We start from the raw sequence: 57,671 nt of genomic DNA on the forward strand, positions 1-57,671 counted from the left end.
GCCCTGCTGGCACTCGGTAGCGCTCAGGCACTTGGTCAATGCCGAGCGCGACGTGAATGCCTGCCTCGTCTGCGAAGCGCACAGGTCGGTCGTTCATCACCGGCATGTAAATGCCCTGGTCGTTCGAGAGGACGGCTGCGTAGGCAACAGTTGTGCCCTGCCGCATCGTGTTGGGCTTGCTCGTTACTTGCCCGAAATCGTTCGAGATGAAGTTGGAAAGATGCGTCGGCGCATCGGTGCTGTGCTCCAGGGTGTTCACGATGCCAAAGGTGCGGCTCGTCCCTTCAGGGGCTACCTGTTCAGCCTCGACGATGTCGAAGGGGTTAACGATCACCCCCGGCGCCAGCCAGAACGAGAAGGCGTCGGACGAATTGGGTTGATTTGCTGTCGCCGAAGAGAGACCGATGATGGGGCGTTTGTCAGACATGGCTTACCTCCATTTCAAGAATTGCTGCACCGCCTCGCGCGACAGGAGGCTCTCCTTCACGGCACGCTCCGCCAAGAAGATGGGGTACAGGTGCGCGTGCCAGCGGCGGTCCTGCCCGTGGGGCGTGACGCTGCGCTCGGCCACCAGCGCCCTCGAAATCTCATCAATTAACTTAGAAGGCACTGGTCCCCGAGACGGGTTCGCCAGTTCGACCTTAATGACACCCATCAGCGGGTAGTCCAGATGGGTCTGCTCCCGCAGGCGGACGTACCAGAATACTACCGTGCCCTCGCGTGTGCTGAAGGCAGCAGTGCGGTGTTCCGCCTGCAAGTTGGCAAGCAGCTTGTAGATCGAATGGCGTTCGGCACGTGGACCCTTCCCGTACACAAACTGGGGATCTTTGCGGAAATTCTTCGCCACGCCGATCACAGGCTTGATTTGATTGCCGCTACTTAACTGCTTGAGGGTTGGCTCAAACAACAAGGAGCCATCCACGATCAACCAGCAGTTCATCGAAAGGTGCGGCAGCATTGCGTTGAGAATTTCTGCCTCTAAGTTGTGCATACTAAAGCGAACCTTGCCTGCTGCTTTGTTTCGCAAGTCAAAGTCCGAGAGCACGCCGCTGACGATATCCTGCTCGGTCAGGTCCACGATCCTGATGTCTGAGTTGGCGGCAAGCGCTTCGAGTTTTGCCCAGAACGCTTCCGAGAGGCACTGCTTGCCTACCAGCAAAAGGTTGTCCACCTGTAGCGCCTCGCGCCGCACCGAGCCATCGTCCTCGCGGCGGAGCACGCAAACACCGATCTGTGCATAGTGCACGGGCGATTCGCGCTCGTTTTCCAGGATGGTGCCGAGAAAGTAAGAGCGGAACGAGCCGTCGAGGAAGTAGCGGAAAAGATGTCGCTCAGTGCGGCATAGCGGCGGTACCGGGCGGTAGAGGCGCGGGTACGCTACCGAAGGGTCACACTCGAAGATGCTCTCAAAGACCTTCTCCTCCTCATTGAGCGCCTGGTTTCGCGTTCCTCGAAGTCAGGGCGTTCTAAGTCCTCAATTGCGCCACCCACCGCAGGGAGCACCTCCACTTCTTGAGCGATGCCTTGGAGGATGTGACGCAAGTCCTGCAGGGCTTTCATTCCTCTGCCTCCACTGGTGCTTCCGGCTCGCCCGCTAGCTCGCGCAGGCTCGCTTGGATTTCGCGCAATTCGGCGTCGCTGAGCCCCCACAGTTGCGCCGCCTGCTGGTCGATTTCGGCTTCGAGCTGTTGCAGACGGGCGGTATCCCCCTGCCGCGCTGCCTCGTGCGCTGCCTGCGATAACCCCGCCAGTCGCTGGTGTACCCGATTGGACGGATCGTAGCGCGGAATGCGGATGTGTTCGAGAATGTGGGGGTCTCCGCAACTCTTTCCACCTTCTTGGGAATAGGCACGCGCGGCAAAATTAACGCACGACGAGTTGATCAACGCACAGATGTAATGTGCCTCTTCTCGCGATTCGCAGGCTACCAGTGTGACAATATGTTGCGGGACGATGACTTTCCCGCCTGATTCGCTAATAACAGCGGCGATCAATTCGGAAGCAATATTTGGCCACACCACCTTCCACAGGGCAAAGGTGTAGTCGCCAACGTCAAACATAGAATAAAACGGACCTGTTTCCACAATGTGACCGTTTTTGTCTTTACGGGTAAAGTAGCGCTTGAAAGCTGCTCGTTCGCGCAAGGTGTTCTCGAAACGCTTGAGGTAGCCGTAGGTGCGCGGATAGCGAGTTTGCAACTCCTCTTCATCTATGCCCCCCGCTTGACGGGGTCTTGCACCATCCGAATCCACGCTGAAGGTTCCGCCCGCCAGCGTTGCACATCGCGCCCGCGCAGGAGTGGATAGAGCAAGTCCGGCTCAATCGGCTCGGTCACGTCGTTCACCTTAATCTTGGCGCCTTCGGTCAGGTTGCGCACCACCACCAGACCATCGGGACGCCTCAGCACCAGCTCCACCCAGTAGACCGCGTTCGCCCCGCCAGTATAGGCGCCGGCATGCGCTTCGTAATCGGATTTGCCCAAGATTTTGCGCACGGCGCGCAGCGCCTTGGGGCGTGCGGTGAGCCACGGGGAGGTTGGGTCGTGTGGGTCAACGGGTTCGGCGACGGAGTGGAGTCTCTGCGTGGCGTCGGTGACTTCTTCCAGAGTGCTGTCGTAGGCGAAGCGAGCGCCTTTGACTCTGCGCCAAACTGTGTATGGGACGGGGTAGGTTGTGGCCTTGCCTTTCTCCAGCACGACGATCGCCGTGCGGTTCGATGCGCCTTCAAACGGCTGCAACGAAACCATGTCGTCAACGTGGATGACACCCGGCATGAGGGCGCCAGAGTTCTCTGGGATTTGGAAGCGCCGAAACCCTTGGCCCGCTCCCGAGGTCTTGAAGACCGACTGCGTAATGATGAAGCCCAACTTCCCGCCGTCTTTCAGCAGCATGTCGCAAACGATGTAGGTCATGAGCATCGAGATGTCTTTCTTGCCCTTGCCCAAAATGGTGTCCATACCCTCATGCGCGAAAAGCCCGTAGCGTTGCCAGAGGTGCTTGACGCTGTCCCGATACTTGTCGGGCAAATGCTCCCAGTTGATCCACGGGGGATTGCCGACGATGTAGTCGAACTGCCCGACGGTGAGCGGGGCGAAGTTGTTCTTGAGCAGCCTCGCCCAAAGCCCGTCCATGCCGTTGCGGTGGAGATCGAGGATTCTCTCGTAGAGGTCGCGCACACCGTTTGGCTCTCTCTGTCTGACAGCGTGAGTCCGAGACGCACCTCCACCTGCTTGAGGAAAGCGTCGGAGCTGAGTCCGCTTCGGACGCTCTCTTCCAGCAGGTCACAGAACCGGTCGAAGCGCCCTTTGGTGCAGAGAGCAGCGGGCACGAGGAAATCGCCAACGGCCGTCAGGAACTCGTAGTTGCCCGCCGTCAGCAGAGTTTCGCCCAGCGCCGGCGTTCGGACTGAATCGGCGAGGTAGACGGGGATGGTGATGTCGCCTCTGCGGTACTCGAGCAGATCGGAGATTGCCAGCAGGTAGTTGACCCTTGCAGTGATGACCGCCAACGGATTGATGTCGAAGCCGACGACGTTGTTCAGGATGGCGTTGAGTAGCTCCGCTTCGTTGACTATCAAATCGCGCCCCAGTCTCTTCATTTGGGCGATGATGAGCACGAGGAAGGTGCCAGAACCGCAAGCGGGGTCGAGCCAACGCAAGCTCAGCAGCTTCTGCTGCAGTCGGTGTTCGTGTTGGCTTGGATTGGCAGTGAAGAACTCGCTGTCCATCTGGTTGAGCAGCCTTTGGGCGAGCCAATCGGGCGTGTAGTATTCGCCCAGGTTGTGGCGAATCTCGCGGGGCAGGAGGTAGTGGTAGAGCAGCTTGAAGAGGTCGGCTCTCCTCAGGGACGATGGCGAGGGTTAACGGGTCGTATTCGTCCAACCGCTGGAGGAGCTGGCGGATGGCCTCTTCGATTCGGTCGTTCCAAGCGTAGAGGTACCAGGCGAAGAAGTCGCCTTCGAGCAGATTGGTGATTCCGTAGTGGCGGAAGATGCCTCCCGACTCCATCTCCGCAAGCCGACAGCGCAGGGTTTCGCTGTCGGCGGTGACCAATGCTCCAAAGGACGGGGCGCCCAGCTTGACGGCGAGGTGGCGCGATAGCGCGAGCCAAGCAATGAACTTGACCAGCAAGGCGAAAAAGGTGTGGAGGCAGAAGAAGAACTGTTCGGCGTCAACGGAGGCCAATCCTGCTCTGCGGGCAAACTGCTGGAGTGCATCCAGCTTGCGACCCCCGAAGGCCTCCGAGTAGTCAATGGACTGGCTGAAGAACAGTTGCCACTGCTTGAACAGGTTCTCGACCATCCTGTTGCCTTGCTCGAGGGAATTCCCAAGCCCCTCCACGAGCGCTCGCAGGATGGTTTGGGTTCGCGGATGCTGGATGTTGAAGTCCCGGTTGAGGTTTTCGGCCGTCAAAGCGATTCCCGATGCAAGGCTGGCGAGCCATCTTAGGAAGCGCTCCAGCGAGCTTTGGGTGGCGGGTGTCGGCGCCTCAACGATGAAGTCGCCTTCACGGTAGCGGACGAACACCAGGTAGTGCCCGTCGAAAGCAACGCCGGCAATGCGGTTGATGTGTTGCTTCTGTCTCTTCGCCAAGCCCGTGATGTAGTCTTTGACCTGCTTGACGGAGCGTTCCGTTGCACTGTGGGACAGGCTGCTGGACAGCGTGCCCGGGCGCTCGTACTCGATGACGAAGCGATTGAAGACGGCATCCGCCCTGCCGGTAGCGAGTGTGAGCTCTGCGCGCGCAAGGGGAGTAAGCCCAGCTTCCTGGCAGAAGTCGTCGAGCAGCCGGTCTATGGGCTGACGAAACTCTGCCTCGTTAGGCTTGCGCGGGAGCAGCCTCCTCAGCTCTTCCTGCAGGAGGCGTGCATACTTTGCGATGATGACCTGGTGGTTCTGGTGCATCTTCCCCTCCCGGCGTTGGGCTGCACAGCTAAGGACGGCGAACCGCGTCGAGGATTACCCGCATCGAGGTGCGCTCGTGGATGTGCAGTAGGACGTGAGTGTGCAGCAGGGCCGCGTCCGCCTCGAACTTCGTGTGCTCTGCCTTGCAACGTCGTGTAGCTACGGTGCATCGCACAGGACGATGGGTGAGCTTGGCAGGCCCTAGTGTGCTCTCCCTTGTATTTCCCTGAGCGTTCGCCCACCTGCGTCCTTCCATTCAGTGCGGCCATTCGCACTGCGGCCAAGCACAACACCAGCGGCTGTGGGAACTCGTAGAAGTCGCCTCTATCGACGAGAGCACCTTGCTTGACCAGGGCAGCCCTTATCCGGCGCAAGTAAGCGTGGATTGAAGGTACTTCCTGCTTGACTGCTTCTGATCTGGCGCGCACCGTAAACCCCCTCGATCCCGTCGGCGCCACGGGCTTCAGTGCCCTTGCTTTTGATGAACAGGTCCCCTTTGCCCTTCGGGTCCAGCCTGGGTTTCTCGAAGAAGTTGGCTCTCACTAACGGCAAGCAGAGGAGCACGTCCTGTAGGAAGGCCTCTGCGTCGGTCCGATCTGCTTCCGATAGGGAGGGCTCTTGGGGGACGTTACTGTTGTCCAGTTCTGCCCGCTTGGCTTCGGAGGCTAGGGCTACGAGCCTCGCCTCAATGTACTGAACGTGTGCCCTGTTGAGGTTGAAGTCCTTGCTTGTGAAGGCTGCCGCGTGCGTCCAAAAGTCCTTCTGGCACGTGTGCCGTTCTATTCGCTGAAGCACATTGTCCGCTTGACCTATGTAGACTCACGGCATTTCGCTCTCCTCGCTTGGCCCCCACAGGGTGTACACATCAGTTCGCCTGATTTCTTCTCGCTTCCTGGCTTCCGGCGGAGAGGCATGTGGGAAGATGACCCCCAACCCGCTCCAGTTGGATTTTTCGATGCTGCGGAGCCCCTCAGGTTCTCCAGAGGGGATGAAGATGTGGGAGAAGCCTTTGCCGCTGCTCATAGCCCTTGCTCTTGTACTCCTACTTCGCGTGAATTCAGCTTAGAGTTGGCCTACGGAGCCACATCCGTTATGATGTAGGGCAGCGAGGGAGTTGTGGGGAATCTATGTACGCTCTATGGCTTGCCCTTGCCCTTCAGGTCCTACTTCTCCGGCTCTCCGTCGAGTGGGGCTTCATAGGCTCGCTGATTTCGATAGCCTGCGGGCCTTTGGCTAGGTGCTTGCTGGGTGGGGGAGCGGATGGGTAGCAGCGGCTTTTTTATTTTGCGTTAGGATGGGATTGCAACGGAGGTTGGTCAATGTGGCGCTGGTGCGGAGTCTGGGCAGGGGCAATCCTTCCAGTTGTGGCGCAAACATGGTTCCCGGTTGCAGGCGTAGAGCCTTTCGTGCATCGCATCCTGTGCCCGCCGGAGGACCCGCGCACGGTGATCGTATGTGCGGACTCCTTCCCTCCGGTTGCGGAGGTGTGGCGGAGCAACATTCAGTTCTTCGGCGGCCATGGTTTTCGGGTCAGCACCGACAGCGGGCGGACGTTCGGAGAGGCGCGGCTGGTGGGGTTCTCCGTGCGTGATATCCTGCCATTGCCGGAGGCATCTCGGACATGGCTTGCTGCGGTAGCAGAGGTGGCCACGGGTGGTGTCGTCATCTCGTCGGATGCCGGGCGGACGTGGCAGTGGACGGAGAATCCACGGTGTGGGGCCTTCGTGGAGCGGCTCGCCGTGCGGTGGGGGAGGAATCCCGTCTTCTTTGCGGCTGTTCTCAACACGAACCAAGGCTGCCGTGTCTCCCGCGATACCTTTGCAACGTGTACAGGGGACCTCTCGTTTCCAGTGCAGGCACGGGATATCGCGGTTCGGGGGGATACAGTGTACTTGGCTGCCGATGGGTATTTGGCCGGGGGCGTCTGGCGCTCTACCGATGATGGACGGACATGGCAGAAAGACTCCGTGGGTTTAGGGGAACTGCGGATTTGGTGCGTTGTCCCTTCCCGGCATCAGCCGGGAGTGCTGCTATGTGGGGCTGATTCATTGATCAGCGCAACACAGAGCGTCGGACGCGGGATTTATCGGTCAGAGGATGGGGGAAAGACATGGCGTCTGGTGGGTGCACCAGGGGTGCGGGTTATGGCCATTGCCGAACATCCGTTGGACCCGCGCTACTGGGTGGCGGCAGGTGACACAACGGGTGTTTGGGTCAGCGGCTCCTACGGCACGGCGTGGGAGCTGCATTCCGATGGGCTACCGCCAGGCATCCCTGTCCGGACGGTCGCCTTACCAGCGTGGCCGACCACCGAAGGGGTGGTGGCGTTTGCAGGGCTGAGTGGGGGTGGGCTCTACCGTTCTCGTCCAATCGTAACATCGGTCACCTCACCGGCTTCGGTCCAATCCGAAATCACCGTGCTTCGAGTAACTCCGAACTCGCTGACGATCTCTTACTCCTTCCCTGAAGGTGACACCGTGTGGTGGGAAATCGTGGACGTGCTCGGTAGGAGGGTTGCGCGATCCTCGGCTCGGTGGATGACTGTAGGTCAGGAAACGTGGGAGCTTCCCGTGTCGCTACCGCCTGGGTGGTATGCCCTCCACGGAGTCGGCAGGCGCTATATGCAGGCAGTACCGTTTGTGGTAGTGCCGTAGGCAGGGCAATTTGTGGGCCTTGGGCCCGAGAATATGTATCACCTGCCGGAGTAGAGTGAGCCATGACTGAGCTGACGACCCCTTCGCAGCCAGCAGTGCCATCCGAGCCAACGGCTCCAACCCTTCCGGAAGTGCTGACCTTCGGTGACCTTTTGTCGCACTCCTTCCGATGGGGCTTCGGGCAGTACTTCCGCATCTTGCTCGCATTGCTCCTATGGGTGCTGACGTTGTGGATCCCATACGTCAATGTAGGGACGACGATTGCCCTCACCGTAGGCATCCCACTGTTGTTGAGCCGTCAAGAACGGATCGATCCAACCATCATCTTCGACCGGCGCTACCGAGACGCAATGGCGGACTGGCTCCTCTTGGTGGTGCTGTTGATCTTTGGAATCATTGCGGGGCTGCTGTTCTTTGTCATCCCAGGGCTTGTGCTGACGGTAGGCTGGGTGTTGGCACCATTGCTCCTTGTGGACAGAGGCAGTACTCCTACGGAGGCCTTGCGTCTGAGCTGGAGAGTGACGCTAGGAGAGAAGTGGACACTCTTCTTCGGGCGCTTGGCGGTCCAACTGCTCTGCTTCATTCCAGCAGCTATCATTGGGGCCATACTGGTTGCAGTGCTACCGGAGGGTGAGGTGATCACCGACGTTGTGCTCGGAATCTACGGGGTGCTAGCTTATGCAGGGCTAGTCGCTGTCGATCTCGGCTACTTGGGCTACGCTTACGCTGTTTTAGGCAAGCGCTCAGAGTAGCTGCTCTGCTGGACACGTGTACCTCGTTGGGTCCTGCTGGGGCGGGGGAGCGTTTTTTCTTAATTTTGCAAAAACTTTGCGAGCACTGCCGAACCGCTTACGTAGGCGAGCTGGATGGCACGACCAATTAGCGTTCTTTTCGTCTCATCTGAAGTGTACCCGTTTGCCAAGACAGGGGGGCTCGCTGACGTCTCCTACGGCCTGGTGATGGCCCTGCGCGAGCAGGGGGTTGATGTCCGGGTGATGTTCCCAAAGTACGGCTGCGTCAGCGAGCGAAAGAACCATATCCATGAGATTCGCCGCCTGCGCTTGATGGAGATCCCGATGGGAGACCGTCGGGAGCCTGTTTCCATCAAGTCCTCTACGCTCCAGAATCCGAGGGTACGCGTGCAGGTGTACGTCACGACCAACTACCACTACTTCGACAGCCGCAAAGGGTTCTACGCTGACCCGCAGACGGGCAAACCCTATCCAGACAACGACGAGCGCTTCCTCTTCTTCTGCCGCTCGGTAGTGGAGATGTGCCGTTTCCTGCGGTGGTTTCCTGACATTATCCATGCGAACGACTGGCAGACGGCGCCACTGGGAGCCTACCTGCGGGCTCTCTACCCCAACGAGTTCCGACGCACACGCTTTGTCTTTACCCTCCACTCCCTTGCTGACCAGGGCATCTTCCCACCAGAGACGCTGCAGAAGACCGGGTTACCGAGCGAGTACTACGAGCGCCTGCTCCATCGGGGTATGGTCAACTTCGTGAAAGCGGGGATCGAGTTTGCCGATGTCGTCACGACGGTGAGCCCGACGTATGCCCAGGAGATCCTCTCTGGTGCGGTGGATGCCAATGGCTTGGATGAAGTACTGCGGAGTCGGCATGCGGAGACCTTCGTGGGCATCCTCAACGGAGTGGACTCGACGATTTGGAATCCGCAGACGGACCCCTACTTGGATAACCACTACGATGCTAACTCTGTGTGGCAGGTGAAGCCGCTGAATAAGCGGCTGTTGCTGGAGCGGATGGAGCTGCGGTATGACCCCAAAGTACCCGTCATCGGCATCATCTCGCGACTCCATCCGGTCAAGGGAATCGAGCTGCTGCTGGAAGTAGCTCCGACGTTGCTCTCCCGCCGCGATGTCCAAATGGTCTTCTTGGGGGACGGACTGCCAGAGTACCGAGCAGCACTGCAGAAGCTGCAGCGGCAGTTCCCGCGCCGCTTCGCCCTACGCTTGGGGTTTGATGAACCTCTGGCGCATTTGATCGAGGCTGGTGCTGACATGCTCCTCATGCCGTCTCTACAGGAGCCATGTGGCCAGAACCAGATGTACTCTATGCTGTACGGCACAGTCCCGATCGTGCGGGCTACCGGAGGATTGCGCGACACTGTACAGGACTTCAATCCTGCAACAGGGGAGGGGACGGGGATTGTCTTTGAGGAACCGACTGCGGAGGCCCTCCTGGCAGCTATTGAGCGGGCACTGCAGCTCTATCGACAGCCGGAGCTGTGGCAGCGACTTGTTGCAAATGGTATGGCGCAGGACTTCTCCTGGCGGCGGTCTGCACAGGCGTACGTCGCTCTCTACCGTTCACTGCTCAAGAGCAAAGAGCCGGCGCGGATAGCTGCGTGAGTGGGCGATTGTGCTACCTCCGTCTCCTATCAGCACCACCGCGGAAAGCATGCACCGTACAGCACAGCAAGCTCTGTGGGAACGCATCCGGCGGCTCTTGCAGCGGGAAGGGATCAACGCATGGCTACTCCACGACTTTCGGGGAGCTAACCGTTTCGCGATACAGCTCTTGGGTCTCCCTACGACGTTCTACGCGACCCGCCGATGGGCGGTCCTCGTTCCGGCTCGTGGGACTCCGCAGAAAGCCGTCCACGCTATCGAGTCCCACGTTCTGCGCGACGTGGAGGCCGAGGAGCGGCTCTACAAGACGCATCAGGACTGGCAGGGAATCTTGGCCGAGTGGTGTCGGCGGTATCCGCGGCTGGCCGTTGAGTACTCGCCATACGGCGAGCTACCGGTGGTGTCTATCCTTGATGCCGGAACGGCTGAACTCCTACGACGGTTTGGTGCAGAGCTCGTCAGCTCAGCCGACCTCCTCCAGGAGCTCGTTGCTGTCTACTCTCCTGAGGAGCTGGAGCAACAGGCCAGGACAGCCCAGGTGCTCTACGAGATTGTCCAGGATGCATTCGCGTGGGTGCGCGACCACTTACGGCAGGGCGTGCACCCCCAGGAGTACGCTGTTCAGCAGTGGCTTCTGGAACAATTAACGGCTCGTGGACTCCAGACGGACCATCCCCCAATTGTTGCCCGTACGGAGCGGGCAGCGAACCCACATTACAGTCCTACAGCCTCCGATACGGCTCCAATCCGAGTCGGGGACCTGCTGCTCATCGATCTCTGGGCTCGTCCTTCACATCCTTCGGCACTGTACGCTGACATCACGTGGATGGCGTATGCCGGTGAGGAAGTCCCCGAAAGGTTCGTCGAAGCGTTTGCTGTGTTGGCTCGGGCACGAGATGGCGCCATTGAGCTCATCCGTAATGCTGTGGAGCATGAGCGGCCCCTTGCTGGTTACGAAGTGGACCGCCATGTTCGCTCTATCCTCTCGGCTGCTGGCTATGGTGAGAACTTCCTACATCGCACCGGACATAGCTTGGGCACAGAAGTCCACGGTCCCGGGGCGAACTTAGACGACTACGAGACCCATGATACCCGACACCTCCTGCACGGGAGTGTCGTCACCGTAGAGCCTGGCATCTACTGTCCTGGAGAATTTGGGATGCGGACGGAGGTCAACGTTCAGCTTCGGCACGGAGGACAAGTCGTCGTCTGCCCACAGCCTGTTCAGCAGGCCATAGTTCCGCTATTGAGTCCTCACTAAGCGAGGCTGCAATGAGATGGGCTCTCTTCTTTGCTATAGCGGCGCTTGCCTGGGCTCAGGTCCGGGTAGATGTGGCCGAACAGCAGCGGTTGGCTCAGACGTTGGAGGCTATCGGAGACTATGCCGGTGCAGCACAGGTGTATGAGCGGCTCCTCCGCTCGTTTCCCGACTCGGCGGTATATCTCATCGGGTGGGGGCGGGCATACGCTAAGCTGCAACGTGCAAAGGAGGTGCTCCCGCAGGTAAGGGCTTTCCTCCAGCGCCAGCCTCTGCCGGTCGTCTGGGCGTTCTTAGGGGAGGTGTACTGGTACCTGCAACAGCCGGATTCGGCACGGTGGGCCTGGGAAGAGGCCTTGCGCCGTGCCCCGATAGAACCGAGCAGCTATCGAGCTGTAGCGTCAGCCCAGTACAACGTCCGACTCACGGACGAAGCTATCGCAACTCTCCTGCGCGGGCGGCGGCAACTACGCCAAGACACCCTCTTTGCCGATGAGCTGAGTGCATGGTACGTCCGCATCGGGGATGTCGAGCGCGGCGTCCAGGAAATCCTATCGCTCGTTCGGCAGCGGAGCCCGCTTGCGCTCCTCCAGTCCCGCCTCCTTCAGTATCTAAGCCTCCCCGAGGCAGCGCAGCGAATTCGGCCACTTATGGAGCGGTATAGCCGGGAGTATCCCCGAGACACTCTGCTACGGCGGTTGTTTGTCTGGTTCCTCCAGGAGATTGGTGACGGGACTGCAGCCTTGGAACAGCTTCAGCAACTGGATGAGCTCTCTGGCGGCACAGGCATAGAGCTGCTACAGTTTGCAGAAGGGGCTCGGCAGAGTGAGCAGTTTGAGCTTGCCCTACAGGCTTATCAGCGGACGCTCCAGAGACGCCCGAGTCGGGAGGTCCGCCTCCGAGCCCTCTACGGCTATGTGCGGACGGCGGAGCAATTGGTTCGTCAGGGTGTGCGCGATATCCCCTGGCAACAGATTCGTCGCGATTACGAGGCGCTCGTCCGGGAGGCTGATACGCTACCGATTAGTGCTGAGGCACTCTACGCTTTGGGGCTGTTCCTGCGGGATGTTGTCCGGGACAGGGTCGCTGCTCGATCTGTCTTGCAAGCGCTCCTTCAGCGTTTTCCACAGACACAGTGGGCAGCCCTTGCCCTCGTCGCAATGGTGCCGATAGCGCTGCAGGCTGATGACCTAACGCAGGCGTCGACTCTTCTCCAGAAGGCACTTGCGTACGAGACTCTCGTTCCGGAGGCTGCAGAATGGGCGCGCTTCTGGCAGGCGGAGCTCCAGTTCTTCCAGGGTCGTTTGGATAGCGCCCGCGCTCTCTATGCTACGGTGGGACTCCAGACCAGCAGTCCAGCGGCGAACAATGCCCTTGAACGGTTGACGCTGCTGGAAACGGCTCCCGACTCTGCACTCCTTCGGCTCTTTGCAGTCGCTGAATTGGCTTTCCTCCAGGAGCGGTTTGACCGAGCACAGGCACTCTACCTCCGCGTGGTAGAGCAGTCGGGGGAGGATACACCCTTAGCCGAGACATCCTTACTGAAGGCGGCGATGGCAGCTTTTGCTCGTTCGGACCTCAATGAGGCTCAACGGTTAATCACTCGGCTGCTTGCCGAGAAAGACGATGTACTCTATGGAGACCGGGCTCTCCTGCTACTTGGCGACATCCTAGAGCAGCAACAGCGACACAGGGAGGCAATAGCGGTCTACCAGCAGCTCTTGATGCGGTATCCTACCTCGATTTACTCCCCAGAAGCCCGGCGGCGTCTCCAGCGCCTCCGGCAAGGCACTTAAAGGTAGCTCTGGATGAGCTCTTGTAGGCGGAGAGCGTCGCGGGGGGCGGTGCCGGCAGTGTTGTTGAAGTAAGCGTAGACTCGGAGGCCGGCAGAGAGGGCCTCAGCAAGGCGAGCCGCCCACGGTTGGAGTTCGGCGTCGGAATACCGATGCGCGTATCCGCCCTCCAATCCATGGAACCGGACGTAGACAAACGGCGCAGTGACGGTCAAGAACGAAGGGAAGCGGAGGGAATCGCTCCACACAGTCGCGACTCTATGCCGCTGGAGGAGTTGCCAGACCTGGGGGATATTCCAGGAGGGGTGACGGAATTCCACTGCATGCTCTACCTCCGAAGGGAGGGCTTGAAGGAAAGAGCGGAGCCATACCAGATCGCAGGTGTGGCGTGGTGGGAATTGCCACAGAATTGGACCTCGTCGTGTCCCGAGGGCAGCGGTTCCCTCTATCAGCCGGGAGAGGTCGGCCGAACTATCTTGAGCTGTTGTGGGTTGATGAGTTAGTGTCCGTGGGGCTTTTACAGCGAAGCAGAACTGTTCTGAGACGGAACGTGCCCACTCTTGGAAGCGCTGGGGTGGTGGGAGAGCGTAGAAAGTGCTGTTGAGCTCGACAGTCGTAAAGTACTGCGCATAGAACTCCAGCCACCTCCGTTGCGGAAGGGACTTTGGGTACCACCACGACCGCCACTCTCGGTAGGTCCACCCGCTCGTCCCGACGTGGAGGCTGGAGACCCTGAAGGTATCGCTCGCAGGATCCATCCCCTAAGGAGCGACGGCTCCTGCCTCGATCGGCGTGCTGATGAGGATTTGGACTGTGCGGTTGTAGAAGCGCCCTTCCGGGAGGTCGTTCGTATAGAGCGGATCGTCTTCCCCGACGCCACGGGCGGTCAGGCTCTGGTAGCGTCCTTTGGCATACTGCTCTATAGCCCGATAGACCGTTCGGGCACGATTTTCGGAGAGCCTCTTGTTGTGGTCGTAGAGTCCAACTACGTCGGTGTGGCCGATGATCTCAATTGTGGAGTTGGGAAAGACTCGTGGGAAGACGTACTCTCGTAGAATTCGCTCGTTGAGCGGTCCTGCGTCGTAGCGGTCGAAGGGGAAGAGGATGAGGTTGTAGCGCTCGAGAGTCCGGTCGGCCATGCGCTCTATCTTCTTCTGTTCTGTGGTCACCTGCATGACCGGGATTGCGATCGGATCGGAAGCGCACTCCTGGCCCGTCTTGCTCCGCACGATGAGTCGGGCTTGGTAGGGGATTTCGTCGTCGGGGTATTCACCCTTGGCGTTGACCCAGTCCCAAGTATACGAAGGAGTGGACCTCCCAATGTCTGTCAGGGTCTTCCACGCCTGTCCGCCACGGGTGATTTCAATACGGCGGCTCTCCACAAGATTATCCGCAATGCCGTTACGCATCACGAATTCCATTGTCTCCGGCGAAGGAAGCCGCTTGGGGTCACGGCTCAAGATAGGCTTGATTACTTCCCAATCGGAGCAGATCAGCTCAACGCGGCGGTTTTCCACAATCCCCTGTGGGTCGTTGAGGTTGGAAGGGACTTGGGGTAGGTTTCGAACGGTGATCTTCATCCGCTCTGGGCTGATTCCCCAGATGTCCCTCAGGTAGTTGAAGACGGCCTGAGCTCGTTCCAGAGAGAGTCCAGGGCGCTTCTCTGCAGGCGTTTTATTGTCATTACAGCCGACGATCTCGAGCCGTGCATTGGGGTTCTTCCGGAGGCGGTAGCCGTAGATGTTGAGAATGTGGTAGTACTTTTCCAGCGTGCCTCCCGGGATGCGCTCGTCACTGAATGTGGCGGTCTCCTGCGGGCTTTGGAAGAGGACGTACCGGTCTGGGATTCGAGACGAGCCTTCGTCGAAGAAGACGTAGTGCAACAGGGGGAAGAGCTCAATAGAAGCCACTTCCTCCATAACTAAGCCTCGAAAGCTCGCAATCTTGGGATCCTCTTGAGCCCGACGTCGGACGTAGTCGGCTGGTTCGATGTTGGCTTCTAGGACTGGACGTTGTCCGAGGGTAAGCACTACTCGAATCTCGAGGCTCTTCTGGGCCTCCTCCTCTGTTCGTGCCTCTGGCGGCTTCTCTACGTGGACTTTCTGCGTGACGCTACCGTAGTTGGGATTGTAGGCGGTGATCTCTAGGTCGAATTCTTTGATGCCCAGCTTCGGGTCACCAAAGTCTGTGGCGCTGACGACGTACTGAAACTCTGTCCGGGTGGTGCCAGAACCGGAGACAGTGTCTGTTGTAATCCTCCCAGTGATGGGATTGCGGATGGTGATCTTCGCAGGGATGTCAGCACCAGTACATTCGTCGATTACCCGCCCGACGATGTTGACTGCGCGGAAGAACGTTGGGACGAACGCCATGAAGAGATCGTAGTCACCTTGGTATCCCGGCAGGTCGCGCCGCTTTGAGCCGAAGTAGAGGACATTTCCTGCCGCTGGTAGTGTTAGGAAGAGCTCGTCTTCATCAGTGTTCAGTGGACGTCCCAGGTTTTGGGGCCGCGACCAGCTCCCATCTGGTTGGCGTCGAACGATGTAGAAGTCCAAGCCGCCAAAGTTCGGTTTGTGTCCGTCGGAGGCGAAGAAGAAGGTTTGGTTGTCAGCAGCGATGAAAGGAGAGGCTTCGCGTCCTGGGGTGTTGATCTCGCTCAGGTTGACAGCAGGTTTCCACTCGCCTCGCTCGAAATCGAAGTCGCTGTACCAGATGTCCAGGTTCCCCTGGCCATGGGGTCCTGGACGGTTGGAGACGAAGTATAGGCGGCTCTTGTCGGGAGCAATCGAGGGTTGCGCTTCCCAGAAGGCAGAGTTGATGTTGGGCCCTAAGTTCCGAGGCCGAGCCCACCGATCGCCTTCAATCTCGGTGACGTAGATGTCGCAGCTTCCTAGACCATCAGGGCGATTGCAGCCGGTGAAGAACAGTGTTCGACCGTCAGCAGCAATGGTAGCAACGCCTTCGTTATAACGAGTGTTGACGCCAAGGTCGCCCAGTTCCGTCGTTGTGTCGATGTTGAAAGGCGGAAAGAAGATTGTGTCTAAGGGGTTCTCTTTCCGTGCAGCCCAGAAGTCGTGTGAGAAGTTGCCGTCAGGGAGGCGCTTGCTGCCGGGTCTATTGGACACAAAATAGAGGGTTCGGCCATCAGCAGTAACCGTAGGCGCATAGTCAGCGTACGGCGAGTTGACGACTGGGCCTAGGTTGATGATGCGGATGTAGCGACTTCCAAGGATTGTTTCCTGTTCCTGTTGAAGCGGCCGTGGCTCGATAACAGCTGCGTAGAGGTACAGAGAGCTCTCCTCAGGAATCGGAAGGCTTGTAGCCCTTAGAGAGAGGGGCTCACTCCAATGCGGCTCCTTCCCCCAAAGGATAGCAGTCAGTAGAGCGATGCCGTAGGTAGCTACTCTACGGTACATCCGTACAACCCCTTGTTACTACGACACTTTTGCCACAAATTTACACATCACAGCCTGCACCTACCACGTCTTGCCGAGCGAGACTGTGGGGCACCACTGAGAAAAGCGAAGAGTAGCTGGAGGGCCTAACACGGAGCTCCCGTAGAGCAGCGCATAGACCCCAAAGCTCAACCACCATTCTCGTCCGAGCAGGAAGTCAGCTCCGCAGTGCAGGAGCCCTCCGATTGCGGGACGAGACGTGGGACGGCCAGAGTCCACAGTGGTGTTCGTCACTGGCTGTAGCAGTAACGTTTCACCGCTCGGTAACCGTACAGCCCACTGGAGAAGCTCCTTGTCGTGCCGAAGGTGAACGGAGAGGGGGAGAAAGAAAGCTGGTCCGGCGGAGGCGACGAGCCATTGGGTGGGTCTCCACCGTAGGTAGCCCCATAGCGTTAACGTCACGAACTGGAGGATTGTCTGGTTGCGCATTTCTACAGGGAGCAACAGGGTGTCGGTAGGGTGAACGAATGGAATGGGTTCACGCTCGCGGTATGATGCTCGAAGGTTGCAGGAGTTGATGAGGACAGAGGCTCCCCAGAGCCATTCCAGAAGCAGTGGAGCGCTGTAGGCAAGACCAAACAGCCATCCGCTCCCAATCCCGTTGGAGAAATCGCGAGAGCAGCGACTGCGGAATGTACCCTGCTGAAAGCTCCAGCCGAACCCTACCGTAGCGATGATCTCCGGGGGATACTGCTTCATAGTCGGGGCCAGGGGTGAGGGCGGAGTGACAACCTGCCGCCCTTGTGCCCACAGAGGGACGGTTCCGATAACGAGGCAACAGAATCGTCGTATGAGAGAAGCTCGAGTGTGGAGCATGGCGCAGAGCAACTTAGAAAAAAACCACGATACGGAGACACAGCAGAAGCAACGGCCACTCTCTGAGGTCTCTCCAGCTCGCTGGGAAGCTTGGCAGATTCTCCAGCGCGTAGAAGGAACTGGTGCGTATCTAGACCGGCTCGTAGAGAGCATGCTGAATCGTCGGCCGTTGGGAGTAGCAGATCGGGCCCTTCTGGCAGAACTCGTCCATGGTGTCGTTCGGTGGCAGCGGTGGTTGGACTTTGTCCTCCAGCACTTTGCAGCGCATCCTCTCCATCGGTATCCGATGCCGGTGCGAGCTGCCCTTCGGTTAGGGGCTTACCAATTGCTATTCCTCTCCCGGGTTCCAGCCTACGCTGCCCTTCACCAGGCCGTAGAGCTTGTCAAGCCGTTATGCCCAAAGGCGGCAGGTTTGGTGAATGCTATACTACGTGCCCTTCTGCGTCATCGGGAGAGGCTTCCAGAGCCGGATCGAGAGGACAAGGTTCGCTACTACGCTACTGTAGCCTCGTATCCGACGTGGATCGTACGCCGTTGGCTGGAGCGTCTAGGGGAAGAGGAAGCAGTGCAGCTCCTACAGGCCCAGAACCGACGGCCGCAGGTAGCACTGCGTGTGAATCAGCAGCGAATACGGCCTGAAGAGCTTGTGGAATGGCTCCGCTGCCGTGGAGTAGAGACGTCGGTGTCGGAATACACACAACGTTGCATCCTTGCCGAGCATCTGCCCCACGAGTTGCTGCGGGAGGTGTTGCAGCATGGATGGGCCAGTGTTCAGGATGTGAGCGCGGCCCTCGTTGTGGAGTTGGCAGCAGTGCGTCCAGGAATGCAGATTGTGGATCTCTGTGCCGCTCCCGGTGGAAAGGCCTGCGCTATGGCGGAGCAGCTCGAAGGGAGGGGGCATATCGCTGCAGTGGACGTCCATCCGAATCGGCTACGTCTGGTAGAGCGTGAGGCAAATCGGCTAGGGGTCGCGTCGGTGATGTCATTCCATGCCGCTGATGCTCGTTCCTTCCGGTGGAAGGCGGCCGATCTTGTGTTAGCAGACGTCCCTTGCTCAGGCCTGGGAACGATTGCTAAGAAGCCGGATATCAAGTGGCACCGCAGAGAAGCAGACATTCCAGCCCTCGTTCGGCTACAGCGGAGCATCCTGGAGAATGCGGCACGGCTAGTGCGTCCTGGAGGAGTGTTGCTCTACAGTACCTGTACGACTGAGCCTGAGGAGAACGAGGGGGTTGTCCAGGACTTTCTACGGCGCCATCCAGAGTTTGTCCTCGAACATGCAGAGCAGTGGATACCTGCTGCCGTCTGCCAAGACGGCTTCCTGAAGGTTCTGCCGCACCGGCACCCTGGATGCGATGGGGCCTTCGCAGCGCGGATGCGGCGGGTGGATGGCTAATTTTGGAACGCTCCAAGGGCGTTTTCGTGATGCGGCGCATTGGCGTCTTCGATTCAGGGATTGGTGGATTGACCGTCGTGCGGCATATCATTCCGTACGCTGCTGGGTGCGAGCTTCTCTACGTCGGAGACACAGCGCGTGTGCCATACGGTAACCGCGGTCCGGAGGCAATTCGCCAATATGCAAGGGAGCTAACCCTGTACCTGTGCGAGCAAGAGGTGGAGTTGATAGTGGTGGCTTGCAACACCGTCTCCGCTGTGGCTTTAGAGGTGGTCCAAGCGCATTCACCAGTACCGGTCATTGACGTTGTCGAGCCAACCGTTGAACTGACTCTGCGGCAGACGACGGAGGGACGGATTGGGATTATCGGGACTCGTGCAACAATTGCCAGTGGCATCTACGAACGACTCCTGCGGCAGCGTTCGGAGTGGCCTCTCGAGATCTACGGGAAGGCTTGTCCGCTGTTTGTCCCGCTCGTTGAGGAGGGCTGGATCGAGAGTCCAGTTACGGAGCAGATTGCTGAATTCTACCTTGCACCCCTGCGGGAAGCAGGGATTGATACGCTCGTCTTGGGGTGCACGCACTATCCGCTACTCGTACCGGTCCTCCAGCGAGTGCTACCAGACTGCCGCTTGGTGGAGTCGGGTGCGGCTGTTGCTGAGCGGCTCCAAGCGCTAGGGTACGCATCGGACCAAGACGGGGGAGCCGCTCAATTGGTTCTGCACTTGACCGATGAGCCAGGGGAAGCACTAAAACACCTCCTCCGCCGCCTGCAGCTTGTGCCTGCAGACGTTCGCTCCATCCGGCTGTGGGAATACGTCTGAAGCGGTCGTCGAGCAGCTACGGGAATTGGAAGAGCTTGGCCAGCGGTTTGCCGAGAGTTCCAGCAGATATTTGGAGCTGCTGGGGGACGCCACCAACACTAGCGAGGCGTCTCTGTAACTGGGGACCCTAGTCACTTCGTTAGCCAGAGAGGCAACGAAAGTGACTTGGCGTATGGAATGCAGCAAGCGGGAGTCTTCGAGGCGTAGGCGGCGGGGCTGCTGCACGATGCTCCTGTTACGATATCGGACAGTAGCGGCAACATTGGTCTTCCCGAAGCGGTGTTTGTAGAAGTTCCCTGTGGAGATGCCTCTGAGCAGCAGCTCCGCGAGCGCTATCCGGGACCGAGGGTATATCTTTCAGCGGTGCTTAGCGCTCTGCGGCATTGCCGGAATCGTCTTCCAACATCACGAACGTCTGGGCGGCTTGGGATTCCCTCGATACCTGCGCGGATGCCAGATTCGTGCGGAGGCTGCAGTGGTCGCACCCGTGGACATCTTCTGCAAACGCCTACTGACAGCGACGTAACTGCCATTTCGCTCCGGCAGGTTACACTGAGCCGGCAGAAGTCGCTTGGCAGCGCTACCTTGGGGTCCTGCGCCATCTGGAAGGGGAAGCAGGTGTCCCCTACCACCTTGTAGTACCACCTCGCGGTTGTGCGTGCCTCCGTTGAGCTTGAGGAGGAGCATCCCCGACTGGGGGCTGGAATTGCGCAGAGTGCTTTGGTCAACCAGCTCTGCTCGGGAACGGTGTTAGCAGAGAGCTACTACACTTCCCGCGGACTACTCATCGTTGCTGAGGGAGTTCGTGATGCCAGAGATGGTGCTGACATTCGTCCGATAGGAGCCGGCGAGCCATCCAGAAAGTGCTTTGGGTCCGATGCAACTCCTGTCGTACATTGGCCGGAAGTTCTTGGTGGCACTCGGCATCCTCTGGGGAGTGGTGACGGTCACTTTCTTCCTCAACTTCGTGCTTCCGGGGGATCCAGCTCGGCTCCTGGCGGGGCAGCGGGCGGATGCGGCGACCATTGCTGCTATTCGGCAACAGCTCGGGCTGGATCAACCGCTACCGATGCAGTACGTCCGCTTCCTGAGCCGAGTCATTCAAGGAGACTTGGGACGCTCGTACGTGACGAATCGCCCTGTGCTGGAGACCATTGTGGAGCGCTTTCCAGCGACGGCGCTGCTGACGGTGAGTTCGATGGCGATTGCGACGTTGGTGGGAATTGCTCTTGGGCTTGTGGCTGCACTGCGTCCCAATACTTGGCTAGATGCCGCACTAATGGCGACAGCGCTCGTTGGAATCTCAGTGCCTTCGTTCGTAGCAGGGCTGGTGTTGCTGGTACTCTTTGGGGTCATGTTGGAGTGGCTTCCGCTGGCTGGCTACGTGGACCAGGGCTGGGAACACCTGGTGCTACCGATGATTACGTTAGCACTGCGCCCCCTCTCGATCATTGCTCGGATGACGCGCTCTAGCATGCTAGAGGTGCTTGCCCAAGACTACATCCGGACAGCGTACGCAAAGGGGGTACCGCGGATATGGGTCGTCCTACGGCATGCGCTGCGGAACGCTCTCAATCCTGTGGTGACCACTGTCAGCGCGTGGGTGGCCGGATTGCTAGCAGGGGCTTTCTTCGTAGAGTACATCTTCAACTGGCCCGGCATTGGCACTGTTGCCATCAGTGCAATTGAGAAGCTCGACTACCCACTCATTCAGGGGACGGTGCTCTTCACGGCAGCGGTGTTCGTTGTCGTCAACTTCGTCGTGGACGTACTCTATGCCGTTCTGGACCCAAGAGTCCAGCTCCGCTGATCGAGGGCACGCGCCGGCATGGCTGGTATGGAAGCGCTTCTGGCGTCATCGCAGCGGCGTCATCGGTGCGCTAATTGTCGCGGTACTGGTCGTAACAGCCATTGGGGCGGACTGGATAGCGCCGATGGATCCTACCGTCCAGGTGCTGGAGTACTCGCTGCAGCCTCCGATGTTTCGGGGCAGCCTCATAGCGCTGCGGAATCCTGCGGACCCGGATCGCCCGCGCCTGGTTCCGGTGCGGTGGTGGCAGTCAGTGGGTGACAGCGTCATTTACGAGGATTTCGCAAGCCAGCGCCGGGCAGTGGCCCGGTTGGAATTGGCTGGCCAGAGTCCCGACGAGTGGTATCGCCAGCCGCTCTACGTGTTGGGGACAGACCGCTATGGGCGTGATGTCTTGAGCCGGATCGTGTACGGGGCCCGCGTCAGCCTGCTGGTGGGTATCCTTTCGCAGGTCATAGCTGTCGTCATTGGGGCGGCGCTTGGGGCCTTGGCAGGTTACTTCCGGGGATGGGTGGATACGGCAATTATGTGGTTGCTCAACGTTGTGTGGGCCTATCCGACGCTGCTGTTGGCGATTGCATTCTCGGTCGTTCTAGGGCATGGTATGGAGCAGGCAGCGATCGCGATTGGGGTTTCCAGTTGGGTGGATATTGCCCGCATCGTCCGCGGCCAGTTCCTGGCACTCCGTGAGCAGGAGTATGTAGTAGCGGCACAGGCGTTGGGATTCTCGGCCGGGCGCATTATCTTGCGTCATCTCCTCCCGAACGTCGTCGGCCCATTAACGGTCGTGGTGACGGCGGGATTGGCCACAGCCATCGTTGCCGAAGCCGGCTTGAGCTTCCTCGGGCTGGGAGTCCAGCCGCCAACACCGTCATGGGGACAGATGGTGCGTGACGGCTACGGTTACATCGCTGCTGGGATCGCCTGGGGACTGGCGCTCTATCCCAGTCTTGCTATCGCTCTGGCAGTGCTAGGCTTCAACTTAGTGGGGGACGCGCTCCGTGACGTCATAGACCCGCAAATGCGTCGCTGAAATATGGAAGCTTCCCTTCGTCGGCTCGTCGTTGACGGTGGCCGGCTCCCACGCCACCTCTGGCAACGTATCGCCGAGGAAATCGGACTGGGAGTGCTGGGGACTGGCACTCTAGGGCGTGCTTGGAAACCTCTAGGGCACTTTGCTCCGGCTGTGATTGTTCTGAATGTCGTCTTCCCCGACGAAGGTGGGTTAGCCCCTTCTGCGAGCTGTGCCGAAGCGAGTGCTGACGCCAAGTGCCAGTCACCATCCGCTCTAGAGTGGGTGGACAAGGCATTATCCTCGAACTCACTCAGCAGAGTGGCTATACCCGCCTTCTGGAGCCTTTCGCGGCGGGGGCATGTGAGCAACTGCGGACAGTCCTCTACCAAGTGCGGGCTGGTGGTTGGGGCTGTCAGAGGGCGAGCCTAAGCCAGGAGGTAGTTCTCACTCAGAAGCAGCAAGGGGGATGAACTCGTCGACTTCAGAGCCATGATGCTGGAACACTGGGAAGAGCGGCTTCGCCGTGGTCCTCTGCCGCCAGTCCTCCTCCTCTTCGGCGAGGAGGAGCTGTTACTCAAGGAGGCCTTTCAGGAGTTGCGCGCTCGCTTGGAGCGGCAAGACCCGGTGGGGCTCAACGTGGAGACGGTGGAGGCAGAGTCCATCACAGCTCGGGAGCTGGTAGAGCGGGCACAAGTCTACCCGGTGTTAGCCGAAGTCCGGGCAATCTTCGTTCGGCAGGCCGAGCACCTCTTGGGGCGCTCGGAAAGCACCGTGGCAGCCCTGGTAGACTACCTTCGGCACCCGCAGCCGACGACTATCCTGGTGTTTGTTGCAGAGACAGTGCCGGAATCGCTTCGAGGCATTAGCCGCCAGCTACGCAATCCGAAGCAGCAGAAGCGGGCCCATCAGCTCCTACAGCGGGCCCCAGTACTCTGGCGGCTACTGCTCAAGGAACATGCGTGGGTAGAGTTCCCGAAGCTCTATGACCGCGAGGTCCCCTCGTGGGTTGCCCAGCGGGCGCGTCGCTACGGCTATGAGCTATCCCCGCCGGCACTGGAGGCGCTCGTCAGTCTCGTGGGGACGGATCTACGCGAGCTGTCGAACGAGCTACAGAAGTTGGCCATCGTCGCGCAGAGCACAGGGGCCTCTGTGCTAGAGGAGGAGCATGTCCTCCAGCTGGTAGGGCTATCGCGTGCTTTCTCTGTCTTCGAGCTCCAGAAGGCGCTGGGAGAGGGGCGACTACAGCAAGCGCTCCAGATTGCGCAATACCTTGTTCGCTCCCAGCGTCAAGAGCTGCTAGTCATTGCGATGTTGACGCGATACTTCCTGATGCTCTGGAAGCTTGCCGACCTGGAGGGGACGAACGCTACCTCTGAAGCCATTGCAGAAGCTCTGGGTATCCATCCCTTCTTCGTCGCTGAGTACCAGGCAGCCTACCGCCGGTTTGGACCCGTAGGGGTTGAGCGTGCTCTCGTCGCTCTCCATCGGGCAGATGTGGCACTCAAGACGGGGGAGGCTCCTCCAGAGGCGGTCATCAGCGAGCTGATTATGCGGTGCGTTGGCACGTTGGAGCAACATTCGTAAGGGCGATGCGACAGAGCAGCGCGTTTATCCCGACGCTTCGTGAGACTCCCACAGAGGCGCAAGCGGTCTCGCATCAACTGATGCTGCGTGCTGGGCTTGTCCGACAATTGGCTGCCGGTGTCTACAGCTTCCTGCCGCTGGGCTGGCGTGTCATGCAGAAAGTCATGCGCATCATCCGAGAGGAGATGGATGCCATTGGCGGACAGGAGTTCCACTTCCCGGCACTCAATCCGCTCGAGGTTTGGGAGCAGACCGGACGGGCTGAGACGATGGGGGAAATTCTCTTCCACATCAAGAACCGCGAAGGACTCGTGCTGGCTCCGACGCATGAAGAAGTAGTGGCCTTCCATGCTCGGCAGCATATCCAGTCGTACCGCGATCTACCGCAGATCTGGTACCAGATTCAGCCCAAGTTCCGCAACGAACCTCGACCACGGTTCGGCGTCCTCCGAGGACGGCAGTTCACGATGAAGGATTCGTACTCCTTGGATGCCACATGGGAGGGACTAGACATCAGTTATGAGAAGCATGCCCAAGCCTACCGGCGTATCTTCCAGCGATGTGGCCTACGCTTCTTCGTCGTGGGGGCATCCAGTGGTGCAATGGGAGGAAGCGTCTCACAGGAGTTCATGGTGGAGTCGCCGGCCGGAGAAGACATCTGTGCTGTCTGTCCCTCGTGTGGCTATGCTGCGAATGTAGAGGTTGCTCGCTCAGCAGTCGAGCCAACTCCACGGCTGCCAGAGAGTGCACCCATAGAGCGGTTCCCAACCCCTGGTGTGCGGACGATCGACGACCTCATCTACCAGCACGGCATTCCAGAGGAGCGCTGTGCCAAGGCGCTCGTCTACATTGCGGATGGAAAGCCGGTGATGGTCCTCCTCCGCGGCAACGATGAACTCAACGAGACGAAGCTCCAGGCTGCCATAGGGGCCGTCTACTTACGACCAGCTACGCCTGAGGAGCTACTCCAGTATACTGGTGCATCCGCTGGCTCGATAGGCCCGATAGGGCTCCCAACGCCGATGCCGATCATCGTTGATGAACGCCTGCGGAACGCAAATGGACTTGTCAGCGGCGCAAACCAAGATGGATACCACTACCGCCATATCGACCTCCAGCGGGATTGCCGCGTTGACCGCTATGCTGACCTCCGGACCGTGCAGGATGGGGAGCCGTGTCCTCAGTGTGGCACTCCGCTGCGTATCGTGCGTGCCATCGAAGTTGGGCATATCTTCAAGCTCGGTACGAAGTACTCCGAAGCCCTGGGAGCTACCTTCCTGGATGAGCATGGCCAGCAGCGCCCTATCATCATGGGCAGCTACGGGATCGGCGTGGAGAGGATTATCGCTGCCTTCATCGAGCAGCACCACGACGAGCGTGGTATCTGCTGGATTCCCGCGATTGCCCCCTTCCAGGTTCACCTCATCAGCATAGGAGCCGACCGCCACGAGGGGGTTGCTCGGACAGCAGAGCAGCTCTACGAGCAGCTATGGCGCGAAGGAATTGAGACCTTGTACGACGACCGGGACGAGACACCGGGGGTAAAGTTCAACGATGCGGACCTCATCGGGCTTCCGTTGCAGCTCATCGTTAGCCCGCGGAACGTAGAAGCAGGGACCGTAGAAGTGAAGCAACGCCACTCTGGGGAGCGCCATTATGTCCCGGTGACGGAGACTATAGTCTCTGTGCGGCTCCTGCTAGAGCAGCTGTCCGAACAGCTAACGCATGCCCCATCTCCATGATCGTTGCCGACCTGCACGTGCACTCTGTCTACTCCGACGGGGTCTTACGGCCTGAAGAGCTAGTCCGGCAAGCGGCTGCTCGCGGACTGCAGTGGCTCGCTATCACCGACCATGATACAGTAGCCGGCTACGAGGAGGCCTTCCGCGCAGGACAGCGCTTTGGGGTTACGGTGTTGGCAGCGTTGGAGGTTAGCTGCTACGAACTTGGACAGGAGCTCCACGTGCTTGGCTACGGCGTCCAGCCTGACGACATACGGCTTCACCAGCATGCTCAGCAAGCACAGGAACGGCGGCTGCGCCGCATGGAGCGGATGCTAAGGCGTTGCCGGCATCTTGGGCTACATGTAACCCTGGAGGATGTTGCAGACTGCGCCCCTGGGCAGATGCTGGGGCGCCCTCATTTGGCAGCAGCGCTGGTCCGGCGGGGCTACTGCGAAACGGTGCGCGAAGCGTTTGCCCGCTACTTAGAGGCTGGAAGGCCGGCTTATGAGCCTCCAGAAGAGTTCCCCGTTGTGCGAGCTCTGGGACTCATCCACGCGGCCGGCGGGATTGCGGTCATAGCTCATCCCCATCGGACGTTCCGGTCACCACGCCTTTTGCTGAGCTTACTCCGGAAGGGCTTCGACGGAATGGAGGTCTACCATCCTGCCCACGGAGCGGTACTACAGGGCTACTACGCTACCCTTGCTCGCTGCCACCATCTTCTGGCCACGGGGGGTTCAGATTACCACGGGACTCGCCCCTATGACGAGGCGAACTTTGGAACGGTAGGGCTCTCAGCGGAGGGGATGAGCGCCATAGTAGGACGACTGGCTCTGCGAGATGTGGCGTAAGCTGTGGCTGCTTGGCTGCTGGGCACTCGTCCAGGCTCAGGAGCTCCCGTCCGCTGCCGATGTACTGCGGGGTGCAGAGGCTGCCTTGCGGGAGCCGCCTGTGATGTGGGGCATCGTAGTGGTGCCAGCTCTGCTAGCGGTAGATCGTGCTGTTGCCGAGGTCTACTCCCCTCTATGCGGCAGAGGACTCCTCTGGCAGGTGGCACACCTCTATGGCGAACGCTGGATGCCGCTGGCGGTTGCTGCTGGAGCTTACGGAATCGGCTGGCTACTAGACAATCAGCAACTCCAGCGAGTAGGCATAACCGTAGCTGGGTCAGCGGTAGTGGCTGGAATCGTCACAGCTACCTTCAAGGTTGCTGTAGGGCGAGCTCGTCCCGAGGTCAACGCTGGGGCATTCGCGTTCTCCCCAGGGTCATTCGATGACCGTTACCAGAGCTTTCCGTCGGGCCACGCCGCCATAGGTTTTGCAACGACAACGGCACTCGTGGCAACGTTGAAGCCATCGCTTGTCGTGCGGGTTGCTGCCTACGGTCTCGCTGGACTGATGGCGATCTCGCGGCTGTACGGGGGTCGTCACTGGCTCTCCGACGTCGTTGCTGGAGCTTCCGTCGGGTATGCAGCAGCCCGGGCTGTGGCCTTAGCTGTAGATGGGAGACAGGCAGCGGGCTTGGAGGTTCTGCCCTTGGCTGGAAGGGGGGTGGGTATTGCCTGCTACTTCCCACTCCTTAGGCCCGAGCAGCACCGGTGAAGAGAGAGCCGTCATCTGGTAGGCGGAAGAGAGCTGTCCGGGGCAGCTCGATAAGTGCTGCTCCCTTGCAAATGTGTGGAGGTCGGAAGGCTAGCGTAGGTAGCTCCTTTGAGCGACATCTACCCGAGGCAAGCCTTAGTCCATGAAGAGGTAGGGACGCCACTCTTCTTCCAGCTTCCCGACGAACTGCTTGAGGAAGAGGATCGGGTGCGGGCGCCGCGGAGGGCGTAGGAGCCGCATACCCGCCTCCTCCGGTGTGCGATCCCCTTTGAGGTTGTTGCAGCGGATGCAAGCACACACGAGGTTCTCCCACGTGTCGGTGCCACCGCGCGAGCGCGGGATGACGTGGTCTATGGTCAGTTCAGCCTCCGTGGTTCCGCAGTATTGGCACCGGAATCCGTCCCTCCGCATGATGTTGCGGCGGGACAGTTCAACATGCTTGTGGGGTACACGGACGTAGGTCATCAGCCGGATAACACTCGGCAAGGGATAGGAAGCCGTTACGCTCCGGAGTACGAGGCCGGGGCGTACTTCTACGATTTCTGCCTTCGCCAGGACCAGCAAGAGGACTGCCTTTTTGACCGAGCAGATACTGACAGGCTCGTAGCCTCGGTTGAGGACAAGGACTTTCTTCGTCAGCGGGTTGTACGCTGACGGCACCTCATAGGCACGACCGTTCTCTATGGGCTGGAAGCGCGCGGCGAAGGCGGATGGACGATGTACAACCGATGGTAGACTTCAAGCCTGGAGCACCAAATTACACGGTTTCGCTAACTTGCGTTCCCGACGTCCAACAAGCGTCGGGACCTGCATGCAAGTGCGGGCATTCCTAGTGTTAGAGAACGGTGCCGTCTTTGAGGGCTCTGCATTTGGAGCTGTTGACCGGGAGGCTGCGGGTGAGGTCGTCTTCAACACGGCTATGAGCGGGTATGAGGAGATCCTCACCGATCCCAGCTATTGCGGTCAGATTGTCACCTTCACGTACCCGCACATCGGCAACTACGGCATCACGTTAGAGGATTGGGAGTCGGGCCGAGTCCAGGTGGAAGGTATCGTCGTGCATGAATGTTCCCGCACCTACTCTAACTGGCGCGCTCGGCTTGGGCTAGCGGAGTACTTGGAGCAACAGGGCGTGATTGGCCTACAGGGAATTGATACCCGAATGCTAGTGCGGATGATTCGCGACAAGGGTGCACTCCGTGGGATTATCTCCGCTCAGGGGACGCCAGAGGAGCTGTTGGAGCGTGTACGAGCCATCCCATTGATGGAAGGGCTAGACCTGACCGACCACGTGACGACGCTATCTCCGTACTGGTTGGAGCCGTCGGGGTCGGGGACAGCACCAGTTGTGGTTTTGGTTGACTACGGTGTCAAGCACACCATCATTCGTAGCCTCTTGCAGCGGGGATGCCGAGTCTGCGTCGTCCCTGCCCGGACCCCTGCAGAAGCGATCTTGGAAATGGAGCCTGCTGGGGTTGTGCTCTCAAATGGTCCGGGGGATCCAGCAGCGATCAGCTATGCCCTGCCACAGCTACGAAAGTTGGTCAGCTCGAGGGTTCCGATCTTGGGAATCTGCTTGGGGCATCAGCTACTGGGATTGGCCTTCGGTGCACGAACGTACAAGTTGAAGTTTGGGCACCACGGAGCCAACCATCCTGTGCGGAACTTACGGACAGGGGCAGTGGAGATTACTTCGCAGAACCACGGCTTTGCTGTGGATCCGACAACGCTCCCGCCAGCCATAGAGGTGACCCACATCAATCTCAACGACGGCACTTTGGAGGGTATGCGTCATCGAGAACTGCCAATCATGGCGGTGCAGTACCACCCTGAAGCTGCCCCTGGACCACACGATGCACGCTACGTCTTCGATGAATTCGTTGCGTGGGTACGGGCTGGCCAGGCTGTGGAACCTCAAGAAGTGCCCTGCGGAGGCTGAGAAAGCGGTATATTTGCACTTCGTGGGGCAGGTACCGAAGCGGTCAAACGGGGCAGACTGTAAATCTGCTGGCGGAACGCCTTCGGAGGTTCGAATCCTCCCCTGCCCACGCCGGATGCGGGAGTAGCTCAGTTGGTAGAGCATCGGCTTCCCAAGCCGAGGGTCGCGGGTTCGAGTCCCGTCTCCCGCTCGCGGGAGTAGCTCAGTTGGTAGAGCGCGAGCCTTCCAAGCTCGGGGTCGCGGGTTCGAGTCCCGTCTCCCGCTCGCGGGAATAGCTCAGTTGGTAGAGCATCGGCTTCCCAAGCCGAGGGTCGCGGGTTCGAGTCCCGTTTCCCGCTCTATGCTGATGTAGCTCAGTGGTAGAGCACGTCCTTGGTAAGGACGGGGTCGCCGGTTCAAATCCGGCCATCAGCTCACGGGTGTAGCTCAAGTGGTAGAGCAGCGGTCTCCAAAACCGCAGGTTGGGGGTTCGAGTCCCTCCACCCGTGCTGATTCTGTATAGCGTTTCTCAACGCGGCCTCATGATAGCAAAGGTCAAAGCCTTCGGGCAGGAAGTTGTCCGGGAGATGCAGAGGGTCAGCTGGCCCACGCGGGAGCAGCTGCGAGAGTCGACAGTTGTGGTCGTCGTAACCTGCCTACTGTTGGCCGCTTTCACGTGGATTGTTGATACGGTCGTCACGGCTGTGCTCAGGTTTATTTTCTGACACTATGGCCATGCCTTTGGCTGCCCGTCAGGTTCCGGAGGAGAAAGAGCCCACCTTTCGGTGGTACGCTCTCTATACAGCCAGTGGCCAGGAGAATCGCGTCAAGCAGCGTCTCGAGTACGAACTGCAGTTCCATGGTCTGCAGCACCGGGTGAGGAGTATTGTGGTCCCCGAAGAGACCGTCTTCGAAATCCGCTCTGGTAAGCGGCGAACTCGGAAGCGGAGCTTCCTCCCGGGCTACATCCTCGTAGAGGCGGCGATGGATCGCAAGCTCCAGCAGCTCATCGAGGGTGTCACGGGTGTTGTAGGGTTTGCTGGTACTCGGACGCAGCCTGTGCCATTGCGTGCGGAAGAGGTGGAGCGGGTATTGTCACGTCTGGAGGAACGGAAGCAGACGGCGACGATAGAGACGCAGTTCAGCGTTGGCGATCCTGTTCGAATCATTGATGGACCGTTCGCAAACTTCGTTGGGGTAGTGACTGAAGTCAACCTGGAGCGACAGAAGCTCAAGGTAGAAGTTGGCATTTTAGGCCGTAAGACTCCGGTGGAGCTGGACATCGGCCAGGTGGAGTTGGCAGTCCAGGCACCAGGGGTGTAGATACACTTGGGGAAATTCCCTCTTCGTCATAGACGGCTCCCAACGTTCGGAAGTAGCGACGAATGGCACGAAAGGTCATCGGTACCTTCAAGCTCCTGTTGAAGGCCGGTGAGGCCACGATGGCGCCCCCGGTGGGTCCTGCCTTCGGCCAGCGCGGACTCAATGGTATGGAGTTCGTCAAGCAGTTCAACGCGCGGACGGCCAAGATGGCGGGGACCCTGGTGCCGGTAGTGGTAACGTACTACTCTGACAAGAGCTTTACCTTCGTGGTGAAGTCACCGCCTGCTTCGGTGCTGCTGATGAAGGCGGCAGGGATAGAGAAGGGCTCTTCAGAGCCTAACAAGGTCAAGGTGGGGAAGGTCACCCGTGCGCAGCTGGAGGAGATTGCCCGTCAGAAGATGGAGGACCTCAACTGCGATAGCCTGGAGAGTGCTGTCCGGATGCTAGAAGGGACAGCGCGGAGCATGGGGATTGTCGTGGAAGGGTAAGACCTGCGAGATGAAGAAGCGAAGCAAACGTTATCGTGCAGCGGTGGAGAAGTTGCAGGGCTTGCTTGGACAAGAGAGTGCAGTCCCTGTGGAGAAGGCTGTTGCAGCCATCAAGCAGGTAGCAACAGCGAAGTTTGATGAAACAATAGAGCTAGCCGTCCGCCTGGGGGTTGACCCACGGAAGGCGGATCAGATGGTGCGCGGTGCAGTTGTGCTCCCCCATGGAACGGGGAAGACGGTACGGGTGCTCGTCCTTGCCAAGCCACCCAAGGACCAGGAAGCCCTCCAAGCAGGTGCGGACTATGCAGGGTTGCAGGAGTACATCCAGAAAATCCAGAGTGGCTGGCTAGAGTTCGATGTGGCGATCGCAACCCCCGACGTTATGGGAGAGGTTGGTAAGCTCGGTCGTATCTTGGGCCCACGTGGGCTAATGCCGAATCCGAAGAGTGGGACAGTGACATTTGATGTGGCGGCTGCCGTCCGTGAGGCTAAGGCAGGGCGGGTGGAGTATAGAGTCGACAAGGGGGGTAACATTCATATAGCCGTTGGCAAGGCTTCATTCCCAGAAAACAAGCTGGTGGATAATATCCGAGCGGTTGTCGAGAGTCTCCTGCGAGCCAAACCTCCAGCTGCAAAGGGGAAGTACATTCGAAGTATCTACCTGACATCTACGATGGGCCCTAGTATCCCGGTGAGCGAGCAGTCTGTCGTCAAGGCACGGGAGTCCTGAGGGCATGCCGAGCTGTAAGATGAGTCGGGAAGCCTGTGTAATGCAGGTGACATACTACCGATGCTGACACGACAGCGCAAAGCGGAGATTGTAGACGAGCTACGCCAGAAGCTGGGACGGGCGCGGGGTATCTATATGGTTGACTTTGCCGGAATGACGGTGGCTGATTCTCAGTCCTTGCGGATGGAGCTTCGCCAAAAGGGGATTGAGTACAAGGTAGCCAAAAACACGTTGATCCGTCGCGCTCTGCAAGCCCTTGGAGATCACCGGGAGCTAGAGCAACACCTCGTAGGTCAGACAGCCCTCATTCTTAGCTATACGGATGGGATTGCTCCGGCGCGTCTCCTGTATGAGTTCATCAAGCGTGTGGAAAAACCGAGGCTGAAAGCAGCGTCCGTAGAGGGACAGTACTTCTCAGGAGAGCAGCTGGAGCAGCTAGCGGCTATGCCGAGCCGAGAAGAGCTGATTGCTGGCATCTTGGGTAGTCTTCAAGCTCCAGTGGCTGGCATTGCTGGTGCGATCGGCGCCGTGCTACGGGATATTGCGTATTTGGTTGAAGAAGTTGCGCGTCAGCGGAACAGACAGGTGGAGTAAGTTCCACAGAGGTTGAGAGCAGAGACCCATGTCGAGCATCGTGGAAGAGCTGGTAGAAAAGATTAGCAGTCTGACGCTCTTGGAGGCAGCGGAGCTGAAGAAGGCCCTCGAAGAGCGCTTTGGTGTGACGGCTGCGGCTCCAGTGGCTGTTGCTGCTGTTACTGCAGCATCTCCAGCAGCGGCTCCTGCCGTGGAAGAGAAGACGGAATTCAGCGTGGAGCTGACGGAGATTGGGCCAAACAAGCTCAACGTTATCAAGGTAGTACGGGAGCTGACGGGTCTGGGGCTTAAGGAAGCCAAGGACTTAGTGGAAGCTGCCCCGAAGTTGCTCAAGGAGAGTGTTTCCAAAGAGGAGGCCGAGAATATCAAGAAGAAGCTGGAAGAGGTTGGAGCAAAGGTGACGATCAAGTAAGCAGGTAGCCCCTGCGAGGGCTCCTCTGCGTATGTGTTTCCGTAAAAAAGCCGCAAGTGTGAACTCCTCTCCCCTGCAGTTAGCAGGGAAGAGGGGCGTGTTGCTTTCGCTCCTAAAAAGTCTCACTGGATCGTGTAGGTACGGACTATGACAGGCCGCCGAAAGGCTTCAGCCTCTGTAGGCTCTAACGGTGACGCTACCATCCAGCAGCGAGAACTGCCAGAGAAAGTTCCCCATTCCTCACGAGAGGTGCTCCCCGAGGCATCCATTGCCGGGAGGGCGTTGGCTGCCGAGATTCCACCGGAAGATGGGGCATCGTTCCTGCAGCAGCGGATCAGTTTTGCGCGTTTTCGCTGGGAACCGCAGTATCCAGATCTGCTCTATCTGCAGCTGGACTCTTTCCGGGAGTTCCTCCAGGAGGATGTGCCTCCTCAGGAGCGGCGTCCCGTCGGGCTTCAACAGGCGTTCCTAAGTACGTTTCCTGTGGAAGATGCCACTGGCACTTACCAATTGGAGTTTCTCTACTATTGGCTTGAACCGCCGCGGTACTCAGAGGAGGAGTGCCGCGAGCGGGAATTGACGTATGCCAAGACCCTGAAGGCTCGTTTCCGACTTTCGAGCAGGGTCTCCCCAGAGTCGGAAGACTACATCGAGCCAATAGAACAGGATGTATACCTGGGGAATATTCCCATCATGACCGATCGGGGGACCTTCATCATCAATGGCTCAGAGCGAGTGATCGTATCCCAAATCCATCGCTCGCCAGGAGTCTTCTTCGATCAGGTACTCCATCCTAGCGGCTTACCGATCTACTCTGCCCGAATTATCCCTCTGCGAGGGGCATGGCTGGAGTTCGTCATCGACATCAACGAAGTCATGTACGTCTACATCGACCGTAGGAAGAAGTTCCCCGTCACTACCTTCCTGCGGGCACTAGGCTATTCCCACGACCACGACATAGACGATCTCTTCGGGCTCTCTCTATCGGTAGACCCTCGGGAAGTCGAGCAGTACGTAGGGCGGCGGATTGCCAGCGAGATTGTGGATCTTTCTACAGGGGAGATCTTGGCCCATCGCGGCGAGGTTCTCTCTGAGGAACTGACAGAGCGACTACGGAGGGCCCATATAGCGAGCTTCCGCGTCTTTACCCACAAGGACCCAGAGCAAGAGCCTGTGTTGGTTAAGACCTTTTGGAAAGACGTTACACGTAATCGTGAGGAGGCTCTGGAGCTCATCTACCGCCAGATGCGCTCGAGCGAGGCCCCTGACTTAGAGACGGCTGTCCAGCTGTTGGAACGTCTCTTCTTTACGCCGAAGCGATATGAGCTTGATACTGTTGGACGTTACCGGATCAATACCAAGCTTGGGCTGCAAGTGCCGCTAGAGGTGACCCATCTGACGGTAGAAGACATTGTTGCAACAATCCGCTATCTCCTAGAGGTTGCTGAAGGAAGGCGTGGAATCGATGATCAAGACCATTTGGCGAATCGGCGTGTCCGGACGGTCTGCGAGCAGCTAACGGCACAGATGGTACTGGGGTTGTCGCGTATGGCACGCACGATTCGAGATCGTCTAAGCACTTTTGGAGGTGAGGAGCGTATCACCCCTGCTGAGCTGGTCAATGCGCGCACGATCAACAGTGTGCTGAACCAGTTCTTCGGCACTAACCAGCTCTCTCAGTTCATGGACCAGACCAATCCTTTGGCCGAGTTAACTCACAAACGCCGTGTTTCGGCCCTCGGCCCCGGTGGTCTGAACCGTGAACGTGCTGGGTTTGAGGTACGTGATGTGCACTACACCCACTACGGCCGACTCTGTCCAATCGAGACCCCAGAGGGACCCAACATTGGGCTCATATCGTCGCTTGCCCTGTACGCGCGAGTCAACAAGTATGGCTTCATAGAAACACCGTACCGTCGGGTTGTTGAAGGGCGGGTGACAAATGAAATCGTCTACTTGGCTGCCGATGATGAGGAGGACAAAGTCATAGCTCCTGCTTCGACCCCAGTAGATGAGGAGGGCCGGATTGCAGTGCCTCGGGTCCGGGCGCGGCGCTCCGGGGACTTTGTACTCGTAGCGCCAGAGGAGGTCGACTACATGGATGTTGCCACGGATCAAATCACCAGCGCTTCGGCTTCGCTCATCCCCTTCTTGGAGCACGACGATGCCAACCGGGCACTGATGGGCTCCAACATGCAGCGGCAGGCGGTTCCGTTGGTGCGGCCAGAAGCGCCATTCGTTGGTACGGGACTGGAAGGCAAGATAGCTCGTGACTCCCGTGCTCTCCTCCTGGCTGAAGGTGATGGTGTGGTTGAATACGTCAGCGCTGACACTATCCGGATCCGGTATGACGACACCGCTTCCCCCGAAGAAAAGCTCATCAGTTTTGACGATGAGCCGGTTGTGACATACCGGCTGAAGAAGTTTGTCCGGAGCAATCAAGACACGTGTATCAACCAGCGTCCGCTCGTGCGAGTAGGACAGCGAGTGCGTAAGGGACAGCCGATAGCCGATGGTGCTGCGACGGACCGCGGTGAGCTAGCTCTGGGCCGGAATGTCCTAGTGGCCTTCATGCCGTGGCGGGGTTACAACTTCGAGGATGCCATCGTCATTTCGGAGCGCTTAGTAGCCGAAGATGTCTTCACTTCCATCCACATCGAAGAGTTCACAGCACAGGTGCGGGACACGAAGCGCGGAGAGGAAGAGTTCACACGCGACATCCCGAACGTCAGCGAAGAGGAGATTCGCAACTTGGATGATAACGGCTTGGTGCGGGTTGGCACGCGCGTCAAAGAGGGGGATATCCTGATCGGCAAGATTACTCCGAAAGTGGAGTCTGATCCACTACCGGAGGAAAAACTGCTTCGGGCCATTTTCGGAGACCGCGCAGGGGATGTGCGGGACGTATCGCTGCGGGTTCCAGCAGGCTTCTATGGTACGGTCATCAACACGAAGCTCTTCAGCCGTCGCTTCTACGAGGACGGTCAGCTCCGCCAGCGTGATGAGCGGCGCCGCCGTGAACAGCTCCAGAAGAAGGAGCAAGAACTACTCCGTCAGTTAGACGAGGAGTGCGTCCGCCGCTTGGGACGGCTGCTAGATGGCCAGCGAAGCCTTGGGATCGTCGACCGAGAGGGACGCACGGTCGTGAGGGCTGGTACGAAGCTGGTAGCTGAAGAGCTGATGAAGCGTTTTGAGCAAGGTAAGCTGCGTCCGGAAGAGCTTGACGCTGGCCGTCAGCCGTGGGTAGAGGATGAACATACGATGGGCCTGGTCCGCCAGCTTCTGCAGAGGTACCTCCAGAAACGAGAGAGTATCAAGAAGGAATTGCGGGCCGAACAACTCCGGCTCGAAGCCGGCGAAGAACTGCCACCAGGTGTCCTGAAGATGGCGAAGGTCTATGTGGCCCAGCGGCGGAAGATTCAGGTTGGTGATAAGATGGCTGGCCGTCACGGAAACAAGGGAGTAGTGGCTAAGATTGTGCCTGTAGAGGACATGCCCTTCTTACCTGACGGAACGCCGGTAGACATCGTGCTCAATCCTCTGGGTGTACCATCGCGCATGAATCTTGGGCAGCTACTGGAGACGGCCCTTGGGTGGGTGGCGGCTAAGTTGGGTGTCTACTTCGCTAGCCCAGTCTTTGACGGTGCGACGTGGGAGGACGTGCAGGAGTGGCTTCGTAAAGCCGGACTCCCGCCCGACGGGAAGACCATCCTCTACGACGGTCGGACTGGCGAACCCTTCCACGAGCGCGTTACCGTTGGCTACATCTACATGATGAAGCTGATCCACATGGTGGAGGACAAGATTCACGCACGCTCCACAGGGCCGTATGCACTTATCACGCAGCAGCCCCTGGGGGGACGCTCTCGGATGGGTGGACAGCGTCTCGGCGAAATGGAGGTTTGGGCTCTAGAGGCCTACGGTGCTGCTTATACGCTGCAGGAGATGCTGACGCTGAAGAGCGACGATGTCGTTGGGCGTGCAGAGCTCTATGCAGCGTTGGTGAACGGTAAGCCAACGCCGAATCCTCATATTCCGGAAGCCTTCCGTGTCCTTCAGCGTGAGCTCCAGGGCCTGGCTCTGGAGGTAGAGATCGTTCCGTAGAGCTTGTTGGCCAAGAGGTAGGTCAGCTGTCCATGCAGAGCTGGCAGATTCCGCGAAAAGGGTTCTCTGGGATCAGGATTGCCTTGGCTTCCCCCGAATCTATCTTAGAGCGCTCCCACGGTGAGGTGCTCAAGCCAGAGACGATTAACTACCGCTCCTTCCGGCCTGAGCGGGATGGACTCTTCTGCGAGAAGATCTTCGGGCCGATCCGCGACTGGGAGTGCAGCTGCGGCAAGTACAAGGGGATCCGCTATCGAGGCATCGTGTGCGACCGGTGCGGCGTAGAGGTGACCCAGCGTTCTGTCCGGCGAGAGCGCTTCGGACACATTCACTTGGCCGTACCGGTAGTGCATACGTGGTTCATGCGATCACAGCCAAACATGCTGGCTGTGGTCCTAGGAATGCCTTCGCGGGATGTTGAGCGGATTGCCTACTATGAATCCTACGTCGTCCTAGAGCCTGGTGACTCGGGGCTTGAAATTGGTGACCTCTTGACGGAGGAGGAGTACCTCCAGGCAATGGAGCATTCTCGCAACTTCCTAGCCCTCACCGGGGCGGAGGCGTTGCGGGAGATGTTACGGCGCTTGGATGTAGAGAAGACCTACTGGGGACTGCGCCAGCGTCTGACACTGGAAGAGCGGATGACAAAGCAAGAGCGCGAGGAGATTCTGCGCCGTTTGAGAATCCTCAGCTGGTTCCTCCCACGGGAGGGGCATAAGCCGAACAAGCCGGAGTGGATGGTCCTAGAGATCATCCCTGTCGTTCCTCCGGAGATGCGTCCGTTGATTGCCCTTGAGGGCGGGCGCTTTGCTAGCTCTGACCTCAACGAGCTCTATCGGCGCATCATTATGCGCAACAACCGCCTCAAGAAGCTGATTGCGATTCGGGCTCCTGAGGTGATTATGCGCAACGAGAAGCGGATGCTGCAGGAGGCAGTGGATGCGCTGTTTGACAATAGCCGCCGTGTTGCTCGTAGTACAGGCCAGCGTCCGTTGAAGTCGTTGGCGGATGCGCTCCGCGGGAAGCAGGGGCGCTTCCGACAGAATCTCCTCGGGAAGCGTGTGGACTACTCTGGGCGTTCTGTGATCGTGGTCGGCCCGGAGCTACGGCTCCACGAGTGTGGTTTGCCAAAGGATATGGCGCTGGAACTCTTCAAGCCTTTCGTGATTCGCCGGCTCATCGAACGTGGTTATGCCCGAACGGCGAAGCGCGCTAAGTTACTCGTGGAGCGGAAGGAAGAGGTAGTGTGGGATGTCTTGGATAGCGTCATCGACGGGCACCCAGTACTCCTGAACCGTGCTCCTACTCTCCATAGGCTGGGCATTCAGGCCTTCCAGCCGCGTTTGGTAGAAGGGAAAGCCATCCAGCTCCATCCGCTTGTTTGCACTGCATTCAATGCTGATTTCGACGGCGATCAGATGGCGGTCCACGTGCCGCTAAGTCATGAGGCACAGATGGAGGCGCTGTTGCTGATGTTAGCGCCCCATAGCATCATGCATACCCAGAATGGAGAGCCGATAGCAGTCCCCAGCCAGGATATGGTGTTGGGACTCTACTACCTGACGAAGGTCCGCCATGGTGCTCTCGGAGAGGGTAAGTTCTTCGCTTCTCCCGAAGAGGCTATCTTGGCGTATGACTCCGGGCACGTGGAGCTCCACGCAAAGGTCAAGGTGCGTGTCAACGGACAGCTAATAGAGACCACCGTTGGGCGCATCATCTTCAACCGGATCGTTCCTCCAGAGTTAGGGTTTGTCAATGAGCTGCTGACCAAGAAACGGCTCCGCCAGCTGATTGGACAAGCTTTCCGAGTTGTTGGGTTGGCTCGAACGGTAGAGTTCCTGGATGCCCTCAAGGACATGGGCTTCCGCTTCGCTACAGAGGGCGGGTTGACCGTGAGCATCGACGACGTCATTATACCGCCTGAGAAAGAGGCGATCATTCGCGCTACTCAGGAGGAGGTGGACAAGATCAACGAGGCCTATATGATGGGGATCCTTTCCCCGAACGAGCGATACAACAAGGTCATTGATGCATGGACCTCGGCAACGAATCAGGTAGCAGATCACCTCTACCGTGAGTTAGCTCGCCACCAGGATGGGTTCAACACGTTCTGGATGATGCTGGACTCTCAGGCTCGTGGCTCCAAGGAGCAGATCCGACAGCTTGGAGGGCTCCGGGGTCTGATGGCGAAGCCGCAGAAGACAGCCCCTGGTGCTGCCGCCGAGCTGACTGAGAACCCGATTACCTCCAACCTACGTGAAGGTCTATCGGTGCTAGAGTACTTCATCTCCACTCACGGTGCTCGGAAAGGGCTGGCTGACACAGCCCTGAAGACAGCCGATGCGGGGTACCTCACCCGGCGCCTCCACGACGTCGCGCAGGATGTCATCGTAACGATGCACGACTGCGGCACTATCCGCGGGATAGAAGTGAGCGGTATCAAGGAGGGTGAGGAGCTAGAAATCTCTCTCTACGAGCGAATCTTAGGGCGGGTGGCTCTGCGAGACATCGTCCATCCGCTAACAGGTAAGGTAATTGTGCGCGGAGGCGACATTATCGATGAGGAAGCGGCACAGGCGATTGCCGACAGCCCGATAGAAAGTGTTCCAATACGATCAGTGCTGACTTGCGAGGCCCCTCGTGGGGTCTGTGCGAAGTGCTATGGCCGCAATCCTGCCACAGGGCAGTTAGTGGAGGTTGGGGAAGCCGTCGGGACGATAGCCTCGCAGTCTATCGGGGAACCAGGGACACAGCTAACTCTACGAACGTTCCACACCGGAGGGGCAGCCCTTCTGGCGACAGCGCAGTCTGTTATTACAGCAAAGTTCGGGGGCATCGTCCAGTTCCGTGGCCTTCGGTCGGTCCCACAACCTGGGGAAGATGGAGAGAATGTCCACGTCGTATTGGCTCGAGGAGCTAGTCTCGTTATCGTGGAGCCAGAGGGCAATCGAGAATTGGTGCGGTACGATCTCCCGGTGGGGGCGCGTCTCTACGTGCAAGAGGGACAACTCGTCCAGCGAGGAGAACAGCTCTACGAGTGGGATCCGTACAATTTGCTGATCTTGGCCCGCGTATCTGGACAGGTGCGGTACCGTGACCTTAAGGTTGGTGCTACTTACTTGGAGCAAGTGGACGAGCAAACGGGGCACCTCACTAAGGTTGTCATCCACCCACGAGAGCGGGGCCTGACTCCACAGATTGAGATCCTAGACGAGACCGGCAGGACGATCCACGCAGAGATCATCCCTGCGCGGGCCCATCTACTCGTAGAGGATGGCGAGAGAGTGGAAGCAGGCGAAATCTTAGCGAAGATCCCACGTGAAATCCGCCAGCTCCAGGACATTACTGGTGGGTTACCACGGGTCATAGAGCTGTTTGAGGCCCGCCGACCTCAGAACCCTGCAGTCGTCGCAGAAATCGACGGTGTCGTTTCGCTTCGGTTGGGTGAAGGTCGAGACCAAGGGAAGCGTATCATTAAGCTCGTCAGCCACGATGGGCTGACGGAGAAGGAGTATCGAGTATCGGCTACTCGCCACATCCTCGTCCAGGACGGCGACAGTGTCAGAGCCGGTGAACGATTGACGGAAGGGCCAATCGATCCACACGACATCCTGCGTATCCAGGGTGTGCAAGCGGTGCAGGAGTACTTGCTGCGCGAGATTCAGCAGGTCTACCGAATGCAGGGTGTTAACATCGCCGACAAGCACGTGGAGATCATCATCCGGCAGATGCTACGCCGAGTCAAGATCATTTCCCCGGGCGATTCCATGTTCCTGGAAGGCGACATAGTGGACCGCCTCGTGTTCCAGCAGGAGAACGAACGGCTCAAGAACAGCGTCGTTATCACCGATGCTGGCGACTCCAAGTTCCACGTAGGTGAAGTCGTACCCCGACGCAAGTTCCGTGAGTCGGTTGTAGAGCTCCAGAAGAAGGAGAAACAGCCGCCAAAAGCACGAGATGCTGAGCCAGCAACAGCAGAGCCGATCCTACTGGGAATTACTGAGGCAGCGCTCAGCACGGACTCTTGGCTCTCCGCAGCCTCTTTCCAGGAGACGATCAACGTACTCACAGAGGCAGCCCTTGCTGCCCAGGTAGATGAACTGCGGGGCCTTAAGGAGAATATCATCCTGGGGCAGCTCATTCCAGCAGGAACAGGGCAGCGGCGGTATCAGGACATCCTCGTTACAACGACTGCAGAGCCCCTATTTGCGGAAGTAGAAACTAGAGCTGTGGGCCACCAGGACGGTGACCAGCGGGGACTAGTTCCTCCAACGGCTGCGGAGCCTGTGGGAAGAAGGGCGCTGTAGTAGGCAGAGACTAGCAACGTGTGTCCTGTTGGGCATGAGTGCTCCGTGGAAGAGGCTGTACCGTGCGTCATAGGCTACCCCTTAGTTAGAGCCCTCTTCAATGCGACGCGTCCGGCGCTATACGGAGAGCCCGCTGTACTCACAGCCACGGCTTCCTCTGCAGGAAGTGCATCGCTCTGCGGCTCCTCTTTCTGTAGCGGTCTGCCCATACTGCCACTACATGGGGCCGTTGGTCTGGGTCCATGGACATGGACAGTGTCCCCAGTGTAAGAGCGTCGTGGAGGAGTGCTGCAGTGGAGAGCAGGCAAGCCCAGCGTGGCGAGAGTGAGTGGCAGCGACTGCAGGAGGAGATTGTAGCGTGCGAGCGTTGTCCGCGACTGCGGCAGTACTGTCAGGAGGTCGCTTATCGCAAGCGTGCAGCCTACCGGGACTGGAAGTACTGGGGGCGCCCTGTGCCCAACACTGGCTCTCCGAGCGCCCGGCTCCTCATCGTTGGGTTGGCTCCAGCAGCCCACGGGGCAAACCGAACTGGCCGGATGTTCACTGGTGACCGCTCCGGCCAGTTCCTCTACCGAGCTCTGTACGAGACGGGCTTCGCAAACCAGCCAGAGTCGTACCATCGCGGCGATGGTCTAGAACTGTACGGTGTTGCCATCACAGCGGTCGTCCACTGCGCTCCGCCACAGAATACCCCGACTCCTCAAGAGATTCAGGCGTGCCGGCCGTTTTTGAAGCGCACGGTTGAGGCGTTGCTGCCTCACCTTCGTGGGGTTGTTGCCCTCGGCAGCATTGCTTTCCGGGAGTCGCTCCGCCTGTTTCGTGAATTCGGCTGGATTCAAACGCGAGTCCGGTTTGCCCACGGGGTGCTCTACTGGCAACCTCCGGCGCCATTCTTGCTCGGCTCATACCACCCTAGCCAACAGAACACCTTCACTGGGCGGCTAACGTTTGAGATGCTCCGCGACGTCTTCCGTTTGGCGGCGCAGTTGCTGGAGGAGCCTATCCAAGCTTGTCCAGAGATGCTCAGCTCCCTGTCCGAATTCGGCAGTAACGGCGACCGTAATGAGGGTAACGCCGGCTGCAGCAAACTCCGAGAGGAGCGGCCATAGGCGTACAGCATCCTTTTCCGTCGTCACGGCCCAGCGGAGTGACAAGCGCTGACAGCGAGCGAACAGGTGCCAGAGGTCTCGAGGGCTGTAGGGATGGTGATCGGGGAAGGGGAGCCAGAGACCTATCCTCCAGCCCGTAGTCAGCAGGCTGTCCCGGAAGCGCTCCGGATAAGCAATCCCGGCGAAGGCTGCAACAGGTTCGGGCAATGGACCGGGGAGTAGACTGGGACCGGCCAACGTCCATTGCTGAATCTCGGCAGAGCGAAATTCGACCCGTACCCAGGGGAGCTCTTGTACAAACGGTGGGAGCTCATATGGCTCGACACCGTTGAGCAGGAGGATGTGGGCTCGTTTGAGGGCTGAACGTGGCTCGCGGAGTGGACCGAAGGGTAGCAAGCGACCGTAGAGTGTGCGCCGATCAACGAGAACGAGTTCTAAGTGGCGTCGGAGTCGACGGTACTGAAAACAGTCGTCGGCAGCGATGATGTTAGCCCCTGCTTGCTGGGCAAGTGTAGCGGCTATTTCCCGACGTCGGTGAACGGCAACGATGGCCTGTGGGAGCTTCCACGCATGGAGCCAGGCTTCATCTCCACACTGCTGCCATTCTACCTGCGGGCCATTGCCGAAGCTAACTAGCAACGCTCCGCGGGAACGGCGCCGGTAGCCGCGCAGCACGATTCCGGGCCGTAGGCCACGCTGGAGGCAGTAGCGGGCTATGGCTTGTGTGACGGGAGTCTTGCCGGTTCCCCCAACGGTGATGTTTCCCACGCTAACGACTGGCAAGGTGGGAGTAGCTGCGGTTAGCCAACCCCGCTGATAAGCAAGTTCCAGAAGTTGTGGCAGCATGATCCACGAGAGAGTCTAGGAAGGCTGCTACGTCGCGAGACTTCACTTGCGCGCTCGCACAATGAGGTAGAAGCCGGACAGTGGAGCCAGTAGGCGTTGGTTAAACTCGTTGAGCCAGGATGGGAACCGGCGTCGGATCGGGTCACAGAGCCGGATTCGAATTGCTCGGAACTTATGGAGGAGCTGCTTGACCTCGCGGCGGGAGAAGGCTCGACCGAGGGGGTTTGCTGGCCCATCATAGACGCGGACCCATTCGGCTTCCCATCGTCGGTAGTTGTGGACCAGCTCGGCCAGTGTCGTGCCAAGTAGGGCCATTCCCCGAAGACCTCGTTGCTGCCGAAGCGTCTGGGCGATGTAGAGCGGGGTTCCTAGCCATACGTGGAGCGAGTGGCGGTGGTAGAGCATGAGGATGACCTCACCACCAGGGACCAGGACACGATAGATTTCAGCAAGGGCGTGCTGAATGTTTGGTGTGTGGTGGAGGACACCGAAGGAGTACACAACGTCGAAGGTGTTGTCTGGAAAAGGAAGCTGCTCTACATCGGCGACTAAGAACGTTCCCTCTTGACCTCGGAGCTCGAAGTGCTGGCGTGCAAGCTCTACGCTCTGGGGGCTCAAGTCTATACCTGTGACCGTTGCTCCCCCACGGGCAAACTGGAGTAAGTCTGTTCCTAGGCCGCAGCCAATCTCGAGAACTCGCTTGCCGGCATAGCGGTGGAAGCCAATGAGTCGGTGCATAAAGGGTTGGACAGCATACCGGAAGCGTTCCACTTCTGTGAAGAATTCGCTAGTCCCCCAGGGGAGGTGGGTAAATTGAGTTCCACAGGGCTGCTGGTCCCAGTACTGTCGAACTTGCTCTTTGAGCATAATCGGGGCTCATGATGTAGGTGCGCAAAGTTACTCGCCATTAGTGGCTCGATCATCTTTCGCCTCCATAGTCTAGTCTGCGTTAGGGGTGAAAGAGTTATATTCGTGCCGAGACTACGGGCAGAGAGGAGTCAGCGTATGCGGCTTTTTTGCTAATATTGTGCCTACGCAAACGATGTGTAGGAGCAGTCCCATATATAGGCGCGGAGGGCTAGAATGAAGTGGTTCGCTCTTGTGAGATGTCTACTCCTTGCGGCCGTTGGGATATGGATGGTAACGGCTGAAGCAACAGCTCGGCGCAGTGGTATGCGCTCAGCGACGGTGTACTCCTATCCCGGTCCCTTTAATCCGGCTGGTGCAAATCCTCGTACACAACCAGCGGTGTCAACAGGTTACTACCTTGTTGATACCCAGGGGCCTGAGCCGGAGCTGTGGAAACCACAGCCAGCTCGAGATTTCGTGAGCCTGGATCAGAATCCACAGTACTGGCGTAAGATTGTCTCTGGCCCCAATCAATTTCCAGTGACCTATTGGGAGGGGCATCCGGAGGGTAAGCCCTATTTCCGGAATCCCAGCCAGATGAGCGACTCTACAGACAATGCGTTTGCTGGGCCGATTCCCATCGGCTTTCCCTTCTACTTCAATGGGGTACGGTACGATAGCTTCTACGTCTCTACTAACGGCATTATTGTGCTCTCCAATCGGCGCTACCTCTACGACGACGGGGGTAACCGAATCGGTGTGGATCCAAACAGTGACGACCAATTCGTTCGAGGGACTGCGGATATGACTATCCCCGACAACTGGGGGTATCAGTACGTGGCCCTAGGGGTTGCCTCTGGGACTGGAGCAGCGACACAAGGGATTCGAAATCCCAGTAATGTCCGCCTAAATACTGCCACAATCAGCGGCATGAATCAGTACACTCCGCTCCTTGCCCCTCTGTGGGACGATCTGCAGTTGTCCGTGTGGAACCCTCATCAGCAGACAGTGGATGACTTTGGGCAGGTATGGTATTACCGCGATCCCACGGGCAACAGGTTGGTCATTTACTTCATCAACCTCACACCGCGCGGGTCGAAGATTACCCCATACGGTACTGTTAGCTTTCCAGCCGATATACGACCAGGGGTTCCAAATGTGCCCTTTGTGTCCTGCGACCTCCAGGTCGTGCTGAATCGCTTAGACAGCTCGATTACGTACATCTACTCCCGCTTCTCTGGAGTCGTGACAGTAAGCGGCTGGCCAGTGCCGGCGGAAGTCCTCTTCCTCTACAACTCAACGGTTGGCTTACGAGGATATGCTCGTCACATCAACTTTGATTCTAAGACCAACGTTTCCGGTGCCCTAACACCATACCTACAGTTCACAGAGTTTTCGCATGAAGGAAACCCGCCGACCATTTTCGCCGTTGGGCCGACACGAAACGTGTTCTACAACTTCTTCGCGATCAAGTGGAAGCAGTGGAAGAACGTCGGTCGGGTATGGAGCGTGCAGTACAAAGTGCGCCGGCGAGGCCCAGGTCGGACGATGGACTTTGACTCTACGATTGCTGCCCCGAACAACTTCGAGCTATTGGCCGGTGATCAGGTGTTGGGTGCTATTCAGCCAGTAGGGATTTTCCAGAACCTGACCAACGATATCCAAGGGCCCACGGGGTCGCCAACAGGAATCAACTACCAGCGGCAAGATGTTCAATTCCGTGTGCGTTTCCAGATCTTCAATCAAGCAACAGGAGAGGTTGTCTACAGCCGTTCCCTTGCGATTACTCATCAAGCCCTCTCCGATCCGAATTCTGGGATTAGCCTGTGTGATGTCAACGGGAATCCTATTCCTTATCCACCAACGGCTAACGGAATCCCACCATACAACTTTGTTCGGGTAGAGTTCCCACCCTTTGAGGCCAATGAATTCATAGAACGGCATATTGGACGCTTGCGTGCCGTTGTGATCTTGGATCCCGTGACGCCCGAGGGGCAGAGCTTAGGGGATCGGTGGCCGTTCGACGATACAACGAGCATCAACCTCTTCGTGATCCGTCGCCTAGAAGCGTTCAACGATGACGTCCGAGAGTTCCATGTCATTGATGGGGTTCCTATGCCTTCTGTCAAGAAGTGGGTGAGCTTGGAGGCGGACGTCGTCTCTGGCGACGAAGTCTGCTACAACCCGCCTCCGCCACGTGGCGAGTATGGAGCAGCAAATAATCCCAACTTTACGCTGAATTCGCCGGTCATCCGGCTCAATCGTGTCATGCTCAACGGTGATGACTGGCCTGGTCTGCCGAATGGTGACCAGATCATTAGTTTCCCGATCGACTTGCGTGGACGCATCGGAGCTGTGCTCTCTGTGTCCGTGCAGCGGACGGGTAGGCCGGCTGAAAACTGGTATGATCGTGGCTGGTCGGATAATCAGAACATCGGGCCAGAGCCTCGGGTAGTTCTGAATGGGATTGTGACGAACACTTACGGGAGTGCCCCAGACGAGCTTCGGATAGAGTTTGCTCGCCCCAGTTGGGATGGGTTGACGAACATTACAAATATCACTGCTTGGAACCATCATCCGCGTCGAGGTGCGTCTCCGGTAACGAACAACTCTGCCTTCACACTCTTCGGTGCAGGCGGTTACAACCGCGGTTTTGACTCGCTGGATTACAACATGCCCTTAACGCCAGCAGAAGGTCTACGGGCAGATCTCTACGACGATGGCAAGGACTTCGAGTTCCGGAAGATCTTCATTCCGATCCCCGACACAATTATTCGCTGGCCCAACGAGGGTGCGAAGAACTTCCGCTTCCGCCTGTGGGTCCGGGCAAAGCGAGACATGAGCTCACCTCCGCCGCCCGATGATGATGAGGATAATTACTACGTGGACAACGTCCGGATTCTCTTCCCGACGGAGGTGACGGACTTAGAGGTGTCGGCGGTGAAGGTGAATGTCCCATACACGATGCTGCCAGCCAGCCAGGCGACGCGCATTCCAATTAGCGTCAAGATCTCCAACAATACAGGACTAGCGGCTGGGGGGTTTTATGTGGGGGTTGTCATTCGCCGAGAAGGTGATCCACAGGTCATCCACGCGATGTCAAAGTATGTTCCCCTCTTAGGTGGCAACCGGGAGGTAGAGATCCCCTTCCCTGATTGGGATGCCCGGAACAAGGGGACAGGGCCCGGACGTTATGTTATCTCGGCGCGCATCTTCATCCCCGGTGGGGATCTAGAGCCGCTGAACGACGAAAACTACACGATCTTTGACCTCAGGTTTGGGAATTCCTTCGCATACGAGGCTGACCCAGAGAATTTGGGCTCTAGCAAGAACAACGTGCCAGATCAGCAGTTCTCGGGTATTCCAGGCCGGGGGCTGAACCTATTCTGCTACCCCCAGGGGCCGACAGATAATGTAACGACACGTTATGGACCCCCTGGCGGGGACGGTTCTGGCCAGTTGGCGATGCGCTTCCGGCTACGGGCGCAGGACACGGTGTATGGCTACATGGCCTTCTTTGGCAGCCTCAACCAGGACTTCAACTATGTCTCCTTCTCACTCTATCGTGGCACGACGATCCCACAGACGCTCATCACGGGGAGCCGTATCAGCCGAGTTCGTGGCTTTGGGGACACTTTAGTGTACGAGCAGGGGCGCCCGGTCTGGCGTCCGATGCCAGATGGCGTCTACGACCGCTTCTCCTTCTATATTCTGCCGCAGCCAGTAGTACTGCCAGCGGGTGACTATTGGGCAGCGGTAGCGCAGCGCGGTTCTGTCGGCTTCGAGTTAGGAGCCTCGAGGTCGCGGATGGGTATGGTGACGACGAATGTATCTACGATTCCAACTCCTGGGATCCAGAACTATCAGCTCATGATCGACAAAGCACTGCGGATACGCCAAGGATTAGCGCTTATCAACGATAACGTCTTTGCCTTCCAGAATACTCTGGATGGCGGACAGTGGGGCCAGTTCATGCCGACGGTCGGACCCGTAGCCTACCCTCACCTGAATTTTGCGGGTATGGTAGGCAGTTATGCTACGCGCAGCCGCGGGACCTGGATACCGCTGGTCCGGCCTTATCTGGGTGAGCGCGCATACAATACAGCGCGGCCGGTTTCAGCACAGTTGGCGAGCTTTGACGGCATGGCACAGCGGCGGAAGAATGTGTTGTTGTGGGCTACGGCGTCAGAGGCGCTGCTGGAGCGCTTCATCTTGGAGCGGCGTACCTTTGATGCAGAGCCATGGGCCCCGATCTACAGTGAGCGTGCCGTCGGTGATGAGCAGCGTGGCGAGAGTTACCGCTACGAAGATCTCCAAGTCCAGCCTGGCGTAGAGTACCAGTATCGCCTGCGGTTGGTTGCTCGCGATGGACAGGAGCAGTTCAGCCACGTCATCAGCCTGACGCCGCTTGGTGACGGGGAAGTTTGGGTTGGTCAGAGTTCGCCTAACCCCTTCGGCTCTCAGACGAGCGTAGAGCTGCGCCTGCCGGAGAACAGCCGCGTACGGGCGGAGGTTGTCGATGCTCTTGGGCGGCTTGTTCGGGTGGTTGTCGACGATGTTCTGCCTGCCGGAAACCATCTCTTAACATGGGATGGAACGGCTGACGGTGGAGTACCGGCGGCTGCAGGTACGTACCGCTGGCGTATCTTCATCGGCGATCAGCACTACACGCAGTCTATCACACTCGTCCGCTAACAGTACGGCTTGCTACCAGCGAGAGCCTTCCGTTGCATCCCTGCCGTGGGAGGGCAGAAGGCTCTCGCTCTATTTGAAAAGGCTGAGGAAGGGGTACAAATGTCCGAGACTGTCTTTGCTCGTATTATCCGTCGAGAGGTCCCAGCACAGATCGAATACGAAGACGACGAGGTGTTAGCATTTCGGGACATCAACCCCCAAGCTCCTGTCCACATCCTCATTATCCCCAAGAAGCCCCTCCCGACTCTAAACGAGGCAACAGCAGATGATGTTCCGTTGTTGGGGAGGCTCCTCTGGGTAGCTCGGCAGTTGGCGGAGCGGCATGGTATTGCTGAGAGCGGCTACCGACTCGTCTTGAACTGCAATCGGGATGCAGGGCAGACGGTCTTTCACCTCCATCTCCACCTGCTGGGGGGACGCCAGTTCCAATGGCCGCCCGGATGAGTCTTCGAGGCAGTTCGGAGCGGGCGACGGAGTCTGCTGTGTTGGAGGTCTCGACAGAGCTTGCGCGTAGGGTATTCCACCAGCAGGCAGAGGCTCTGTTGAGCATTGCTGCGCGGATTGGACCAGAGTTTGAGGAGGCAGTAGAGTTGTTGGAGTCAGCGCGCTCCGTGGTCGTCAGCGGAGTTGGGAAATCAGGGATTATCGGCCAGAAGATCGCGGCAACGTTGCGGAGTATTGGGCTTTCGGCTACCTTTCTCCATCCCGCAGAGGCCCCACACGGAGATTTGGGTGCTGTGCGATCGGGGGACGGAGCGGTGTTGATTTCGAAAAGTGGCACGACAGCAGAGGTTTGTTCCCTGGTCCCGTGGTTGCGGCAACGGAATGTCCGAATCCTGGCTATTGTTGGGCAGCGGCATTCACTGCTGGCGGAGCAAGCCGACGTGGTACTAGATGTTGCGGTACCAGCGGAAGCATGTCCGCTGAACCTTATCCCTACGACGAGTACGACGGCTGCGCTCGTTATGGGGGATGCGTTGGCGATAGCGCTCATGCGGCGTCGAGGTGTTCGGCCAGAAGACATTGCTGCTGCTCATCCTCTCGGGATGCTCGGCCGCCTGGCTAGTCTACGAGTTCAAGATGTTATGCACACAGGGACCGCAATCCCGCGAGTGCTCCCTCAGACGCCGTTTCGGCAGATGCTCATCGAGATGACTTCGAAGGCACTGGGATGCGTGTGTGTTGTGGAGGAGGATGGCCGGCTGTGTGGGATTGTGACCGATGGAGATGTACGGCGAACGCTACAGCGGGTCGAAGATATTCGCCCGCTGCGCGTCAGCGATATCATGACGCGTACACCAGTGACGGTTTCGCCGGAAGCTTCCCTGGCCGAAGCGCTAGAGTTGATGGAGCATCGCCCTAGCCAGATCAGCGTGTTGCCGGTAGTGGACTCGCAGGGGATTTGTGTCGGGGTCGTTCGAGTCCACGACATTATCCGCAGTCAGCTGTGAGTAACGAGGCAGGGAATCGTTTTGCCCACAATGGGTGGACTCCTGGATCAGACGCCAGTTTTGCATGGATGAGGGGTAGGGGGTGTAGCAACCAGTAGCAGAATACCAGGTGGCCACGAGGCGCGGCAGCTCGAGCCAAGGTCGGTGCATCCACAGCTTAAGTGGTCGAACGCGGGGCAAGCTGCGGGAGCTTAGTCTGCGGTTGAAGGTTCGGAGGATGGTGCTAACGTGAGGATTGCGTGGTGTCCCGAGGGAAGTGCCGTCGCGTGCACGAGGGCCTCTTGGAAGGCGCTGCGTCCACATAGAGCAAGGAGCTGGAGCCAGCTCATAAGGCGTTCCTGAGGATGGCCGTTGGGATATACCAGCGACCACACCCGTCGGGCACGGGAGAGGAGGGTCTCTGAGCGGCGGCGGAGCGCAGCGCGGAATCGCCTCTGCCAACGCTGCAGAGCCTGTGCTATTCGGTGGTGCGTCGCTCCAAGGCTAGGTACGAGTGTTGGGTCTATCTCCCAAAGGTGAGCCAACAGGTGCTGGTACCACTGCTGGAGCTGTGTCTGGAGCTTGCTACTGGAGTGCTCCAGTAGCTGCGTAGGTGGTAGACGTTCCAGGAGGATACGTTCCACCGCCTGCCAAGGGGCAAAGAAGTCTCTTACGCTCCACCCTTCTTGCACAAGCAGACGATGGAGTTGAGGCGGGACAAGGGTAACGGAAGGCCGTAGCATGACGGCAGGCATCGGCACTTGTAGAGCCTCGTAGAGCTCGCGGAGTTGTGCCCAGTATGCGACTTCAGCAGGTCCGAGAACGACGGCCACAGTTGGGAGGATGGCATCTTGGCACAACGGGCGAAGGAGAGCGGACGGAGAGAAGGCCGTACACTCCTGCTCGAACAGAGCGCTTAGCTGCTGGATGGTATAGCGCTCGCGGGCAATACCATACTCCCCACTCGGAAGGTACCGGACTCGATAACGGAACCCTTCAGGAGTGTGGAAATGGACGAGAGGATGCTGGGGTGTGATGAGTTCTCGGTACCCCAAAGCGCGCAACTGCTGGATTCCCTTGGCTAATGCAGCCTCAAGCTGTGAGCTCTGGAAGAGGGCCCATTGGACGATACTGCAGAAGAGCCTGCGGCGCCGAGCAACGGATGCTCGGAGGAAGAGGAGCCCGGAGCTTCCGAAGAGCCAGTGGAGGAGCACAACAAAGGCTTGGCTCCAGGACTTCCCGTAGCTGTACGCGGTGAGCACAATGGAGCGAAGCTCGTCCGAGAGCTCGGGGAGGATGTGGCGGAGGGCGGTCTGCCATAATCCTGTCGGCGAGAGTGAGCGAGCAGAGACGGCAATGGGCTGCAGCAGTTCAGCATCTGAAGCGGCAGCGAGGCGCTGGAGGGTACCATCGGGTTGCCACCACACACTAGAGCCGGCTTCTCGACCATCGCTGTCGTTGTCTTCGACCCAGAAGATGGGAACGATCGGCCGCTGAAGTACCTCCTGTAGCTGCTGGGCAAGAGCGAGGGCTGCTGCTGCCTTGAGAGCTGTATAGAGTGGCCCTCCAAGAAAGCCTACCTGCTGTCCCGTCGTGACGGCTAATGCTGAGCCAGACTGCAGCGCTTGCAGGTAGCGAAGCTGACTTGCTGTAAGCTCCAATCCATCCATGCTCTCTCGGAGTGCCCGGCAGAGGCGTTCCGTATGAGGTTGTGGCAGTGGCGGGCGGAGGTTGAGGAGTGCTGCAGCGGGGTCCTTGCGGAAGTTTGCAGTCGTGGGAAAGCGTGCAGCGCAGAACACCGGGTCTATGGCGAAGGCGCAGGCAATTGGGTGGAAGGGTGCGGGGAACTCGGTGCACGAAAGCAGTTCAACGGACATCAATGTGCTGGACGTTGGGCGACTTTCGCGAAAGTGCTAACTTGTTGTTGGTTGCACTGCATAGCCAATTGTTGGCTTATGGTGGCGTGGATCTGTGCCGCTGTTCTTGGGATGTGGCTTGCCCTTGCCGACGTTAGGGCACAGGAGACGAACGACAAGGACGAGGAAGGAGCAGCACCGAGGCCGAAGCCCCTCGTTGAGCGGTTCCTCGAGGCACCGAGCATTGCAGTCTACTATGGAACGGGACGTTTGGGCCGTGAGGGGGTTACGCAAGACTTCCATCCGGTGGGCGCTCTGACACTCCACCTCGGTTCGGCCGACCTGGAACCATTGCGGCGCTATAAGGACCTTGCTGAGTATCAGCGCAACTACCTGCACTTGGGGTTTGGGGCTGCAACCTTGGGAATTGGCGGGAAGACCGGGGCATTAGCTTCGCAGTGGTGGCGTTTTGGGGTTGGACAGGAGACAGGCTATGGCTACCCCTTTGGTGCAGCCGGCGCTGTGCTTTTGACCCACGGTGGGGGACTCCAGTGGGCAATCCTACGCTTCCGCGATGCGATCTCGGAGGGGCTTGTGCCATACCATGACCGGCTCCGTTTTGGGACCCTGCGCGATGGAGCGATCTGGGTTCAGTTCACCCCGCTGTTGGGCTTAGGGGTCTCGTTTGAGCGAGGGGTGATATTCCTGGCTCATCTATTCTGGAAGCATCTGGGCAGCCTGGTGCTGGAAGGGGCTGGACACGCGCTGGTAGACGAGTTCGTTCGGCGGGTGCTCCGAGCAAGGACGCCAGAGGCAGCACCGATTGTGGCCTTCCTCCTCCACAATGGGCTAGCCATTGGCTGGTATGAGCTCTTGCGTCAGCGGATGCATTGGCCTTTCGCCACTCCCTCGCCGCTGTGGAACGACGCAGTCCGCTTCCATGTGCAGTGGCTGTTCTGAAGCCATCTCTGCTCTGGAGCGTCGTAATTTTGTGGACACTGGCTGTCTCACAGAGAGGCGCGGCTATTAGCAATGGCCAAGAAGAAGGGAGCTCGTGTATTGGTGATTCTAGAGTGCACCGAAGCGAAGAAGGAAGGCAAGCCGGCTTCACGATACGTGACGACGAAGAACCGACAGAATACTCCGGGCCGCTTGGAGCTCCGTAAGTACAACCCCTTCCTGCGGCGCCACACCCTGCACCGGGAGATTCGTTGAGGAATGTCAGAGCGGACGGCAAGGGTCTTGCGAACACAGCGGAGGAACCGAAAGAGGGATGAGGAGCGCATCGTTGGCGAAGGGCTGACCTTTGACGACGTTCTGTTAGTTCCCGCCTATTCAGAAGTGCTCCCGCGGGAGGTCGATGTCCGCACTCGGCTGACGCGTACGATCTGGCTCAATATCCCGATTGTCAGCGCCGCTATGGACACGGTAACAGAATCCGCCATGGCAATTGCCATGGCGCGCGAAGGCGGCATCGGGATCATTCACAAGAACCTCAGCATAGAGCAACAGGCAGAAGAAGTGGCACGCGTCAAGCGTTCCGAGAGCGGGCTAATTCGTGATCCCATCACTCTAACCCCTGACCGCCCTATACGGGAGGCGCTCCACTTGATGCGCACCTACCACATCTCGGGTATCCCAATCGTGGACGCGGAGCGCCGGCTGGTAGGGATTGTGACGAACCGGGACCTTCGGTTTGCCACCGATACCGAGCAGCCGGTGTCAGTGGTGATGACATCAGAGGGACTCATCACTGCTCCGGTTGGGACAACACTTGAAGAGGCGGAGCGCATCCTACAGCGGCATCGAATAGAGAAACTCCCCATCGTTGATGAGCACGGAGTCCTCCATGGGCTCATCACCTTCAAGGACATCCAGAAGAAGCGCAGCTATCCAAACGCTTGCAAGGATGGACAAGGGCGCCTCCGTGTTGGGGCAGCAGTTGGTGTTGCCCGGGACGTGGAGGAGCGCGTTGCTGCCTTGGTAGCAGCAGGAGTCGACGTAGTAGCTGTGGACAGTGCTCACGGACACAGTCGAGGGGTCATAGAGACAGTACGCCGTCTTAAGCGGCGGTTTCCGGAATTGCCGGTAATCGCTGGTAATATCGCTACTGCGGAAGCCGCGGCAGCACTCATCCGGGCAGGTGCTGACGCCGTCAAGGTGGGTGTCGGTCCGGGCTCTATCTGCACTACTCGTGTCGTTGCGGGGGTTGGAGTACCACAGTTGACGGCGATCTTCTGGGTGGCTCGAGTTGCTCATGAGGCAGACGTGCCCGTCATCGCCGATGGGGGTATCCGGCAGACGGGCGACATCGCGAAAGCAATCGCTGCGGGTGCTGATAGTGTTATGATTGGCAATCTCTTGGCAGGCCATGAGGAGAGCCCAGGGGAGAAGGTGCTGTTGGAGGGGCGCGCTTACAAGGTCTACCGAGGGATGGGCTCGTTAGGGGCGATGTACCATGGTTCAGCGGATCGGTACTTCCAGGACTCTGAGGCGGACATTGCGAAGTTGGTCCCAGAGGGGGTGGAGGGAAGGGTCCCCTTCAAAGGGGCTGTAAGCGATACGCTGTTTCAACTGGTTGGTGGACTGCGGGCTGCGATGGGCTACTGTGGGTGCGCGACAATTGCTGAGCTACAGCAGAAGACACGCTTCATCCGAATGACCCTAGCGGGCCTCCGAGAGTCTCACCCACACGATGTCATCATCACCAAGGAAGCGCCCAACTACTTTGGGTTCTGAGCTCGATGGTGAACAGCCGTCTCCGGTCTGCATTGGTGCAAGCGGCGCTCGTGCGCCTCGAACGACTGCGCGAACTCCTCCAATGCCAGCATCTGGAGGCACTCTGGCTGACGACCCTGTCTCACATCCGATATCTGACGGGCTTTTCGGGTTCGTCGGCCTCTGTGCTTATCACTGCGGAAGCAGTGCACTTCTTTACCGACGACCGTTACGACGAGCAGGTTCGCCACGAGCTCTTCCCGGTGCCCGGGCTGGCCATCCACATCACTCGGGAGCCGGTCGCCGTCGTAGCACAGCAGGGGCTGCTTCGGGGTATTGCTACGGTTGGGTTCGAGATATCGCTGAGCTATGGGACGGTTCTGGAGCTTCGGCGGCGCTGGCGCCCTTCCCGGCTCATCCCGTTTCGGGGGAAACTGGATGAGCTCTTCATAGTGAAGACGCCGGCTGAGATAGAGCTGCTGCGGAGAGCTGCGCTCATCGCTTCGCGCACCTTCGAGGCAGTTCTAGAGAGTGTTCGCCCGGGGATGACGGAGCATGAAGTGGCGGCAGAGATCTCTTACCGTGCTCGCCAATTCGGCTCGGAGGGGGATGCCTTCCCGATCATTGTGGCCAGCGGTGAACGAAGCGCCCTCCCGCACGGACGTGCGTCAGCGCGCCGCTTGCGGAAGAACGACGTCATCACGGTAGACTTCGGCTGTATTGTCGGCGGTTACGTGTCCGATATCACCCGCACCTTCGTGCTTGGGCGCGCAAGTACCGACCAACGTCGGGTCTACCAGGTTGTCCGGGAAGCCCAGGAGCAGGCACTGGAGGCTCTCCAAGCGGGAGTTCGAGCGCGTGAGGCCGATGCTACGGCACGCCGCGTTATTGAGGCGGCTGGCTTTGGAGCTTATTTCCGCCATAGCCTTGGGCATGGAATCGGCCGTAGCGTTCATGAACCGCCGGCTCTCTCTCCTCGGGCACCGGTCCGGGCACGCCTCCCAGAAGGAGCCGTCGTCACGGTCGAGCCTGGTATCTACCTCCCCGGGAAGTTCGGCATCCGTATAGAGGATGATGTCCACGTCACAGCCACCGGTGCTGTGCTGCTGACGACAGCTACGCGAGAGTTCCTCAGCGTTTGAGCTCCGGTACTGAATGGAACAGCCACGGCAGCGGGTGCTGGTCATTGCTTACTATTTCCCGCCGCTTGGGACGAGTGGAGTACTGCGGGTAGCGAAGTTCGTTAAGTACCTGCGAGACTACGGATGGGAACCGATTGTATTGACGGCGACTCCGACAGCATACTTCGCCTTCGACCAGTACCTACTGCAGGAGTTAGAAGAGCGTCGCATCCCGATCTATCGTACCTCCGACGATGGCAGTCCTTGGTGGGTACGTCGGTGGGCGGCCACTCAGCCGACCGTTCCGCTACCTGCGGAGTGGGTTCACTGGCTCTGGCTGCGCTGGAATCAGCTACGCTGGATTCCTGACCGTGCGGTCCGATGGCGCTGCCAAGCGTTGGCATTGGGACGGGAGCTCATCCGGGAGTACAAGCCCGCCATCATCTTTGCCACGGCCCCGCCCTTCACCGATCTCCTCATTGCGGCCGAGCTAGCGGAGCAATCGGAGCTACCGTACATTGTTGACTACCGAGATCCGTGGTGCGGTGATCCAGAGCGGTGGTATCCTACGCCTTGGCACCGACGAGCCCATCAAACATTGGAGCGAGGTGTGTTGACCCGAATGGCACGCGCTACTGTTGTTACTCGAGGGCTCAAGGAGCACCTCTTGCGGCAGTACCCTAGACTGCTGACCCACGAGGACATCGTCATCATCCCGCATGGCTACGACAGTGAGGACTTTGCACGGGCCGGCAACGTAGAGCCACCCCCGGACCGGTTGGTGGTGAGTTTCGTTGGGACTCTTAAGCACGGCAATCCAAGGACGATCTTGGAAGCATTCGCTCGGTTTGTACAGCAGCGGCCAGAAGCGCGGCGCCACCTACAGATCCGCTTCGTAGGCCTCATCCGCCCTGAACATCAGCAGATGGTGCGACGTCTGGGATTGGAGGACATCGTACAGGTGCAGGGCTACGTCCCGCATCTAGAGGCAATTCGGTACATGCTTAGCTCCCATGTCCTCTGGGTGGAGAATCGTCCATTAGGGTCACCAGCAAAGCTCTTTGAGTACTTCGGCGCTCGACGGACAATCTTGGCCTGCGTACCTCCGGAGTCGCCGATTCAGCCCTTACTAGAGGCCAGCGGTGCCGCCTTTTGGGTGAAGCCGGGCGATATTGAGGTTGCAACTAACCACGTTGCTGAACTCTACGAACGCTGGCGAGAAAGAGCGCTCCCAGTGCCTTCTGAGGAGTTTATACGGGGCTTTGAGCGCCGACTGCTGACCGGTGAGCTAGCGCGCTTGCTCAGCCTGCATGCTGCCTTGTAGAGGGACCTGAAGTGACCGCCGTCGTAGGGAGCACCGTAGTCGTAGGGAGTGCTGTGAAGGCGGAGTAGCACTTCAGATTAGCTTAGAATTGGGCGATGACGGTTGCGCAGCTCTAAGGCAACATCTGCAAGAGCTCAGGCAAGCGGAGGGGGTGCTCTTGCCCTTGTGCGCAACTACCAGCTTCTCGGGTCCGGCAGATGCAAATGTCGTTGGAGGCTTACCTGCCTTGGCTATGCTGCTGCAGAAAGCTTTGCCCAGCTCGCTTCTCGTAGAGTGTACTTCGTGAGCTTCGTGGCTGGAACTACAACTGTGCTCTGCCCTGGCAAGCGACTGCTGTTACCGGACCTGGAGGCTAGATGTTCGCTGGCGGATCCCATAACTCTGGAGCAGCTTCGGACGTGGGGAGCGCAACACCTGGATGCCGTGGAATAGCAAAGCGGACGCAGGAGGTCCTCTGGAGGTTGCCGGGAGCGGGCTGAGAAGCTACTGCGTCAAGACCCACACGACGATATTGGTGCCGAACTTCAAGGCCGCCTCGCGTTTCTCTGGAGGATCGTTGTGCACCTCAGGGTCTGCCCATCCGTCGCTGGGGTTGCTCTCGTAGGTGTAGAGCACGCAGAGCCGCCCCTCATGGAAGA

Annotated in this window: 46 protein-coding genes, 6 tRNA genes and 1 pseudogene (1 of these 53 running past the window's edge); 39 read left to right on the forward strand and 14 right to left on the reverse strand. The window is 58.8% G+C overall.

All coding sequences use genetic code 11. The features are described from left to right. The 6 genes from NZ960_06490 to NZ960_06515 all read right to left on the reverse strand — a co-directional run. Positions 1-427, reverse strand: a 427-nt coding sequence (locus NZ960_06490; protein MCS7177247.1) for an ATP-binding protein, incomplete at its 3' end; no start/stop codon positions are given. A 3-nt stretch (positions 428-430) separates the two neighbouring features. Continuing rightward, positions 431-1,246: a hypothetical protein gene (locus NZ960_06495; GenBank protein ID MCS7177248.1), complete on the reverse strand. Its 816-nt coding sequence runs from the start codon at positions 1,244-1,246 to the stop codon at positions 431-433. Between the two features lie 310 nt (positions 1,247-1,556). Further along, positions 1,557-2,252: a hypothetical protein gene (locus tag NZ960_06500; GenBank protein MCS7177249.1), complete on the reverse strand. Its 696-nt coding sequence runs from the start codon at positions 2,250-2,252 to the stop codon at positions 1,557-1,559. After that, positions 2,210-3,175, reverse strand: a complete 966-nt coding sequence (locus NZ960_06505; protein MCS7177250.1) for an SAM-dependent methyltransferase — start codon at positions 3,173-3,175, stop codon at positions 2,210-2,212. The genes NZ960_06500 and NZ960_06505 overlap by 43 nt, the downstream gene beginning before the upstream one ends. Positions 3,176-3,280: 105 nt before the next feature. Next, positions 3,281-4,903, reverse strand: coding sequence for a hypothetical protein (locus NZ960_06510; protein ID MCS7177251.1), 1,623 nt, complete (start codon positions 4,901-4,903; stop codon positions 3,281-3,283). 819 nt (positions 4,904-5,722) lie between these two features. Continuing rightward, complete coding sequence (locus NZ960_06515; GenBank protein ID MCS7177252.1) at positions 5,723-5,926, reverse strand: hypothetical protein; 204 nt, start codon at positions 5,924-5,926, stop codon at positions 5,723-5,725. Between the two features lie 296 nt (positions 5,927-6,222). On the opposite strand from NZ960_06515, the gene NZ960_06520 reads away from it, so the two are divergent. The 5 genes from NZ960_06520 (at position 6,223) to NZ960_06540 (ending at position 12,986) form a co-directional block, all read left to right on the forward strand. Beyond that, positions 6,223-7,557: a hypothetical protein gene (locus tag NZ960_06520; protein ID MCS7177253.1), complete on the forward strand. Its 1,335-nt coding sequence runs from the start codon at positions 6,223-6,225 to the stop codon at positions 7,555-7,557. 62 nt (positions 7,558-7,619) lie between these two features. Then, positions 7,620-8,309 carry a hypothetical protein gene (locus NZ960_06525; protein ID MCS7177254.1) on the forward strand — a complete coding sequence of 230 codons (690 nt, stop codon included), beginning with the start codon at positions 7,620-7,622 and terminating at the stop codon, positions 8,307-8,309. Between the two features lie 114 nt (positions 8,310-8,423). Continuing rightward, positions 8,424-9,932: a glycogen synthase gene (locus tag NZ960_06530; protein ID MCS7177255.1), complete on the forward strand. Its 1,509-nt coding sequence runs from the start codon at positions 8,424-8,426 to the stop codon at positions 9,930-9,932. A 49-nt stretch (positions 9,933-9,981) separates the two neighbouring features. Next, entirely contained in the window at positions 9,982-11,193 is a 1,212-nt protein-coding gene (locus tag NZ960_06535) for a M24 family metallopeptidase (GenBank protein ID MCS7177256.1), read from the forward strand. A gap of 11 nt (positions 11,194-11,204) precedes the next feature. Beyond that, positions 11,205-12,986: a tetratricopeptide repeat protein gene (locus NZ960_06540; protein MCS7177257.1), complete on the forward strand. Its 1,782-nt coding sequence runs from the start codon at positions 11,205-11,207 to the stop codon at positions 12,984-12,986. On the opposite strand, the gene NZ960_06545 is transcribed toward NZ960_06540, so the two are convergent. From NZ960_06545 to NZ960_06555, 3 genes are read right to left on the reverse strand one after another with little or no spacing between them, the layout of a single operon-like run. After that, entirely contained in the window at positions 12,983-13,741 is a 759-nt protein-coding gene (locus NZ960_06545; protein ID MCS7177258.1) for a DUF72 domain-containing protein, read from the reverse strand. The two genes, NZ960_06540 and NZ960_06545, sit on opposite strands and share 4 nt — an antisense overlap. Positions 13,742-13,744: 3 nt before the next feature. After that, positions 13,745-16,399, reverse strand: a complete 2,655-nt coding sequence (locus NZ960_06550; protein MCS7177259.1) for an OmpA family protein — start codon at positions 16,397-16,399, stop codon at positions 13,745-13,747. A 60-nt stretch (positions 16,400-16,459) separates the two neighbouring features. Beyond that, a complete protein-coding gene (locus NZ960_06555) occupies positions 16,460-17,137 on the reverse strand; it encodes a hypothetical protein (GenBank protein ID MCS7177260.1) in 678 nt (225 codons plus the stop codon). A 115-nt stretch (positions 17,138-17,252) separates the two neighbouring features. Between NZ960_06555 and rsmB the strand changes: the two genes are divergently transcribed. The 10 genes from rsmB to NZ960_06605 all read left to right on the forward strand — a co-directional run bounded on the left by rsmB (position 17,253) and on the right by NZ960_06605 (position 27,209). After that, positions 17,253-18,650 (forward strand): 16S rRNA (cytosine(967)-C(5))-methyltransferase RsmB, encoded by a 1,398-nt coding sequence (rsmB, locus tag NZ960_06560; protein MCS7177261.1) that lies wholly within the window; start codon positions 17,253-17,255, stop codon positions 18,648-18,650. A gap of 29 nt (positions 18,651-18,679) precedes the next feature. After that, complete coding sequence (gene murI, locus NZ960_06565) at positions 18,680-19,474, forward strand: glutamate racemase (protein ID MCS7177262.1); 795 nt, start codon at positions 18,680-18,682, stop codon at positions 19,472-19,474. A gap of 304 nt (positions 19,475-19,778) precedes the next feature. Then, entirely contained in the window at positions 19,779-20,000 is a 222-nt protein-coding gene (locus tag NZ960_06570; protein MCS7177263.1) for a hypothetical protein, read from the forward strand. A gap of 351 nt (positions 20,001-20,351) precedes the next feature. Next, complete coding sequence (locus NZ960_06575) at positions 20,352-21,284, forward strand: ABC transporter permease (GenBank protein MCS7177264.1); 933 nt, start codon at positions 20,352-20,354, stop codon at positions 21,282-21,284. Further along, complete coding sequence (locus tag NZ960_06580) at positions 21,250-22,317, forward strand: ABC transporter permease (GenBank protein MCS7177265.1); 1,068 nt, start codon at positions 21,250-21,252, stop codon at positions 22,315-22,317. Before NZ960_06575 ends, NZ960_06580 begins: the two co-directional genes overlap by 35 nt. 3 nt (positions 22,318-22,320) lie before the next feature. Further along, entirely contained in the window at positions 22,321-22,728 is a 408-nt protein-coding gene (locus NZ960_06585; GenBank protein MCS7177266.1) for a hypothetical protein, read from the forward strand. A gap of 60 nt (positions 22,729-22,788) precedes the next feature. Beyond that, entirely contained in the window at positions 22,789-23,883 is a 1,095-nt protein-coding gene (holA, locus tag NZ960_06590) for a DNA polymerase III subunit delta (GenBank protein MCS7177267.1), read from the forward strand. Between the two features lie 5 nt (positions 23,884-23,888). Next, complete coding sequence (locus NZ960_06595; GenBank protein ID MCS7177268.1) at positions 23,889-25,625, forward strand: proline--tRNA ligase; 1,737 nt, start codon at positions 23,889-23,891, stop codon at positions 25,623-25,625. Then, on the forward strand, positions 25,622-26,458 hold the full coding sequence (locus NZ960_06600) for a PHP domain-containing protein (GenBank protein ID MCS7177269.1): 837 nt from the start codon (positions 25,622-25,624) through the stop codon (positions 26,456-26,458). Before NZ960_06595 ends, NZ960_06600 begins: the two co-directional genes overlap by 4 nt. Then, the gene (locus NZ960_06605; GenBank protein MCS7177270.1) at positions 26,448-27,209 is read left to right on the forward strand and encodes a phosphatase PAP2 family protein; all 762 of its coding nucleotides are present in this window, start codon (positions 26,448-26,450) and stop codon (positions 27,207-27,209) included. The genes NZ960_06600 and NZ960_06605 overlap by 11 nt, the downstream gene beginning before the upstream one ends. A gap of 135 nt (positions 27,210-27,344) precedes the next feature. Here NZ960_06605 and NZ960_06610 read toward each other — a convergent pair whose 3' ends face one another. Continuing rightward, positions 27,345-27,869 carry an HNH endonuclease gene (locus NZ960_06610; GenBank protein MCS7177271.1) on the reverse strand — a complete coding sequence of 175 codons (525 nt, stop codon included), beginning with the start codon at positions 27,867-27,869 and terminating at the stop codon, positions 27,345-27,347. Positions 27,870-28,020: 151 nt separating this feature from the next. On the opposite strand from NZ960_06610, the gene carA reads away from it, so the two are divergent. The 16 genes from carA to NZ960_06690 all read left to right on the forward strand — a co-directional run bounded on the left by carA (position 28,021) and on the right by NZ960_06690 (position 42,194). Then, complete coding sequence (carA, locus tag NZ960_06615; GenBank protein ID MCS7177272.1) at positions 28,021-29,148, forward strand: glutamine-hydrolyzing carbamoyl-phosphate synthase small subunit; 1,128 nt, start codon at positions 28,021-28,023, stop codon at positions 29,146-29,148. Between the two features lie 25 nt (positions 29,149-29,173). Then, a tRNA-Tyr gene (locus NZ960_06620) sits at positions 29,174-29,257 on the forward strand. An 8-nt stretch (positions 29,258-29,265) separates the two neighbouring features. Then, positions 29,266-29,338 (forward strand) — tRNA-Gly (locus NZ960_06625). 1 nt (position 29,339) lies between these two features. Continuing rightward, positions 29,340-29,412 (forward strand) — tRNA-Gly (locus NZ960_06630). A gap of 1 nt (position 29,413) precedes the next feature. Next, positions 29,414-29,486, forward strand: a tRNA-Gly gene (locus NZ960_06635). Positions 29,487-29,490: 4 nt separating this feature from the next. Further along, positions 29,491-29,562 (forward strand) — tRNA-Thr (locus NZ960_06640). A 1-nt stretch (position 29,563) separates the two neighbouring features. Further along, positions 29,564-29,636, forward strand: a tRNA-Trp gene (locus tag NZ960_06645). A 33-nt stretch (positions 29,637-29,669) separates the two neighbouring features. Then, positions 29,670-29,852, forward strand: a complete 183-nt coding sequence (secE, locus tag NZ960_06650; GenBank protein ID MCS7177273.1) for a preprotein translocase subunit SecE — start codon at positions 29,670-29,672, stop codon at positions 29,850-29,852. Between the two features lie 4 nt (positions 29,853-29,856). Beyond that, a complete protein-coding gene (gene nusG / locus NZ960_06655; GenBank protein MCS7177274.1) occupies positions 29,857-30,450 on the forward strand; it encodes a transcription termination/antitermination protein NusG in 594 nt (197 codons plus the stop codon). Positions 30,451-30,512: 62 nt separating this feature from the next. After that, positions 30,513-30,938, forward strand: a complete 426-nt coding sequence (gene rplK / locus NZ960_06660; GenBank protein ID MCS7177275.1) for a 50S ribosomal protein L11 — start codon at positions 30,513-30,515, stop codon at positions 30,936-30,938. A gap of 10 nt (positions 30,939-30,948) precedes the next feature. Continuing rightward, positions 30,949-31,668, forward strand: coding sequence for a 50S ribosomal protein L1 (gene rplA / locus NZ960_06665; protein MCS7177276.1), 720 nt, complete (start codon positions 30,949-30,951; stop codon positions 31,666-31,668). Between the two features lie 60 nt (positions 31,669-31,728). Beyond that, positions 31,729-32,262 carry a 50S ribosomal protein L10 gene (gene rplJ, locus NZ960_06670; protein ID MCS7177277.1) on the forward strand — a complete coding sequence of 178 codons (534 nt, stop codon included), beginning with the start codon at positions 31,729-31,731 and terminating at the stop codon, positions 32,260-32,262. 28 nt (positions 32,263-32,290) lie between these two features. Next, positions 32,291-32,674: a 50S ribosomal protein L7/L12 gene (rplL, locus tag NZ960_06675; GenBank protein MCS7177278.1), complete on the forward strand. Its 384-nt coding sequence runs from the start codon at positions 32,291-32,293 to the stop codon at positions 32,672-32,674. A gap of 147 nt (positions 32,675-32,821) precedes the next feature. After that, entirely contained in the window at positions 32,822-36,778 is a 3,957-nt protein-coding gene (gene rpoB, locus NZ960_06680) for a DNA-directed RNA polymerase subunit beta (protein ID MCS7177279.1), read from the forward strand. A gap of 32 nt (positions 36,779-36,810) precedes the next feature. Next, a complete protein-coding gene (gene rpoC, locus NZ960_06685; protein ID MCS7177280.1) occupies positions 36,811-41,085 on the forward strand; it encodes a DNA-directed RNA polymerase subunit beta' in 4,275 nt (1,424 codons plus the stop codon). Between the two features lie 338 nt (positions 41,086-41,423). After that, positions 41,424-42,194 carry a uracil-DNA glycosylase gene (locus tag NZ960_06690; protein MCS7177281.1) on the forward strand — a complete coding sequence of 257 codons (771 nt, stop codon included), beginning with the start codon at positions 41,424-41,426 and terminating at the stop codon, positions 42,192-42,194. Here NZ960_06690 and lpxK read toward each other — a convergent pair. Continuing rightward, a pseudogene (lpxK, locus tag NZ960_06695) lies at positions 42,141-43,040 on the reverse strand (tetraacyldisaccharide 4'-kinase). The gene NZ960_06690 and the pseudogene lpxK overlap by 54 nt on opposite strands. A 42-nt stretch (positions 43,041-43,082) precedes the next feature. Continuing rightward, a complete protein-coding gene (locus tag NZ960_06700) occupies positions 43,083-43,907 on the reverse strand; it encodes a class I SAM-dependent methyltransferase (protein ID MCS7177282.1) in 825 nt (274 codons plus the stop codon). Positions 43,908-44,123: 216 nt separating this feature from the next. Between NZ960_06700 and NZ960_06705 the strand changes: the two genes are divergently transcribed. The 3 genes from NZ960_06705 (at position 44,124) to NZ960_06715 (ending at position 50,035) form a co-directional block, all read left to right on the forward strand. Continuing rightward, a complete protein-coding gene (locus NZ960_06705) occupies positions 44,124-48,584 on the forward strand; it encodes a hypothetical protein (protein ID MCS7177283.1) in 4,461 nt (1,486 codons plus the stop codon). A 99-nt stretch (positions 48,585-48,683) separates the two neighbouring features. After that, positions 48,684-49,028, forward strand: a complete 345-nt coding sequence (locus tag NZ960_06710; GenBank protein MCS7177284.1) for a histidine triad nucleotide-binding protein — start codon at positions 48,684-48,686, stop codon at positions 49,026-49,028. Continuing rightward, complete coding sequence (locus NZ960_06715; protein MCS7177285.1) at positions 49,025-50,035, forward strand: KpsF/GutQ family sugar-phosphate isomerase; 1,011 nt, start codon at positions 49,025-49,027, stop codon at positions 50,033-50,035. Before NZ960_06710 ends, NZ960_06715 begins: the two co-directional genes overlap by 4 nt. 191 nt (positions 50,036-50,226) lie before the next feature. Here NZ960_06715 and bshC read toward each other — a convergent pair whose 3' ends face one another. Further along, positions 50,227-51,891, reverse strand: a complete 1,665-nt coding sequence (bshC, locus tag NZ960_06720; GenBank protein ID MCS7177286.1) for a bacillithiol biosynthesis cysteine-adding enzyme BshC — start codon at positions 51,889-51,891, stop codon at positions 50,227-50,229. 78 nt (positions 51,892-51,969) lie between these two features. On the opposite strand from bshC, the gene NZ960_06725 reads away from it, so the two are divergent. The 5 genes from NZ960_06725 to NZ960_06745 all read left to right on the forward strand — a co-directional run bounded on the left by NZ960_06725 (position 51,970) and on the right by NZ960_06745 (position 57,033). After that, a complete protein-coding gene (locus NZ960_06725; GenBank protein ID MCS7177287.1) occupies positions 51,970-52,830 on the forward strand; it encodes a hypothetical protein in 861 nt (286 codons plus the stop codon). Positions 52,831-52,902: 72 nt separating this feature from the next. After that, on the forward strand, positions 52,903-53,085 hold the full coding sequence (gene rpmG / locus NZ960_06730; protein MCS7177288.1) for a 50S ribosomal protein L33: 183 nt from the start codon (positions 52,903-52,905) through the stop codon (positions 53,083-53,085). 3 nt (positions 53,086-53,088) lie between these two features. After that, complete coding sequence (gene guaB, locus NZ960_06735) at positions 53,089-54,609, forward strand: IMP dehydrogenase (protein ID MCS7177289.1); 1,521 nt, start codon at positions 53,089-53,091, stop codon at positions 54,607-54,609. Between the two features lie 5 nt (positions 54,610-54,614). Then, entirely contained in the window at positions 54,615-55,730 is a 1,116-nt protein-coding gene (locus NZ960_06740) for a Xaa-Pro peptidase family protein (GenBank protein MCS7177290.1), read from the forward strand. Between the two features lie 13 nt (positions 55,731-55,743). After that, positions 55,744-57,033, forward strand: a complete 1,290-nt coding sequence (locus NZ960_06745) for a glycosyl transferase family 1 (protein MCS7177291.1) — start codon at positions 55,744-55,746, stop codon at positions 57,031-57,033. Between the two features lie 483 nt (positions 57,034-57,516). Here NZ960_06745 and NZ960_06750 read toward each other — a convergent pair whose 3' ends face one another. Then, on the reverse strand, positions 57,517-57,671 hold the 3' end of the coding sequence (locus tag NZ960_06750) for a DUF4159 domain-containing protein (protein ID MCS7177292.1). The gene runs 511 nt beyond the window's last position; the window shows 155 of its 666 coding nt (coding positions 512-666); its start codon lies beyond the right edge, outside the window — the gene reads right to left on this strand; its stop codon occupies positions 57,517-57,519.

This window comes from Candidatus Kapaibacterium sp., from assembly GCA_025059875.1.
In the GTDB taxonomy this organism is placed as follows: domain Bacteria; phylum Bacteroidota; class Ignavibacteria; order Kapaibacteriales; family HRBIN21; genus HRBIN21.

Coding starts and splice junctions, on each gene's coding strand:
- NZ960_06510 (MCS7177251.1), bottom strand. CDS start 4,903: ATGCACCAGAACCACCAGGTCATCATCGCAAAGTATGCACGCCTCCTG.
- NZ960_06515 (MCS7177252.1), bottom strand. CDS start 5,926: ATGAGCAGCGGCAAAGGCTTCTCCCACATCTTCATCCCCTCTGGAGAA.
- NZ960_06520 (MCS7177253.1), top strand. CDS start 6,223: ATGTGGCGCTGGTGCGGAGTCTGGGCAGGGGCAATCCTTCCAGTTGTG.
- NZ960_06525 (MCS7177254.1), top strand. CDS start 7,620: ATGACTGAGCTGACGACCCCTTCGCAGCCAGCAGTGCCATCCGAGCCA.
- NZ960_06530 (MCS7177255.1), top strand. CDS start 8,424: ATGGCACGACCAATTAGCGTTCTTTTCGTCTCATCTGAAGTGTACCCG.
- NZ960_06535 (MCS7177256.1), top strand. CDS start 9,982: ATGCACCGTACAGCACAGCAAGCTCTGTGGGAACGCATCCGGCGGCTC.
- NZ960_06540 (MCS7177257.1), top strand. CDS start 11,205: ATGAGATGGGCTCTCTTCTTTGCTATAGCGGCGCTTGCCTGGGCTCAG.
- NZ960_06545 (MCS7177258.1), bottom strand. CDS start 13,741: ATGGATCCTGCGAGCGATACCTTCAGGGTCTCCAGCCTCCACGTCGGG.
- NZ960_06550 (MCS7177259.1), bottom strand. CDS start 16,399: ATGTACCGTAGAGTAGCTACCTACGGCATCGCTCTACTGACTGCTATC.
- NZ960_06555 (MCS7177260.1), bottom strand. CDS start 17,137: ATGAAGCAGTATCCCCCGGAGATCATCGCTACGGTAGGGTTCGGCTGG.
- rsmB (MCS7177261.1), top strand. CDS start 17,253: ATGGCGCAGAGCAACTTAGAAAAAAACCACGATACGGAGACACAGCAG.
- murI (MCS7177262.1), top strand. CDS start 18,680: ATGCGGCGCATTGGCGTCTTCGATTCAGGGATTGGTGGATTGACCGTC.
- NZ960_06570 (MCS7177263.1), top strand. CDS start 19,779: ATGCCTCTGAGCAGCAGCTCCGCGAGCGCTATCCGGGACCGAGGGTAT.
- NZ960_06575 (MCS7177264.1), top strand. CDS start 20,352: ATGCAACTCCTGTCGTACATTGGCCGGAAGTTCTTGGTGGCACTCGGC.
- NZ960_06580 (MCS7177265.1), top strand. CDS start 21,250: ATGCCGTTCTGGACCCAAGAGTCCAGCTCCGCTGATCGAGGGCACGCG.
- NZ960_06585 (MCS7177266.1), top strand. CDS start 22,321: ATGGAAGCTTCCCTTCGTCGGCTCGTCGTTGACGGTGGCCGGCTCCCA.
- holA (MCS7177267.1), top strand. CDS start 22,789: ATGATGCTGGAACACTGGGAAGAGCGGCTTCGCCGTGGTCCTCTGCCG.
- NZ960_06595 (MCS7177268.1), top strand. CDS start 23,889: ATGCGACAGAGCAGCGCGTTTATCCCGACGCTTCGTGAGACTCCCACA.
- NZ960_06600 (MCS7177269.1), top strand. CDS start 25,622: ATGATCGTTGCCGACCTGCACGTGCACTCTGTCTACTCCGACGGGGTC.
- NZ960_06605 (MCS7177270.1), top strand. CDS start 26,448: ATGTGGCGTAAGCTGTGGCTGCTTGGCTGCTGGGCACTCGTCCAGGCT.
- carA (MCS7177272.1), top strand. CDS start 28,021: ATGCAAGTGCGGGCATTCCTAGTGTTAGAGAACGGTGCCGTCTTTGAG.
- secE (MCS7177273.1), top strand. CDS start 29,670: ATGATAGCAAAGGTCAAAGCCTTCGGGCAGGAAGTTGTCCGGGAGATG.
- nusG (MCS7177274.1), top strand. CDS start 29,857: ATGGCCATGCCTTTGGCTGCCCGTCAGGTTCCGGAGGAGAAAGAGCCC.
- rplK (MCS7177275.1), top strand. CDS start 30,513: ATGGCACGAAAGGTCATCGGTACCTTCAAGCTCCTGTTGAAGGCCGGT.
- rplA (MCS7177276.1), top strand. CDS start 30,949: ATGAAGAAGCGAAGCAAACGTTATCGTGCAGCGGTGGAGAAGTTGCAG.
- rplJ (MCS7177277.1), top strand. CDS start 31,729: ATGCTGACACGACAGCGCAAAGCGGAGATTGTAGACGAGCTACGCCAG.
- rplL (MCS7177278.1), top strand. CDS start 32,291: ATGTCGAGCATCGTGGAAGAGCTGGTAGAAAAGATTAGCAGTCTGACG.
- rpoB (MCS7177279.1), top strand. CDS start 32,822: ATGACAGGCCGCCGAAAGGCTTCAGCCTCTGTAGGCTCTAACGGTGAC.
- rpoC (MCS7177280.1), top strand. CDS start 36,811: ATGCAGAGCTGGCAGATTCCGCGAAAAGGGTTCTCTGGGATCAGGATT.
- NZ960_06700 (MCS7177282.1), bottom strand. CDS start 43,907: ATGCTCAAAGAGCAAGTTCGACAGTACTGGGACCAGCAGCCCTGTGGA.
- NZ960_06705 (MCS7177283.1), top strand. CDS start 44,124: ATGAAGTGGTTCGCTCTTGTGAGATGTCTACTCCTTGCGGCCGTTGGG.
- NZ960_06710 (MCS7177284.1), top strand. CDS start 48,684: ATGTCCGAGACTGTCTTTGCTCGTATTATCCGTCGAGAGGTCCCAGCA.
- NZ960_06715 (MCS7177285.1), top strand. CDS start 49,025: ATGAGTCTTCGAGGCAGTTCGGAGCGGGCGACGGAGTCTGCTGTGTTG.
- bshC (MCS7177286.1), bottom strand. CDS start 51,891: ATGTCCGTTGAACTGCTTTCGTGCACCGAGTTCCCCGCACCCTTCCAC.
- NZ960_06725 (MCS7177287.1), top strand. CDS start 51,970: ATGGTGGCGTGGATCTGTGCCGCTGTTCTTGGGATGTGGCTTGCCCTT.
- rpmG (MCS7177288.1), top strand. CDS start 52,903: ATGGCCAAGAAGAAGGGAGCTCGTGTATTGGTGATTCTAGAGTGCACC.
- guaB (MCS7177289.1), top strand. CDS start 53,089: ATGTCAGAGCGGACGGCAAGGGTCTTGCGAACACAGCGGAGGAACCGA.
- NZ960_06740 (MCS7177290.1), top strand. CDS start 54,615: ATGGTGAACAGCCGTCTCCGGTCTGCATTGGTGCAAGCGGCGCTCGTG.
- NZ960_06745 (MCS7177291.1), top strand. CDS start 55,744: ATGGAACAGCCACGGCAGCGGGTGCTGGTCATTGCTTACTATTTCCCG.